Consider the following 57,671-nt stretch of genomic DNA (forward strand, 5'->3'; position numbering starts at 1 on the left):
AAAAACACAGGTCTATGCAAAACCGAAAGGTGAAGTATATGGGCTGACGCCTGCCCGGTGCTGGAAGGTTAAGGGGAGATGTTAGGAGCAATCCGAAGCGTTGAACTTAAGCCCCAGTAAACGGCGGCCGTAACTATAACGGTCCTAAGGTAGCGAAATTCCTTGTCGGGTAAGTTCCGACCCGCACGAAAGGCGTAATGATTTGGGCACTGTCTCGACAATGCACCCGGTGAAATTGAAATACCAGTGAAGATGCTGGTTACCTGCGCCAGGACGGAAAGACCCCATGGAGCTTTACTCTAGCTTGATACTGGGATTCGGTATTGCATGCACAGGATAGGTGGGAGGCAAAGAAGCTACGACTCCGGTCGTGGTGGAGCCGCTGTTGGGATACCACCCTTGCAGTATTGGATTTCTAACATGTGCCCGTGATCCGGGCAGTGGACAATGTCAGGTGGGGAGTTTGACTGGGGCGGTCGCCTCCGAAAGGGTATCGGAGGCGCTCAAAGGTCTTCTCAGAATGGTTGGAAACCATTCGCAGAGTGCAAAGGCATAAGAAGGCTTGACTGCGACACCGACGGGTGGAGCAGGTACGAAAGTAGGACTTAGTGATCCGGTGGTATAAAGTGGGATTGCCATCGCTCAACGGATAAAAGCTACCCTGGGGATAACAGGCTTATCACTCCCAAGAGTTCACATCGACGGAGTGGTTTGGCACCTCGATGTCGGCTCATCGCATCCTGGGGCTGTAGTAGGTCCCAAGGGTTGGGCTGTTCGCCCATTAAAGCGGTACGCGAGCTGGGTTCAGAACGTCGTGAGACAGTTCGGTCCCTATCCGGCGCGGGCGTAGGATATTTGAGAGGAGCTGACCTTAGTACGAGAGGACCGGGTTGGACGAACCGCTGGTGGATCGGTTGTACTACCAAGTGCATGGCCGAGTAGCCAAGTTTGGAAGGGATAAACGCTGAAGGCATCTAAGCGTGAAGCCCCCCTCAAGATAAGATATCCCATAGCGTAAGCTAGTAAGACCCCTTGAAGACGACAAGGTGGATAGGTTAGAGGTGGAAGCACAGTAATGTGTGGAGCTGACTAATACTAATAGGTCGAGGGCTTGACCAAAGAAGGAAACTTCCTAAGTGGTTTAAAATCACTTAAAAGGTTATGGTTAAATATAGATGGATAATGTGTAGTTTTGAAGATATAAAACGAAAACATGAAAAAGAAAAGTTACCTGTTGTCAGGCAACTTTTTTTTGTTTTAAAGTAAAAAAAGTTATTAATAACTTGAATGATTTCGAGTGGTTTATTGAACCGGAAGAACTTGATTAAAATGTATATAACAAGTATTTTGAAATAAATTATAAAATAATAGGGAAAAGTGATGACAACTTTCACATTTTATGCTAATCTATTAATAGTTATATTGGTAAAAATGACGTAAACGATAACTATTTGTCTATAAATTATATTATTTTACTGCAATTGGATATGAAACAAATTTTTGGTAATCTAATGTCAGGATCTGTAACAATCAAAGTAAAAAGGATAGGGTTAGTATGCTGCATAAAACATTGGTTAAAAAATTTTTATCCTTAAATCTGTTTAAGAAATTAATGATCATGTTACTTATAATATCGATCCTCCCAATATTCTTAATTCAATTTATATCATATAAAATAAGTACTTCTACTATTGAGAAGCAGACGAAAGAACTAATTATGGCGAACCTGCAGCAATCCAGCAATAGCGTGGAGGAATTTTTCCATGCGTATGATAAGATTATTATGGATATGTATACAGACAGCAGCTATATTGATAACTTAAAATATATCAATGTTTGGGATTCAAAAAATTATTATTCGGCAAAGCATCAAATAGAAGAAAAACTGGAAAACATCGTGTATGTATACCCGGAAATATTGGGAATAGCCATTGTTGGTTTAAATGGAGATGCTACTTTCTATGACACAGTTACATTATCCGGTGTGGAAAGTTTTTGCTTCGATGTGAAAAATATAAGGACTAATACCATGTTTAAAGATTCCTTAAATGTAAAACATGCTATTTATTCTAATACAATCCGTAAGTCGGATATGAATTATGGAGAAAAAAGTTATTTTTATATAGCACATCAGTTGACTGATTTTAATAATTATGAAAATGGACCAGTCGGAAGTATTATTTTATGTATCGATGAAAGTGCGCTTCGTAATGTTTATTCAACCGGCATGGATTTTAATTCGAATTTGACTTTCCTGGTAAATCAGGAAGGAGATATTATATCTTTTCCAACGGTATCTTATGTGGGAGTGAATCTATATACTGGTTATAACAAAGAGAGTATAGATAAAGCAACAAAGAATTTTTTTACCATAATAATTTTATGGACTCGAAAAGATTGGAAGTACATGTAAGCAGTATTAAAGATGGGGTATTTACGCTTATTAACGTACAGAATTTAACGTATGCATTAAAGGATGTACAGAATATAACCATGATTATTATTTTAATCGGTATTTTAGTGGGAATGATATGTATTTTAGTATCTATGTCATTTGCCGCAAGTACAGATAAAGCAGTTAAGAAAATCATACACGCTATGGGTAAAGCAGATCAGGGAGACTATGATGTACAGATATCCTTAGAAGGCAAGGATGAGTTTGCAAGAATTGCTCATCATTTTAATGACATGATAATTAGAATAAAAGAATCCAATCAGCAGGAAAGAGATGCCTTGGTTCGGGAGAAAAATGCCGAGATAAAATCTTTGGAAGCACAAATCAATCCCCACTTTTTATACAATACTTTAGATGCTATTAATTGGGTTGCTGTTGAAAATGAAGAATTTCAAATCAGCAAGATGCTTATTAATTTAGCTGCCATATTAAGATACAGTATTCAAAAATGTAATGAAATCGTAACTATAGAGGAAGAATTGGAGTATCTAAAAAGGTATATCTATTTGCAGCAGCAGCGGTTTTGTTATTCTTTCCAGTGCATGATTCATATGGATGATGCGCTTAAATGCAGTAGAATACATAAGCTTTTAATACAGCCGCTTATAGAAAATACCATCGTTCATGGATTTCCGGGTAATACGGGTCATGATGAGATAGACTTAATCATTCAAAAGAAAAATGATACCTATATTCAAATCCAGGTAGAAGATAATGGAAAAGGAATGTCACAGGAATTGGCAGAATTGTTTAACAGTTATGATTACAGGAAAGATAAGATTGAAACAAGCATAGGAGTAAGAAATGTAATAACAAGATTAAAACTATATTACGGCGACAATAGTTATTTTCATGTGGATTCAAGTGAGAGAGGGACTACCGTGACTATAATGATACCATATGAAATATAAATAGTAACCAATCATTACCCCGAGAAAGAGTGAAAAGACAAACTTATTCAGAATTTTGAGTTAATCAGCGCAAAACATTATGGAATATGCTCGAATATGCATATTTTTATATATTTATAATGCATTGATGCATATATGTGCTGTTCGACAGAATGGTAGAGACTGAATAGGCACTAGAAAAATATATGTGCATGGCGGAATCAATGTAATGCATAAAGAAAATTATGGTGAATCGGAGGAGATTTATGCGTATTGTCATTGTAGAAGATGAACCTAAAACCAAAGAAGGCTTAATCAATATTATCAACAAATTTACGGATTATGAAATATGCGGTATTGCATCAGATGGATTTGAGGGAATCAATCTGGTTAAGGAGTTAAAACCGGATTTGATCATATCGGATATACAAATGCCCGGTATGGATGGACTAACAATGCTTCGTACACTTGAGAAAGAAGGTATTGCTTTTTATGCGTTAATACTTACGGGGTATTCTTCTTTTGATTATGTCAGGACAGCATTGCATTTGGGAGTGATCGATTATATATTAAAGCCGGTAGATATTGAGAATTTTATATCGGTATTAAGGGATACAGAAGCAAAGATATTAAAAGAAAAGTCTGAAAAAATAAGTTCAGGACAGTTAATCTGGAGTTTAATGACCTGTGAATCGGAAGAAAAAGAACGGTTGATACGCCAGCTTTCAAATCAGTTACAGGCAAATGACAGAATGGAAATCACTTTATTTCTGATAAAACCGGATAGCCTTGATCAGGAGACTGTCGGGGAAATGATTCATTGCATTAAAGATAAGATGAACTCCCTATGTATAATGAATTTCCATGTCGTTCATTTATCTTTTGAATATGGAATACTGTTACTTATTATTGATACCGAAAAAAATAAATTTTTAAAAAAATTATTTTCGGTGCATGTTTTGTCCAATTTAAATAATATAGGCAGCTGTCATTGCAGCTATACTTCCATAATGGGACTGATCGGGCTGGAAAATGCTATGGCTGAATTAAAAAGCCTTTTATCTTATGCTTTTGTTTATGGCAGTGATGTGATTCTGGATAAACATATGGTTGAAAAATTGGAGTTTAACTCAATTAGTTATCCCATGGATTTAGAAAACCGGATACGAAAAGAAATCATTAATGGAAATTATGAAAAAGCATTGAGTATAAGTAATAAATTTAAATCACTTATCATTGAGAGTAATGGAAAGCCGGAGCTTATCCGTGAATATACGGCAAGATTTTCTTCCAGTATTTATAATGTAGCAAAAGAATATAATGATCAATCGGAACAGCAATTAATCTTCCACTATGTAATTAATAATATTATTGAGAGTAAAACAAAAACAGATTTAATCTTAAACTATGAAAAAATTATAAATACCATACTTACCGGTACGGATGAAGAGATGGATATTGATAATTTAACCGTATTGAAAGTGATTAATTTTATCAGGGACAATTATAGAAAAGATATTACATTATCCGAGGCTGCGAATCTGGTAGGTGTAACTCCGGAATACTTAAGTAAATTATTTAACCAGAAAATTAATGTTAACTTTGTTGTCTTTTTAAGGAACTTTAGAATTAGTATTGCAAAGCGTATGATACTTTCCGGAAAATACCGGATACAGGAAGTTGCTGAGCAGGTTGGGTTTAAGGATCCTAAGTATTTCAATAAGGTATTTAAATCCGTCTGCGGCATTTCACCATCAGAGTATAAGAAGGTAATCTAAATGAAAATGTTTCGGATAACTGCGATTTTGTCATTAGGGGTAATGCTGATCTTATTAATTTATGCAGGTAATTATTATAAAAGTTTAAGGGAAACACCTGTAGACAATCAGATAAAGGACAGAAAAGTTTTACGTATATTGGCTCCCTATGAAAATACAGCAAACAGTAAAATGCTCAAGGATATAGCAAACCAGTATTCCAATATTAAAAATAACCCAAGGGTGGAAATAGAGTTTATATCCAAAAACGATTTTAAAAAAGAAATCTGTATGAATTTGGATCAGGATCAATTAGCGGATTTAATATTATGTGACAATTCTATTATGCCTGCTCTGATTAACCTTAATGTGCTTAGAGATATCAGCACTTATATCGATGAGACATCCTTGGAATCCCATTACTATTTGGAACAATGGAATAATACCAGAAGTGATGGTAAATATTATGGAATCCCATTTACCTGTGATCCCTATGTGCTGATTTGGAATAAGAACTTATTTAGAAAGAACAATGTAGCTGTGCCAATAACCTGGGATGATTTAAAAACTGCTGCACGAAAAGCAGAAGAGGTCGGCATTAACGGTATCGGTATTGCTGCAAGGCAACCGGAAGAAATAACCGCTTTTTTTATTCAGATGCTTTACACCACAGGCGGATCGATTCGTGAAATTAACGGCGACGGTGGAATGAAAGTATTTGAATTAATAGACTATCTAAAAAGGAACAAACTGATACCTGAAGAGTGTATTAATTGGAATCAGCTGGATTTAACCAATAATTTTATAGATGGTGAAATAGCAATGATGATCAATAGCCTTAGTGCTTTATCCGTTATAAAAGAAAGTGATATCGATTTTGAAGTAGGAGTAGCCGCAGTTCCGTATGAAAAAAAAGAAAATTATATGTTTCACGGAAAAAACATTGGAATTTCAATAACGGCTGATTATGAAGCTTCCATAAAGTTTCTTAACTATGTAACACAGAAAAGTATTGTAAAACAGATTGCAGAGGAAACAGAAATCATACCCGCGCAAGTAGATGTAGATTATAATTTTGAAAAGGATGGATATGTGGTTAGTAAGGAGTTTATTCAAAAGCAGAAAGAACATGGAATAGCAAAGAGTTCGTTAAATTCCTGGTTTGATATTTCTGCTGCCATATCCGATGGAGTTTATCAATTAATCAGTGAAACGAATCCATCCATTAAAAATATAGCCGATACCATGCAGGATAGAGTAAGGATAGCTATAATAGATAATTGAGGCGGTAATCTACTGCGTTTACATGAAGAATAGTTTTATCGTACTGCCATAGTAGACTGTAAGGAATCTTGCATAGTAAAAGCCCGAGACGTTCATACGCCTAAATGACGCGAAACGGCATTTCTGTGCATATTGTATAACAATTCAGACGTAAGGTTAAAGTAAAAATAAAAAATAGACATATTATAGAGATTAATAATTTACTCCTTTATTAAAAATTTGGAATGTTAGGAAAAGTCCATAAGTGTTAATATGGAAAAGTAACAAATAGATAAATTCTATTAAAGGAGGTATTATATGAAAAAGGTAATGCGCACTAGACTGGCATTCTTTTTAGCTTTTGTTCTTTTGTCCACCATGCTTACAGGCTGTGGAAGTTCTAAGAACACGACGACCGGAACGCAAACAGCTACTGGTACGACGGAAAAAGCTAATACTGAAACGGGGGCTGAGGCAGAACCTGCGCCATCGGGAGAAATGACGGAGGTTGGAACTCCAAGAAATGAAACACTTATCGTTGAATGTCAGTCACCTACTGACACACCAGGACAGTTTAATTCCTACATGCAGGGAACTACCATGGGGTTTGGTATTCACCAGCTTATGTCAGCAATGATGTGGGAAATCGATACTGTTAAAGGTGAACAGTTCGGCGAAGTTGCAGATGGTATGCCGGAATCAAATGCTGATTTTACAGAGCATACAATTAAGATTCGTCAGGGTATTAAATGGTCTGACGGCGAAGATTTAACTGCCGATGACGTTGTATTCACATTTAATATGATTATGACAAACCCTGGTATCACACAGAACGCATATTACAATCAAGTATTTAAATCAGTTGAAAAAGTAGACGATTATACCGTTAAGATCGTTACAAAAGAATCTTTCCCTCGTTTAGCACAGAGATTTGGTGTTACTATCTGGGGTAATGATTTAAGAATCGTTCCGGAACACATCTACTCAAAACAAGCTGATGTTACTCAGTTTAAAGATTCCGATCCTGTCGTTGCAGGTCCTTATACCGTAAAGGCTTATGACGAATTAGGAAAATGGATTCTGTATGAACGCCGTGAAGACTGGAAAAACAGTACAGTTGGTGTTGTAACAGGAAAAGAACCTCAAGCTAAATACGTATGGTTCAGAAATCTTGGCGATGATACTACTCGTCAGATGAGTCTTATCAATAACGAAGTTGATATCCTTTGCGAAGTTTCACCGGAAATGTTAGAAGTTATGACAGCACAGAATCCTAATATTGCTTGCTGGTACAAAGACTTCCCTTATGCTACCAGTGATGACCCTTGTTCAAAAGGTTTAGCTTTCTCTATGGGTAAAGGTGCTCCTTTTGATAATAAAGATTTCCGTTGGGGTGTTGCACTTGCCATGAATTTCGACGAGATATCACAGAACATATTTAACGGTGTAGGCCGTGCGTCACCGTTCCCAATCCTTACAAATACAAGTGCTGGTCAGGAACTGTATGTAAAACCTCTGCTTCCATGGCTGAAAGATTTCTCACTTGATTTAGGTGATGGTACTACAGTGAAACCTTTCGATGAAGGTTACGCAGATAGAATGGCAGAAGTTCTTAGAGGAAAAGGTTATGACATTCCAACAGATCACGATGCTCTTATTGATATGTTTGGTGTAGGATGCTGGAAATACGATCCGGCTGCAGCAGAGAAACTGTTTATTAAAGCAGGTCTTGAGAAAAAAGATGACGGCTGGTATTTTAACGGAAAACCTTTCACATTCAACATGACATATTTAGCAGATACAGAAGCTCAGGCAGGACGTGGTGTTCAGGCTGCTTATGACCAACTTACAAAATTTGGTTTCAAGATCAATCTTGTTAGTGAATCCAGTGCTACATGGGATACCAATGGTCAAACAGGTAATTTTGATATTGCCGGATACTGGCCTACCGGTTTCATAACCAAAGATATCTATTCACAAATCAACGGCTGGGATGCTGACCTTATCGTTCCGATGGGAGAAAAAGGTTCAGGTCAGGGAACACGTTGGAAGAATGACAGAGCTACTGAAATCATTCATGAGTTAGCAAAACTTTCACCAGATGATCCGAAAGCATATGAACTTGGTCAGGAATTTTTCAAAATTTCAATAGAAGAGCTTCCTTTTATTGGTTTCCACTCAGGTGTTAAGTTCGTTCCGACGAATAGCACATATTGGAATAACTATCCAAATTCAGAAAATCCTTATAATGGTCCATGGTGGTGGTGGAGCTGCTTTAAATATATAACAACAGAAATTTCACCAGTTAAATAAAGATTTTTGTACTTATAGTAAAACTTATCAGAAATGACGTATCAATTTTCTGATAAAAGGCGGTGCTTTTACTGCCGTATATCCGATTGCAGAATTTTTGCTTACTGTAATATAGATGTTATTACTGCCTGGTGGCAATCACCGGGCAGTAACAGCATTTAAATAAATTATTTCTTACAAAAAAAGGAGTGAAGCAGTTGAAGTTTCGTAAATATTTCGGTCTAAGATTTTTAACCTACATTTTGACCGTTTGGATTGGTATTACCTTTATATTTTTTATACCTAGAATGTTTCCTTCCGATCCGGTTGAGAACATGATTGGTCAGATTCAGTCCCGTTCCGGTCAGATGGATCCTGCACAAATGGATGCACTTCGGTCACAGCTCAGGGTTCAGTTTGGTCTTGAGGGGTCCTTACTTGAGCAATATGGTACTTTCCTGTGGAACGGGTTATTACATTTTAATTTTGGCCCTTCCCTGATGAGTTATCCTACTCCCGTAGGACAGATCATAGGAATGTATCTGCCTTATACGCTTTTTCTTTCACTGACAACTACCGTCATTGCCTGGATCATAGGTAATATCATCGGACTTCTTGCCGGTTTTAGAAAAAATAAAGTTTCATCCAAGATTCTGGAGGGAATAGCCATATGTATCTACCCTGTTCCCTATTTTATTATAGCCCTGGTACTGCAGATTGTATTTTCATTTGTTTTGGGATGGTTTCCGATTCAGGCTACGATAAACACGCAGGGTAATTTTGCAGTTTTGTTCGCATCTCTCCTTAAAGCATCGATTCTTCCGGCTTTGGCTATGTTGTTAGTAGGGACTGGCTGGTGGATCATATCCATGAAATCCCTAGCAGGTACAACCTCAGAAGAAGATTTTGTTCTCTTCGCCCGTTACAGAGGGCTCTCAGAGGGTAAAATCGGAACCGCTTACGTATTCAGAAATTCCATTCTGACTCAGGTTACCGCTTTGGCAATGAGTCTTGGCGGCGTATTTGGCGGTTCTATTATGACAGAAATTGTATTCGGTTATCCGGGTGTTGGTTCTCTTGTACAAAAGGCTATCCTGATGTCAGACTATAATATGATACTTGGATGTATCACAATTTCTATTGTAGCAATATCGACAGCAACATTGATTGTGGACCTGATATACCCATTTATCGACCCACGTATTCGATACAGCTAAAAGAAAGAGGTGGAAATTGTGAAGAAGTTTTGGAAAAATACGAATTTCAGTTTAAAAGCAGGGTTAATCATGACCGCTTTTTTTGTAATTATTGGTTTCGTAATATATTTTTTACCGCATATCGATCCGTTTACGTTTAATTCTTATCCCAGTAAGTTAGAACCTACGTCCGAACATTGGTTGGGGACCACGAGTATGGGGCAGGATGTTACATGGCTGCTCATTGAGGCAATACATAATTCACTCCTCATCGGTCTGATTGTAGCTACCATTGGTACGGTTGCAGGTGTATTTATAGGACTTCTGGCAGGATTTTCAGGCGGATGGCTGGATCGGGTACTTACCGTTGTAACCGATACGTTTATTGTAATACCTTCCCTTCCGATTCTAATATTGATGACTTCATTTATGAAAGGAACTTCTACGGTTTTTGTAATGGCACTGGTACTGGCTATGTTCGCCTGGGCCTGGCCGAGCCGTCAGATCCGTTCCATGGCTCTTTCCATGCGTGAGAGAGATTTTATTCATACGGCATGGTTTTCAGGAGAGGGCACCGTTCAGGTCGTTGTAACAGAGATTCTCCCCTATGCTCTTACATGGGCACTTTCCAACTTCATGAATGCTACTCTGGCTGCTATAGCTTCCGAATCAAGCCTTGCAGTTCTGGGTCTGTCACCCGGAAATCTGATCTCCCTGGGAAATATGATTCAATGGGCAAGAGACCGTAATGCTATCTTTACGAAGCAGTGGTTCTGGATAGGCTCTCCGATCGTAGCTACGGCTGTAATGTTTATCGGACTGTTTCTCCTCATAACAGGCTATAATGATTATTTATCAAGGAAGAGAGGAAGGTAGTAGATGTTAAAAATAGACCATTTATCCACTTCATATACAACGATAGACGGACCTGTTCATGTTATTAATGATGTGGATTTTGAAATATATGATAATGAAATTTTCGGAATAGCCGGTGAATCAGGCTGTGGTAAGACTACACTTTTAAAAGCTCTGTATGATATTATTGAGTTTCCTCTGGTTGTAGACTCAGGTAAACTTATCCTTAGCGGTCAGAAAAACGGAAAAGATTTTTCATATGAAACTGGCCAAATCAGAAACACCTGGTGGAATAATATTTCATATGTACCACAGGCAGCACAGAGTGTATTAAACCCCATCGTTCCGCTTAAGAATCAGTTTTTGGATTCTATTCCGAAAGCCGATAAAAAGAATGAAACGAAAGAACAGACATTAAAAAGGGTTGCTGCTTATTTAGAAGAGCTCAGTCTTTCTCCGGATTTGCTGAATGCATATCCTTTTCAGCTCTCAGGAGGTATGAGACAACGTGTTATTATTGCATTGGCTACGTTTATGTCGCCTAATGTAGTTCTTGCTGATGAACCTACCACTGCTCTTGACGTTGTTGTACAACGAGGAATACTTATGATGCTAATGCGTCTTCAAAAGCAGTTAAAGAACACCATGGTAATCGTAAGCCATGATATGGGTGTTCATTATCAGATCACAGACCGTATGGGTATTATGTACTCCGGAAGTATGATTGAGCTGGGTAAAACAGAAGATATATTTAATAAACCAATACATCCGTATACAAGGATGCTGGTAGGCGCGCTGCCGCGAGTAGGTGACAAGAGCCAGAAAACAGGTATACCGGGAAGGCCGCCGGCACTCACCAATCCGCCTCCGGGTTGCAGGTTTGCACCTCGTTGTCCAAAGGCAACCGAAGAATGTAAAAAATCGGTACCAAAGTTTCGTGAAGTTGAAAAAGGGCGTTTCGCAGCCTGCCATTTACTGAACAAGGGGTGGTGTAAGATGTCAGAAAAATTACTTGAAATAAAAAATGTGAGTAAATTTTTTCAAATAGGTGGATTGCTCAGCAAAAAGAAACTTACTGCTGTGGATGAAGTCAGCATTGATATCGATGCCGGTAAACCGGTTATCCTTTCCATAGTAGGTGAGTCCGGCTGTGGTAAGTCTACGTTATGTAAGATGATCCTGCGTCTTCATGACCCTGATCAGGGAGACATCATTCTTAACGGAAGATCTTATAAAGATCATAAAGGATATAATCCTTTTCAATTCAGACTGGACGTGCAACCGATATTTCAGAATCCCTATGAATCTTTTTCCATGCGTAAAACAGTGGATACTTATCTGTTTAACACCGCACTTCGGTTAAAGATTGCTAAAAATTATAAAGAAGCTGAAAAGTTAGTTGATGATACACTGAAAAGTGTAGGTATGTCACTTGAGGTAGTAAAGGGAAAATATCCTTCCCAGTTTTCAGGCGGCGAGCTGCAAAGAGTATCCATAGCCAGAGCTCTTATTACCAGACCTAAGCTAATTATAGCTGATGAACCGGTTGCTGCTATTGATGCATCTATGAAGATGAATATTGTAAATCTGTTTAAAGAGTTGAAGGATAAGTACAATGTTTCCTTTATCTATGTTACCCATGATCTTTCGACTGCTTATTATGTATCGGATTATATTGCAACATTATACAGAGGCTGCCTGATAGAATACGGCCAGGCAAAAGAGATCATGGACGATCCGGCACATCCGTATACGGAGCTTTTGATGAATGCAGTACCAAGGGTAGGAGAAAAATGGGATCAGGATTTAGTAATGCCGGATACAGAGGACAAAGAGTATGCAATCACTTATTGCAAATTTGCTCCCCGTTGTCCTTATGCTACGGAGGAATGCAGGAAGACCAGGCCGGAAATGAAAGATTTATCAGCTGGCCGTAAGGTATTATGTTTCCATCCGTTAAATGGAAAAATTGATAAATAATTCAGACTATGTTAGGTTATAATGGTGATATTGATAAAGGTATCACCTGAGAGAATGGAAAGGGGCAGCCTAGCATCATAATTGGATTATAAAAATGGTGCAGAGGAGGAGATTTTGGCAGTAAATCTTTGGGTTATATAATAAGTGGCAAATGATTAATAAACTCCCAAAGTTTCAAAAAAAGGAGAGGTATTACTATGAAGAAGTTATTAAGCTTATTGCTGGTGATTGTAATGGGTTTAACACTAACGGCATGCAGTAAATCAAATTCTGCAGGTAACAAAAATACAGCAGCGACTGACACAAATACAATAGAAAGTACTGTTGGTGCTACACCTACTGAAGCTGCAAAAAGTGTTATAACCGTAACATTCAGGGATGACGGCCAAGGCGAAAACGGTTCAACATGGAAATGGCTGCAAACTGCTTATGACAGTTTTGACAAAAAAGACAGCTGTGAACTAAATATTGCTCCTATCACTGCTTCCGAAGGTGATTACTTTGCTAAAATTGCACTTTCCTTACAATCAGAAGAAACAGCGCCTGACTTAGTGACAGAGGATACTTTCCAGCTTGCAACAGATGTTGAAGCAGGATACCTAACTCCATTAGACGATTATTTGGCAGATTATGCGGACTGGACAGATGGTTCTTATTATGATTCTTTAAAAGAGGGTGTTACTGCTGCAGATGGCAAAGTATATGGTGTTCCGTTTACTACCGATACCCGTGGCTTGTGGTATAACAAAGAAATCTTCAAAAAAGCCGGTTTACCGGAAGATTGGGATCCAAAGACATGGGATGATATTCTTGCCGCTTGTAAGAAAATCAAAGATAGAGTCCCTGATGTAATACCTTTCTGGTGCAACTCAGCTGTAGCTACAGGTGAAGCTACTTCCATGCAAACATATGAAATGCTCCTTTATGGGACAGGAGAAAAATTAATAGATGAATCTACCGGCAAATGGGTGATCTCCAGCCAGGGTATTTTAGATTCCTTATCATTCCTTGATAATATTTATAAAAACAATTTCGGACCTCCATTATCGAAAGTTTTAAATGGCCAGGCTAGTAATACTTCAGCAAGAGAATACTTACCACAAGGTAAGCTTGCAATATCATTAGATGGTAATTGGATTACCGGTAATTATCTGGAAACTGGTGCATCACCATGGCCGGAATATAAAGTTGTATTAGGATTCACTGCGATGCCTACGGAAAATGGTGACGGTTCGGGTACCGTTACATTAGCAGGTGGCTGGGGGTGGTCCATTCCAGCTAAATCCGATAACAAAGACATCACTATGGAATTTATTAAACATTTAATGGAACCCTCCGTTTATATTGATGCTATTATTGAAACGGGCGGCATTGGAACAAGAGCAGATATTGCGGAGGATGAAAGATATTCAAAACAGCCTTTCATAGCTACTGCCACTAAATTCTTACAAGATGCGGCTTTCAGACCTAAGGATAGTAAATATTCTGCAGTTTCCACTAGTATCCAGACAATGGTTGAATCTGTTGTATCCGGTACAAGCCCGGAAGATGCAATGGCAACCTATGCTGTAGATGTAACCAGAACGGTTGGAGAAAATAATGTTGTTTCTAAATAATATATAAGATTCAAGTGGGCGGTATAACGTTGCCAGTTTAGCTGCAACCGGAAACCGCTCATTTTTTTACCAAATTTCTAGAATTTTATGTATAATAATATATAGTAATGCAAGTAATTGCGAAACTCCGATATTGTGCAAATTGACGAACCACAATTTTAAATTGACCTTATGACACCCTAATTCTAAATATATAGTAATAAAAAGAAAGGAGGCTTAAGTGATGAGAGCGGTAAATGCATCTAAGAAAGGCATTTTAGCAGAAGAAGCCAAGAAGTCAGTTTTACTGATTCCAGCTGTAATTATGCTTGCAGTATTCTTTGTTCTGCCAATACTTTTAACGGTTTATTATTCTTTCACAAATCTTGCATTGACCGGGGAAAATGCTAAGACTCTTGATTTTATCGGATTAGAAAACTATGGAAAGTTATTTAAAGATCCATCGGTACAAATCAGTATTTTAAATACACTGATTTTCTTAATAGGAAGTTTAATCGGTCAGCAGGTTTTAGGTTTTACATTGGCTATCCTTATGAAAAATAAAAATAAAATTTTCCGCAGCTTTGCAGGTCCTTGCATATTGGCAGGATGGGTAATGCCGGAGATTGTGGTTGCATTATGCTGCAGTACCTTTTTCATGGATTCCGGTACTTTAAATGCAATTCTGCAATCGATACATCTTAAGCCGGTTGAGTGGTTATATAAATTCCCAATGCTTACGATTGTTTTATCAAATATTTGGCATGGTACGGCATTTTCCATGATGAATTTCCAGTCGGCTTTAGATGGGGTTCCAAGTGATATCGAAGATGCAGCTAAAGTGGATGGAACCGGCAGGTTCCAAAAGTTGATATGTATTATTTTGCCCAATATTAAAAATACAATTGCTACCAATACCATGCTTAATACACTCTCCACCTTAGGTGTATTTGGCTTAATTTATACCATGACCGGCGGTGGTCCGGGAACCAAGACTTTAACATTACCGATTTTTATGTATAAACAGGCTTTTGTAAGTTATCAATTAGGATACGGAACCGCAATCTCTATGATACTTTTAGTTATAGGTATTATTTTTAGTGTTGCTTACACAAGACTTACTAAAGAATAGAGGAGGTGGTATTTTGAATAAAAAGAGATCGGAAAAAACAATTCCCTACCTTATTCTTGCAATTCTCTCTATTACATTTATATTACCTTTATTGTGGGTTATAATTGCTTCATTTGATGCGAATGCTGCACAATCTTTAAAAATACCCCTATTCTGGACAATCGGAAATTATAGGAAAGTGCTGGCGGATCATGCAAATTTAAGGGGTTTTGCAATTGGACTTGTTATTTCACTGGTTCAATCGATTTTGGTAGTAATAATAGCGGGGCTGGCGGCCTACCCCTTATCCAGATACGAACTGCGTTACAGGAAAATGTTTCTTTATACAATACTTTTTATGACATCTTTACCTATGACAACTGTTATGGTACCAGTATTTAAGCTTTTCTTATCCATCGGATTATATGACAGTATTATTGGCGTTATTTTATTTTTAACTGCAACATCCTTACCCTATGGTATTTGGTTAATGAAAAATTATATGGACGGAGTGCCTATTGAGTTGGAAGAAGCTGCTAAGGTAGATGGAGCATCCACCATTACAAGTATAAGAAAAGTTATAGCACCGTTAATGTTTCCGGGTATTTGTGTTACTGCGATATTTACATTCTCCGGCAGCTGGGGTAATTTCTTTGTTCCTTATATCTTACTGCAAACCCTGGAAAAATTCCCTGCATCTGTAAAACTTTATCAATTCTTCGGTAATTACGGAATGGTTGCATATGGTCAGCTTGCCGCGTATTCTGTTCTTTATGCTCTTCCATCCGTTATTCTATATATTTTATCTCAGAATTATATGTCAAAAGGATTTAATTTGGCTGGAGCTGCAAAAGGTTAGATTTCCATAAATCAATGAAACGATTTTATTCAATTGGGCTTTGAATATTTAAGATTAAGACCATGTTAACTTACCATTGTCTGGAATCTTAGTATATCAAGGCCTTTTAACGTTTCATAATATTTTTATTTGGATTTTTGTTTGAATGTGTTATAATAGATAAGATGGTTAACAGAGGGAAAAAGTACAGATAAGAAAGGAAGATAATAAATGGTTTGTAAAGCTTGCGGTAGAAGTTCAGCGAATGAAAATGCGAACTACTGTGAATATTGCGGAACTTCTTTCCGTGAAAATATACCAATCCGCCAGGAGGATTATTCAATAGGAAGAGAACAGAGTACGGAAACAGAAAGTGTTGGAAATGAAAAACCGATTTCATTCGGTAACTGGATGGGAACCATGTTGTTACCTTTCATTCCTATCGTTGGAATTTTTATTTATATTGTTATGATGTTTGTATGGGCTTTTGGAAGCGATACACCAAAAAGTAAAAAAAATTGGGCCAGAGCAAGCCTGATTGTCTCCGTAATTGCTATAATTTTATTTGTATTTATGTTTACATCTACCATGATGGATATTATGAACAGCGGTCTTAGTATTGAAGACTATATGAGCGAATTTTATTGATAAATGAGTAAGAGACAGGTAATTGGGAAACAAGAATAATATAATTATATACGATACAATTAATACAATTTCAGAGCCGAATCTTGCCCAAAAGACAACGAAAGCCAGAAACAAGTATTAATTGTATGGTATATTCAGAAATCTATACGGTTTTGCAATTACCTAACTAAAGTAACAGGATTCTTAACCTAAGATTGTTTCAATTGCATTTAATTCCTCATCCGTAAAAAGAAGATTTTTTAAGGTTTCCACATTTTCTATTATTTGGGAAGATTTGCTTGCACCAATTAATGCAGTAGTAATTCTGCCTCCTCTAAGCACCCAGGCAAGGGCCATCTGTGCCATACTTTGACCACGTTCTTTTGCTATGGCATCCAGTTTTCTTACCTTTTCAACTTTTTCTTCCGTAACAGAATCAGCATTCAAAAATCTGCTTCTGGGATCGGCTGCTCTGGAATCAGCAGGAATACCCTGCAGATATTTACCGGTTAACAGCCCTTGAGCTAACGGGCAAAAAGCAATACTGCCTACTCCGTTTTCATTCAATACATCCAGAAGATCTTCTTCGACCCAGCGGTTAAACATACTGTAGTTTGGTTGATGAATTAAAAGGGGAGTCCCTAATTCTTTCAGAATTTTTGCAGCTTTGGCAGTATCTTTTGCATTGTAATTAGATAAACCAACATATAAAGCTTTGCCGGAACGGACTATATGGTCGAGGGCTCCCATCGTCTCTTCCAAAGGAGTTTCCGGATCCGGTCTGTGATGATAAAAGATATCCACATAATCAAGTCCAAGTCTCTTAAGACTTTGATCCAGACTGGACACCAGATATTTCCTGCTTCCCCAATCTCCGTAAGGTCCCGGCCACATGTCATAACCGGCTTTTGTGGAGATAATTAATTCATCCCGGTAAGGCCTAAATTCATTTTTAAGAATTTTACCGAAATTTTCTTCTGCTGAACCCGGCTTTGGTCCGTAATTATTAGCTATGTCAAAATGTGTAATGCCCAAATCAAAGGCGGTGGTTACCAGGTCCACCATATTTTCATAAATATTAACGGAACCAAAATTATGCCATAAACCCAAAGAAAAAGCAGGAAGCTTCAGACCACTTTTCCCACAGCGGTTATAATGCATACTATCATAACGTTTCTCATTTGCCTGATACATATTCGTACACCTCTTTCTGATTTTTATAATCTAGATTACCGTTCAAACCAATTTCGGGAGATTACAAAAATTCACAGTTCTTTGAACCGGTCCTACAATAAACTTGTTACGTAATTCCCTATTATTACCTTTAATAATGAATTTTATAAGAGTCTTTCATTATAATAAATTAATATTATTCCCCATTGGTATAGAAAACAAGGGGTAAAACCCATTAATGTATGTAGTTTCTTATAGAATTAATAGCGGTCTTTGATAATTTCTGAAAAATTAACCAAATTTAATAATTTTATTACGTCTTTCATATTTTTCATTTCGAATTTCTTAAGGATACTGTTAACCTGGCTTTTAATCGTAGCCTGGGATACAAACCGGGTCTCGGCAATTGTTTTATAACTATTTCCCTCATAAAAACATTTTAATATTTCAAACTCGCTGTTGGTTAACTTAGAAATGATATGAAAGGCATATAATAAGCTTTTTTGCTGGGTTTTTAGGCGGGTAAATTCATCAATGATTTTTTCAGCTATATTCGGCCGCAGCATGAGTTTGTTAATATAGACGTTTCGTATGGAATTAATAATCTGGGTAATGGAATCGGTTTTAACAATATAATCCATTACTCCTGCGCAATAAGCCTGAAATAAAAATTCATCTTCTTCGTGTATGGTTAAAATTACAACTCTGATATTTGGTTTAATCGTTTTAATGGCATTGGTAGCATCAATACCTGCAGTCCTGGTTTCCATCTGAATATCCATAAGAATAACATCCGGATTTAATTCTTTGGCACACTGAATCGCTTCCAAACCGGAAGATGCAATCCCAACTACCTCTAGATCAGCTTCCTTAGATAAAATCATGCTGAAATATTCTCTGATATCTTTCATATCATCAACAATTAAAACTTTAATTTTGTCCATTTGAAATACTTCTCCAATCCGCCTTAAGGCCCATTTCTTAAAAAAACTTTATCATAACATAACAAAAGCGTATTTATGATCTTATTACCTTATGGGAATTGTGAAGCGGGTTTTTAATTCCTCATTTTGCTTTAATTATATTATATTTCTCTGGGCAATAAGATTTCTACGATAGTAAATTCTCCGGGTTTGCTTTTTATTCGAATATGACCGAAGTGTGATTTAATTACTCTATATACATAGGAAAGGCCGATACCCCAATTGTTCTGTTTGGATTTAGTAGAAAAATAAGGACTGAATATTTTTTTTAACATCTTCTTTGGTATACCGCAGCCGGTATCTTTAATGGAAAAATAAATCCACCCGCTGCTGGCATCAACCGTTATATCTATATAAGCCCGTTCACTATGACTGCTGTTAATGGCATCAATGGAATTAGATAAAAGATTGTTTATAACCTGTGTCATATGGTACATATCGAAATTACAGTTAACCGGGGTATAGTTATAATGTCTCGCAAGAATAATATGATCGGGTATTGCGACTTCTTTCAAAGAAGACTCAATAGCATCAATAAAATTATAATTTAAAGTTTTAACCTTTAATTCTTTTATATTATCCAATGCTTTAGAGATAGCATTCATATGATTGTCACTTAATTCCAGGATTTTATGCAGGGTATCTAAACTTGCTTTCGTGCCATAGCCGTTAATTGCCTCTTCCGCTAGTATTTTCATGGTAAACATAATATTTTTATTGGAATGAAGGACATCTTTTAAATTCGAATTTAACATATTCAGGTTTTTCTTAATCGCCCGCTCTTTAAAACCTGCCATAATATTGTTGGATTTATAACGAATCAGTATATATAAAATAATCAGCAGAATAAAAAAGGTCATAACCGGCATCAGAGTAGCATAAAACCTTGGTACAACGCTGATTAGTTTACTTTGCCAGAAAGCTGTTTTAAATACACTGTTTACGGAAGTTTTAAATATACCCGTAAAAAATACAAAAAAGAAAATAGTATTTAACAGACCTAAACATATGGACAGTCCTAAAAGCTGTTCTGAAAAAAAGGTGATCTGGTTTTTTATGTAGTTTTTTAATAAAAATCCAATCGGATAAACCAAATAGATAAAAGCGATACATACCATAATAAAATCAACTGCAGTGATAAAATTTACCCATACTGCCTGCTGTCCGTTATCTTTTAAGGATTGCATAAATAAATATATCCTGTAAGCCGAATCGGGATGATAAAAACAAAAATATAAAATAGGATATGTTATTAACGCTATGTATTTTATGATATGTTTTACATGTTTTACATTGGGATTACTGCTTTTAACACTTCGGTTAAAAGAAAAAGCAAAAAACATAATTGCCAATAAATAAATAAAAATTCCTAAATTCCTAACTATCAGCAGGCTGGATAATGGTAATTTAAAGATTTTACTTATTATTAAAAACATTTTGTATTCGATACTGCTGTAAATAAAATTAGAAGGTACCAGATAATTACTGCTTCTATAGATTTCCATAACTATGGTAAAGATTGATATACTCATGCCAATTATCATTAATATAAATAAAAGTGTATACTTATTTTTGTAATCCCTTATAACGAGAATTACGGAAAAAAGCATCATAATTATGATTGTGAGTGCCATGATTTCTCCTATAATAAAAGTATGGTAGTATTCAGTATTCCTGAGAAATTCTTTGAATTTCGAGTTGATCTGCGCAAAGTATTGGAAAATATGCCCCAATATGCATTTTATGAAACATCTATATTTCTGCATATTTTGTAAGCCTAAATGCAAGCATGCAGTTGCATACCTGCAATGTTTCTTAGAACCGCAGTGACTGCATGGTCACGAAGTAAGTCAATCTATATTCATTTAATAAATTATACCATAATAGTCCTTAAATGATAAGGTGTATAAAATATAATACCATTCAATGAATTAATGATAAAAATCTGCTGCCCGGTTTGATAATTATTCTATCTTACGTTTTAAGGGATAATAGATATAATAGAGGAGTAGGTAATGAAGAAAAACTTTAATAGATACATTAAGGTAATAATTCTCATTAACGATTGTATTACAAATTAAGATAAGGAGAAGGATGAAAAAAATGAAAAAATCAGTAAAAAAAGTATTAGCTATGGTTCTTATTGGTATAATGTCAGTAAGTTTGATGTCGGGCTGCGGCAAAAAAGAAGATACCGGCAGTACTGCTTCTACCGATACGTCGGCGGAAAGCAGTACAAGCACAGCAGATGGTAAAACCTCCGATGTAAAAATGGAAAAAATCCGTGTATGGTCCTCTAATGCCCATGAAAAAGAACTGAGATTACAGCAGATTGAAAAATTCAACAACACAATTGGTAAAGAAAAAGGAATTGAAATCGAGTATACAGTTTATGGTTCAAACTGGATGGATGCTATGAAAGTTGCCGCTGCAGCAGGGGAAGCTCCGGAATTATTCCAGCCATCCGGACAATTTCTTTTAGATTTTGTTAACGCCGGTTATTTAGTCCCTGTCACGGATCTTCCCGGTGGTGACGAATTCGTTTCCCAATACGAAGGCAGTCTGGTAAACAATCAGCACATAATTAACGGAAAGGTATATACATTACCTTATAATTTAACAACTTTTAAATTTATCGTTAATGATGACTTATTCAAAAAAGCGGGAATTACCGAATATCCGAAAACCTGGGATGAAGTAAGAGAAGATGCAAAAATTATTACGGAAAAAGGTAACGGACAAGAATATGGCTGGATCTTAGGTTTACAGTCGAACTGGATGATAAGCAGTTATATTACCAGGCCAAATGCACAGAATGTAGGACATTTAGGCTTTAACTGGGAAACCATGAAATTTGATTATTCCGCATTTGCACCGGTTGTAGGAGCAATTAAAGGAATGGTTGATGACGGAAGTGTATTCCCCGGATTTGAAGGTTTGGATGCGGATGCCGCAAGAGCACAATTTGCAGAAGGAAGAGTTGGTATGATTGTAGGTGCAAGTTTTGATACGGCAGTTTACAACGAACAATTTCCTGCAAAATGCAACTGGAAAGTTATCCCTGTGCCATCCTATACGGAAGACGGTCCAAAATATAAGGAATTTGTTGACGCAACTTCCCTTTTAGGAGTAGGGGCAGCCGGTCTTGATAAGCCGGAGAAGACATTGGAAGTTATGAAATTCTTCTATTCCGATGAAAATATGGCTCAAATGTATGAACAATCCCTATACATTCCTTACAGACAGCAGGCCATTGATATGGCAAAATCACAACCGGCACAAAAAGGTTTTGCAGAATTCTCCGATGTACCGGAAAAGAACTTAATGTTACCATCCCCGGACTCTAACGTTACGGTTGAGGGGGATGCTTACAGAGAAACAATTATGAAATTCTTTGCCGGAGGTTTCGGTGACGAAGATGTAAAAGATGTTTTGGCAGACCTGGATAACCGTTATAATAAAGCATTAGGTGATCTGGACCCTGAACTATTAAAATCCTTTGAACTTACTCCTGAAGTATTGGCAAGTTTAAAGAAATAAAACGGATAAGCTAGCAAAGCAATCAAGTAAATGAATGATGTAAAGTTAAATTATTAAGGTAAGTACCAAAAAGTAGTAATATTCTGATTTTTATAGGATCCGATAATTGGTTTAAGTATGATATTATTTTTAAGCCGATTATCGGATATTAAATAGATATAGTGTCGAAAGCCGCTTGTATACAGGCAGGATTGCGAATGGAGGAGAATAATCATGAAAGTCACAATTCAGGAAAAACATGTGGATATCACAAAAGAAGTAGATGTGCTTATCGTAGGAGGCGGCCCGGCCGGTATTGGCGCTTCGGTTGCTGCTGCAAGAAGCGGCAGCAGTGTAATGCTTTTAGAAAAAAGAGGGTTTCTGGGTGGAAATATTACAGGAAGTTATGTTGAAAATTGTAACCATTTTTTCTTCGGAACTGATTTTAAAGCAGATGGTATTTATGCGGAAATTGAAACAAAATATTTTATGAAATATGGCAGATCCCACGATATAAGGATAAATTCTCCCATCCGGTTCAGCAGTGAATATTTAAAAGTATTCCTGGATGAATTCCTTACCAGTGAGGGAGTTGAAATAAAGTTTCATTCTTTTGTTAATGATGTAATAGTTGAAAATAACACAATTCAATGTGTAATCATACAGAGTAAAAAAGGTCCGTTAGCAATCAAAGCGAAAGTTGTCATAGACTGTACGGGAGACGGGGACGTGGCATTTAGTGCAGGAGTTCCTTTTGAACAGGGCAGGGATTTAGACGGATTATGCCAGCCCGGCACATTAAATTTCAGAATTGCCGGTGTAAACGTTAAAAAACTTACCGATGGCGGAGATAAGTTAAAAGAAATAGGAAAGAAATTTAAAGAAGATTACAGAGCTGGCAAGACCGGATTAAACTGTAAACGTCAGGATTTACCTTTTGGACGTCTTACTGCCGGAGGCCAGGTATCTTACATAAACTATCCCTGCTCCTATGGGATTGATCCTACGGATGTGGATGACCTTACAAAAGGTGAGATGGAATGCAGACAATATATCATGGAATTTTATGAATACGCGAAAACTCATTTTGAGGGGTTTGAAAATATTGAACTTGCTTCCATTGCAACAGAGATTGGTTTCAGGGACAGCAGAAGAATAAAAGGGTTATACCGCCTGACGAAGGAAGATATTGAAGCAGATACAAAATTTGAAGATGTAATCGCCGTATATCCTAAGTTTTACGACATGTTGGCACCGGATGCATTTATGGACGGGGACGGCAAAATGGAGGGGTTAGGTTATAAAGGACATATCTTTGTCCCTGTTGAAGGAGATAAATCCTATCGAATCCCTTTCAGAAGTTTAATACCGGTAAATATAGATAATCTACTGGTAGCCGGAAGATGTATCTCAGCAGACCATGTTGCGGAGAGTACCATTAGAGGAATCTCAGCATGTATGCTCACCGGGCAGGCAGCAGGCGGTGCGGCATCAATTGCCTGCAAGGATAAGGTTGCTCCTAAAGAAATTAATATTAAGGAACTGCAGGGTTTTCTTATCACTCAGGGTGTAAACTTACCAAAAGAAATATGATATGAAAGGATGCAACAGGTGTTGAGATGAAAGCAGATAAAGTTAAGTCTCTTAAGTTGGAACATAAAAAGCAGAAAGGCTTAAGTAAAGATTCGGTTCAGGCATTTTTGATGGTATTACCCATGCTAATTGGATTTTTTATTTTTACATATATACCGATTATTTATATCCTTCGTTACGCTTTTTATAAATATGATGGTTTTACAGCCGGTCAGTTTATAGGATTTGATAATTTTATTCGATTATTTATGAGAGATCCTGCATTTTGGAAATCATTAGCCAATACAATGATTTATGTAGGTAAGTTAATTATTGAAATACCGTTAGCTCTAATATTAGCAGTCCTTTTAAACCAGCGTTTAAAAGGAACGGGTTTTTTCAGAGTAATGTTATTTTTACCGTCTATTATGAGTACTGCTATCATAGGACTTATATTTTCCCTTATGTTTGCAGCATACCAGGGGGTAATCAACGGTATGCTTCAGGACATCGGTCTCATTACCAGACCTATTAACTGGTTCGGGAATAAATGGTCTGCCATGTCGGTTCTGATTATGGCCTCCGTATGGCAGTCAGTGGGAATTAACATGATATTTTTCCTGATGGCTCTACAGAACATACCAAAAGAATTATACGAATGTGCTAATATTGACGGTGCATCCGGCTTCAGAAGATTTTTCAGTATTACACTCCCAATGATAGCTCCTATTTTTCAAGTTGTGTTACTTATGGCCATCGTAGGAAGTATCAAGGTAAGTGATTTAGTTTTGGCTTCTACCAACGGACAACCCGCTGGACAGACGGAAGTAGTTATGACCTATGTATTTAAGTACTTTTTCGGTTATTCCGGACGGGCTGTGGAGATCGGTTATGCATCTGCGATGGCTATCATAACCGGCATTTTCCTTGGATTAATCACCTTGGTATATTTAAAGCTTAGTAAAAAAATGAAAGCAGAATAGGAGGAGAATTATGCCTGGAAGCCAAAAGAAAATAATGAGAAACACGGTTATATATTTCATATTGATTATTACATTAATTGTTGCAATATTTCCGGTATTTTACACATTTATGGCATCCTTTAAAGGTAATCTGGAAATACTCACAAGCGGTAATCGTATTATACCGAAGAAATTTGTACTGGACAATTATATCCAGGCCTGGAAATTGGGTAACTTCAGCAGATATACCTTTAACAGTGTATTTATGTCATTCTTTATCGTGACCGGTACCATTATATCCTGTACTGTATCCGGTTATGTTTTTGAGAGAGGAAAATTCTGGGGTAAAGAGATACTGTTTGCCATGGTTATATCCTCCATGTTTGTATCCCTTGGAAGTTTAACCTTATATCCGACCCTGATGATTGCCAAGGGATTTCATATGAACAGATCTTTATGGGGTGTTATCATCATCCGTGTATTAGGACTTAATGTTACTAACCTGTTTATTGCAAGAGGATTTATTAAAACAATCTCCAATGAAATTGATGAAGCTGCGAAGATTGACGGTTGTTCCTTTTTTGGTATTTACCGCCATATCATCTTCCCTTTATGTAAACCATTAATTGCTACCATTGGTATTCTGGAGTTCAGAGCTGCCTGGAATGATTACCTCATGCCGTTGGTTTTTACCTTGTCAAATCCGGAGAGAATGCCGTTAGTTGTTGGTGTAGTTAATTTAAAAAGTTCGGGGGAAGCAGCATCTTCCTGGAATCTGATGCTGGCTGGAACAGCGATTTCTATTGTACCTATGATATTAGTGTATATGATATTTAACCGTTACTTTATAGAAGGACTTACCAGCGGGTCCGTAAAAGGCTAAAACCTGTACTCTTACAACAGAAAAAGGGACAGTTGCGAAATACCAGGTTTATGGAACTTGTTTAAAATTGTAGCAAGGAATATAGTATCTGAATTTAGCGACTGCCCCTATTTATTATATCTGGGAAAATAAAGTGATAAATAATCAAGTAGATCGAGTAGTTTGCAAGGTAATAAATTTCAGAGAATCTGCTTTGATGATAAAAGAAAAACTTAAATATATAATATACAGAAAGGAAAATGATTATGAAAACCATAACAAACCCAATTTTAAAAGGATTCAATCCGGATCCCTCCATCTTAAGAGTCGGTGATGATTATTATATCGCTACTTCTACTTTCGAATGGTTTCCCGGGGTACAAATCCATCAATCCAAAGATCTCATTCACTGGAAATTAATTGCTAGGCCTCTTAACCGGATATCACAGCTGGATATGCGGGGGGCGGGAAGCTCTGAGGGTGTTTGGGCACCCTGCTTATCCTATGATAAAGGTACCTTTTATCTGATTTATACCGATGTAAAGCTATGGGGTTACGGAGGAGCAAGGGATTTACATAACTATATGGTGACAACTAAGGATATTACAGGAGATTGGTCCGAACCGATCTATCTAAACAGCAGCGGATTTGATCCCTCCCTGTTTCACGATGAAAACGGACGAAAATGGCTGGTGAATATGCTTTGGGATCACAGAAAAGGGAAAAACCGATTTGCCGGTATTATGCTGCAGGAATATTCTGCGGAGGAAAAAAAACTGGTCGGACAGGCGGTTAATATATTTAAAGGCACAGAATTAGGACTGGTGGAAGGACCTCATCTATATCAACGAAATGGATATTATTATTTATTAACGGCAGAGGGGGGACCCGTTATAAACATGCGGTTACCTTTGCAAGATCAAAGGAAATAACAGGACCATACGAAGTCCATCCTAACAACCCTATATTGACCTCCTGGAACGACCCGGCATTAGAATTGCAGAAAGCCGGTCATGGCAGTCTGGTGGAAACACAGAATGGGGAATGGTATATGGCACACCTGTGCGGAAGACCTTTGCCGTCCAGGGGACGGTGTGTTTTAGGAAGAGAAACCGCTATCCAGAAAATGATCTGGAGGGAAGATGACTGGATTTATTTAGAGGGGGGCGGTAATAATCCTAAAGTTACCGTACCGGCACCGGATTTAAATGAGGTTATCTGGACGGATATGAATACAAGAGATGATTTTAACAGTGAAGTTTTAAATATGCATTTCCAAAGTCTTAGGGTACCCCCTTTTGAGGATTCGTTATCTTTAAAGGAACGCCCCGGGTATTTAAGACTTAAGGGGCGGGAATCCTTAGGGTCTAAGTTTCATCAAAGTTTAATTGCCAGACGCCAGCAGGCTTTTAAGTATACTGCAATAACATCTCTGGAATTTAGCCCGGATTCTTTCCAGCAGATGGCGGGGTTAATTGCCATGTATGACATTAATAATTATTTTTATTTAAATATCACCTTTGACGAGGAAAAAGGCAAGGTATTAAGTATTACAACCTGTGACAACGGAAATTTTGATGAACCGGTTGCAGATAAGGTACCTCTGGGAGATTTCAATCCTTGTTATCTTAAAGTGGATGTAGATTATCATCTGCTTCAGTTTTATTATTCGACAGATGAAACAGACTGGATAAAGTTTGGACCCGTATTTGATGCCAGTATCCTGTCCGATGAGTATACGGAACCCAGCCGTTTTACCGGAGCATTTGTAGGATTATGCTGCCAGGATTTATCCGGACAGAGAAAACCTGCGGATTTTGATTTTTTTGATTACAGAGAGAGAGATTAGTTTTTAGTAACAAAAGAAGATTTAACTGACAAAAGTCCTCACAAATTATATCTATATAAGCTCGTATGCATTCAATATATTATATTGGACTTTTGATACTCAAATCATAATATAAAATACGGAGGATAAATAAGATGAGGAATCATAAACAATTAATAGAAGGAGTAACGGCTTTAAGACCTGAGTTTAAGGAAAAGAAAATGGAAACCAGGTCTAAAAAGCAAAACAGCGGACCAGGAAAATTTGGTATTCGTACGAAACTGATAATTGGATTTATTATACCGGTATTATTTATTTTACTGCTTGGTCTTATATCCTATACGAAAGCCTCCCAGGGTTTAATAGCCAACTATGAGCAGGCTACGAAAAAAACAATTGATATGACAGCCAATTATATCGGTTTCGGGCTGAATTCTGCAGATGCGGTTGCACTGCAATATACAGTAGATAAGGATATATCCGGTTATGCCCTGGGTCTTTATAATTCCAAACCTTTGGAAATGTCAAATTTAATGACATCAGTAAATAATGATATGATGGCAAAAGCAATGTCGGAACAATTTATAGAAAGCATTCAGATTATAACCAGAAGTGATGTCAAGATATTTTCCAGTAAAAATAAAAACATGGATGGGTTTTACGATGAGCTGTTAAAGGAAAAGGAAGGGGAGTATCTAAACAATACGGAAAAGAAGTCTTACTGGATTGGGGAACATTCCTTTACGGACAGTAAGTTAGGAACCACCAAAGAAGATTATTCCTTATCTTTATTAAAGAATTTCGAAGCAAAAAATGCCTGTGTCATTATTGATATCAAATCTAAAACAATTGATTCTATATTAAAAGGTTTGGATCTTGGTAAAAACAGTTTAGTGGGATTGATTACAGCGGATGGAAGAGAAATTTTATTAAACAGTACGGATAAAAATAATCAGGACTTTAAATTCAGTTCGGAAAGTTATTTTAAGAAAAGTGTAAAAGCAAAAGAGGCAAGTGGATCCGAATATGTAACCTACAAATCGGAAGAGTATCTGTATCTATACAGTAAAGTCGGTGATACAGGTGTAATCATCAGCGCCCTGATTCCGAAAGCCTATATTATGAAGCAGGCAAATGATATTAAATATAGTACGGTTATATTAGTTGCTTTAGCTTGTATCGCTGCGATCATTACGGGTACCTATCTCTCAACAGGAATCAGTAACTGCATACAAAGTATCACAAAAAAATTAAAACAGATCTCGGAAGGGGATTTAACCGTTACAGTCACAGTAAAACGAAAGGATGAGTTTGCGGTTTTAGCTAATAATATAACGGACATGTTAGGTAATATGCGCGGACTGATACAGAAAGTTGCCCGGGTCAGCCGCTTAGTTTCCGATTCGGCTCGTAATGTAAAGGAAACCTCTAAAGCCATAGCAGGTACAAGTACCAATATTTCTTCAGCTATTAATGAAATCGGTCATGGTATTTCCGGCCAGGCAGAGGATTCTCAGAGCTGCTTGATGCAAATGGATGAGTTATCACAAAAAATTACCGTGGTGAATGAAAATATCGGCGAAATCCAAAGAGTTACGAATGATACAAAACAAAGAATTACGAAAGGTATCACAACAATGGAGGAACTGACAAAGCAGTCGGAAGCTACCAATAACATTACTAAATATGTGGTGGATAATATAACTGCGTTAGAGGCGAAATCAAATTCCATTAAGCAGATAATTAAAGTCATTAATGAAATTGCTGACCAGACCAGCTTGCTTTCCCTGAATGCTTCCATTGAAGCGGCAAGAGCAGGCGAAGCCGGAAGAGGGTTTGCAGTGGTAGCAGATGAAATAAGGAAATTAGCAGATGGGTCGATACAGGCCGCCAATGAAATTAAAAGAGTTGTGGAGGAAATTATAACACAGACTACGGACACGGTTACTACGGCAAAAAGAGCAGAAAATATTGTGGCCAGACAGGATGACATTGTAAATACAACCATCAGCTCTTTTAGAAACATGAGTATTGGTGTGGAACGTTTGATTAATAACCTGGAAGTAATTGAACAAAATATTAAAAATATGGAGGGAGCAAGAGAAGGAACCTTAAGTGCAGTTGAAAGCATTTCCGCTATATCTGAGGAAACTCTGGCAGCTTCTTACTCCGTGGATGAAACCGTTGAACTGCAGAACAACTCCGTAGATGCATTGGAAAATGCATCTGTAGTATTAAATGAAAATGCAGTGGAATTAGATGCAGCTATAAATTTATTTCGAATCTGATATAGAGATTAAGCAGTATGCATAATCTCTGTGCATCCTTTGTTACTGTCCAGTTGTAAGGCTGAACGGTAACATTTTTAATTTCCGCGAAAGCAAAGTGAGAATTAGCAAGCTTGCTTGCAATAATTCGAACGCGCACGCGAACCGAAGAAACTCGCAAAGCGTGTTTCTTCCGGTTTCTGCCTGCCTGATTAGGCTTGACAGAACCTGGTACATAGATTATATTATAACCTATATAAACCTGAAATTTGCTATATAGTTTTTTTAAACAAATCAAAGCAGGTAACATAGTGAAAGATAATAAATAGAAAATAGATTATAATAGGAGCAGGGATAAACATGAACAGAGTAAGAACCAGATATGCACCGAGTCCAACCGGCAGAATGCACGTAGGAAATTTAAGAACAGCATTATATGAATACCTGATTGCAAAACATGAGGGCGGAGATTTTCTTCTTAGAATAGAAGATACCGACCAGGAAAGATTTGTAGAAGGTGCGACTGAAATTATATATAATACTTTAAAATTAACCGGATTGATCCATGACGAAGGCCCGGATAAGGACGGCGGCTGCGGACCATACGTACAAAGTGAACGTCAGGCTACCGGAATCTATATGGAATATGCCAAACAATTAATTGAAAAAGGGGAAGCTTATTACTGCTTCTGTACAAAAGAAAGATTAAGCACCCTTAAGAGTGTAGTTTCGGAAGAAGAGGATAAAGAGATTGTAAAATATGATAAACATTGTTTACATTTATCCCAAGAAGAGATTGAGGCAAACCTCACAGCAGGTATTCCTTATGTTATCCGTCAGAATATCCCGTTGGAGGGTACGACTACTTTTCATGATGCCATATACGGTGATATTACGGTAGACAATGCAGAATTAGATGATATGATTTTAATAAAATCAGATGGTTTCCCCACCTATAATTTTGCCAATGTAGTAGATGACCATTTAATGTCCATTACCCATGTTGTACGAGGTAATGAATATCTTTCCTCATCACCGAAATATACCAGGCTTTATCATGCGTTTGGCTGGGAAGAGCCAATCTATGTACACTGTCCGTTGATTACCAACGAGGAGCATAAAAAATTATCCAAACGAAGCGGACATTCCTCATTTGAAGATTTATTGGAGCAGGGATTTGTTACGGAGGCAATCGTTAATTTCATTGCATTGCTTGGTTGGAGTTCCGGTACAAATGAAGAGATTTTTTCCTTAGAGGAATTAGTAAAAGAATTTGACTACCACCATATTAATAAATCTCCGGCGGTTTTTGATATGGCAAAACTTAGATGGATGAACAGCGAATATATTAAAAAGATGGACAATGAGTCTTATTATGAACTTGCAATTCCTTATATCCGCGAAGTAATCCATAAAGATCTGGAGTTAAAGAAGATTGCTGATTTAGTAAAGTCAAGAATAGAAACATTCCTAGATATAAAAGATATGATTGATTTCTTTGAGGAAATGCCTGAATATGACACTTCCATGTATACTCATAAGAAAATGAAAACCGACGAAGAAATTTCTTTAAATATCCTCAAAGAACAATTACCTTTATTAGAGGCACTTGATGATTATTCTGTTGCCGGAATTGAAGAAGTAATCATGGGATATATCAAAGAAAAAGGTATTAAAAACGGTATGGGCTTATGGCCGGTCAGAACAGCGGTATCCGGTAAACAGTCCACACCCGGAGGTGCTTATGAAATCATGAATATCATTGGCAAAGAGGAAAGTATCCGTCGTATTAAGCTTGCAATTGATAAATTAAGTAACAGGTAATGAACCTATGGATATTAATCAGTCACAATTAAATGCGATTCATCATAACAAAGGGCCTATGCTGGTATTAGCTGGGCCCGGTTCCGGTAAAACCCTGGTAATTACCAAAAGAACGGAATATCTGATAAATGAGTGCGGGGTTAACCCGCAGAATATTCTGGTAATTACTTTTACCAAGGCAGCGGCCGAGGAAATGAAAGAACGGTTTTACCGATTAACTGGAGGCAGGGGACAAGGTGTTAACTTTGGAACTTTTCATGCCGTATTTTTTACCATTTTAAAATATGCTTATCATTATAGTGCTGCTAACATTATTAGAGATGATCAGAAAAATCAATTCTTCCGGGAAATAATCGAACATCTGGATATGGAAATCGAAGATGAGAAAGAATTTATAATAAACATAACCTCCGAAATCAGCCTGATCAAAGGCGAGAGAATGAATTTAGAGCACTATTATTCCATAAACTGTTCTGAAGAAATATTCAAGAAAATCTATCAATCTTATGAAAGCAAGCTCCGTAAAGCAAATTTAATTGATTTTGATGACATGCTGGTTTTATGTTATGAGCTTTTTAAGGAGCGGGCAGATATCCTGGCTATCTGGCAGAAAAAGTTTCAGTATATCTTAATTGACGAATTCCAAGATATTAATAAAGTACAATATGATATTATAAGGCTTTTGGCATTGCCGGAAAATAATTTATTCATCGTGGGTGACGACGACCAGTCGATTTACCGTTTTCGTGGGGCAAAACCGGAAATCATGCTGAACTTTGATAAAGATTATCCGGAGGGTAAACGGGTTCTGCTGGATGTGAATTACCGTTCCACTGAAAAGATTGTGGAATGTGCGGCCAGGCTTGTAAAAAATAATACGAAACGGTTTCCTAAGAATATCCATGCCAATAGACAGGGCGGGCAGGAGGTTATAATTAAAACCTTTAAAGAATTAAAAGAACAAAACAGCCTGGTAGTTGCAAATATACTGCAATATTATAAGATAGGGATTCCGTTTTCCGATATGGCTATCCTCTTTCGCACCAATACCCAGCCCAGAGCATTAATTGATAAATTAATGGAATATAACGTTCCTTTTCAGATGAGAGATATGATACCGAATTTATATGACCATTGGATATCGGTTAACGTCATAACCTATATGAAATTAGCCATGGGTTACCGGGACAGATCTTATTTTTTACAAATAGCGAACCGGCCGAAGCGTTATTTAAACCGGGAATGCTTTGTGGAACCTAAGGTTGATTTCGTAAAGTTACGGGAATACTATGGGGATAAAGAATGGATGTTAGACCGGATTGATAAATTGGAATATGATCTGGAATTTTTAAAGAATATGAGCCCTTTTGCAGCCATTAATTATATCAGAAAAGGTATCGGATATGAGGATTATCTTACGGAATATGCAGCGTTTCGAAGAATCAAAGCAGAAGAGTTAATTGATACTTTAAATGAATTGCAGGATTCTGCAAGGGAATTTAAAACATATGAAGAGTGGTTTCGCCATATAGAAGAGTATCAGGTGGAATTAAAAAAGCAGGTTCAAAACCAGAAGCAGGATAAAAACAGTGTAGCTTTGGTTACCATGCATGGCTCTAAAGGATTGGAATATAAAGTTGTTTTTATTGTTGACGCTAATGAAGGCATTACCCCCATCGGAAAGCCATGCTGGAAGCGGATATGGAGGAAGAGAGAAGACTATTTTATGTGGCAGTTACCAGAGCCAAGGAATATCTTCATATTTACTCCGTAAAGGAAAGATATAATAAAGAATTATCCTGTTCCAGATTTGTTGGAGAGATGTTATTGGACCGGGAAAGCTTAAAAGCCGGAACTAAAATAGAACATAAATCCTATGGTGTCGGAACGATTAAGGCCAATAACCAGGGAAAGCTGACTATTTATTTTGATGAATTAAAAAAAGAAAGAATACTGGATTTAGAATACTGCATCCAAAATAAACTTCTAACTGTAAAAGAGTAAAATTTACTTAAATATTTACCGGTTTTTTGCTTACTTATCTGCCAGTTATAAAAATTTTAATCGTTTAACATTTCACATTTCATTTACATGAATCGTTTTACCACTTATTGTAATAACAGAACATATGTGCTATAATATATAATATGTAAAGCATTAAATATAAAATAGAACAATCTATGATAAGGGGAAAAAATTATGGACTTTTATGAAGCGGTGAAGAACAGAAGGACGGTCAGGGATTTTAAACCGGAACCGGTGGATATGAAAGTAATAAAGAGAATTCTGGAAGCAGGGCTTAAGGCTCCGACTAATGATCATTTACGGAATTGGGAATTTGTTGTGTTAAATGATAAAACTGAAATAGAAAAAGTACTAAAGAAGATTCCTAAAAAGGTTTCCGGGAAACGATTGGATTTTATTATGAACTCTATGAGGCTTAAGGATGAGTGTCAGCAGAAGATGTATTATGATGCAATTCCAAAACAATTTTCCATGTTATTTGAAAGTGGGTGTCTGATATTGCCTTTTTTTAAACAGAAGTCCCCTCTTTTAGCACCCAAAACCTTAAGTTCACTGAATGGATTTGCCTCAATATGGTGCTGTATAGAGAACATTTTTTTAGCAGCCGCGGCAGAAGGACTGGCTTGTTCCATGCGGATTCCCATGGCCGCAGAGACAGAATATCTGGCAGAAGTTATCGGTAATCCGAAAGATTATATTATGCCATGTTTTTTGTCTATTGGATATCCGGCTGAGGATGCTGTTACGATAAAACAGAAAGAGGTTAATATAGAAGAAAAGATACATATAAACCATTGGTAATTGCTCTGATGGGAGTCAGTTATATGAAAATTAAGAGTATAAGCAATATAACACTTAAAAAGCGTATTCGTTGTTCACGGATAGGTGTTATTAAACGGTATAAAAAAGGCAGAAAGAAATTAAACGGAGGCTTATAACAGAAAAACCCACCAGTTAAGTGCTGGTGGGTCTGATTCAATATATTCGCCTGTTTCACGAATATTAATTTTCATCGTCCTCTTCGTCCTCATCAAACATATCATCAAATTCTTCACTGTCCATTAACTCGTCAAAAGCATCGGATACAGCTTCAAATTCATCATCATCTTCAATATTGAGTAATTCAATTTCATCATTTTCATGTTCAATGAACTGATATAAGAAAATTTCTCCGTCTTCTTCATCTTCTCTTTCAGCAGGAACAAGTGCAATATAATCTTTCTCTCCAACTGGGAATATACATAAAACTTCACATTCTAAATCTGTACCATCATCCAGTGTTAAAGTTACATTCATATGATCATGATCATGTTCGTGGTCATGTCCGCAACCGCAACCGTCACCACAGCCGCAATCGTGTTCGTGTTCGCTCATTGTAATATACCTCTCTTTCAGTAAGCCTATGAATAGGATTCCTATACCGGCAAATAATATTATGGCAATAAAATGGTGATTCCATTCCATTGTTTCATACAATTTGACTTTAACAGATAAACCGTTAAATTGCAAGGTAAATCTATCCATAAAAATAAATTATTTTTGATAAAAATATATTGACTTTATATAAAAATAGAATAAAATATACAATAGATTTGACAAGAGAATCATGTATTTATGGCTATTCACATTGTATTTGTGACAATTTAAGTCACAACGGTTCTTACGAACCGATGCACACAAATATGCAAAAAGCGCATATATTGGCGCTGACTAACTCAAAATCCGATGGATTTCTTGAGGTAACTGCATAGTTGCTTGTATTTAACCTAGTAAGAGAGGAGAACATTCAGTGGCTACAACCAATGCTAATGATAGCAGACCAAGAGATAATCGTGGCAATGCCAGATTAAACGATAACCACAGGCCAGGAACTAGTCGTGAAACCGGAATGACCGGGCAAGGAAACAGAGACAACAAACCTTTTAATCGAGAGAATAAACCCTATAATAAAGATAACAAATCGAGTAATTCTTACAGTAGGGAAAATAAACCTTATAATAAAGATTCTAAGCCTTATGGCAGAAAAGACAGCAACGATACCAGAACAACGGGCAGCTATAATAATAGAACCAGGAATCTAAAAGGTGGCGGTTACAATAAGGATAATGATTATGACAACGACAATAAGTACGGCAAAGGCTATAGCAGTGGAAAAGACCAACGAATGGGTGACTCCAGATCAAGAACATCCCCAAATAAGGAGAAAGAACAACAGCCGGACAAATTCGAAACAATCAAACGTCTGGAAAGAGAAAAGAAGGCAATACAAAAGAAAAGCCAGGAGATTAATAAAAAATCGGAACGACCGAACAAACCTCAGCTTAAGCATAGACGAACGAATAATATAGACTGGACGAAAGGTTATGCAAATGGCCGGTACGGGGATGATGATGAAGATTATACGGAATTTATGTAACCCGGTTTTTTATTAAAATATAACATAAAAAACAGGCATCTGAAATGGAAATCATGGAAGGTGCCTTATTTAAGTGATTGCGAAACCATTTACCGGATTTATAAATAATATAGGGGAAATTTACATGGAAAAGGATAACGGAGATAAAATAAAAATATCTGTAAGAAATCTGGTTGAATTCATTCTGCGTTCCGGTGATCTTGATAATCGGACAGGCGGAAGAAGGGATACGGATGCGATGCAGGAAGGAAGCAGAATCCATCGGAAAATACAAAAGCAGATGGGTTCTGAATATAGTGCGGAATTTCCATTAAGCATTACCGTACCCCTCACTCGCGAAGACATAACTTTTGAGCTGTGCGTGGAGGGGAGAGCGGATGGTATTATCAGCAGAACTGACGAGGATCCCTCTATTGTTATTGACGAAATAAAGGGTGTATATATGGAGCTGAGTCATCTGGAAGAACCTGTACCCGTACACCGGGCACAGGCTATGTGTTATGCCTATATTTATGCCAGGTTGTATGAACATAATAAAATAGGCATAAGGCTGACTTACTGCAATCTGGAATCGGAAAATCTTAAGTATTTTCATGAAACCTTTACTTATGAACAGTTGGATAACTGGTTCTCGAATCTGATAGACGAATATGGCAAATGGGCAGCCTGGCAGATACGATGGAACAGTACACGAAATGACAGCATAAAAACCTTAGAGTTTCCTTTTCCATACAGGCATGGGCAAAAAGAACTGGTCACAAACGTGTATAAGACTATAATGCGGGATAAAAGGCTGTTTATTGAAGCCCCTACCGGTGTGGGAAAGACCATATCAACTATATTTCCAACAATAAAAGCTATGGGTGAGGGGCTGGCTAGTAAGATATTTTACCTGACGGCAAAAACGATTACGAGGACGGTAGCGGAAGAAACTTTCCAGAAGTTAAAAGAAAACGGTCTTTTAAGTAAATCAGTTACCATAACGGCAAAAGAAAAAATCTGTATCCTTGATAAATCGGATTGTAACCCTGTATCCTGTGAAAGGGCCAAAGGCCATTATGACAGGGTAAACGATGCGGTTTATGATTTATTAATAAACGAAAATGATATTTCCAGAGATTTAATCTTAAATTATGCAAAAAAACACAAAGTATGCCCGTTTGAGATGTGTCTGGATGTAACTACCTGGGCGGATGCTGTCATATGCGATTACAATTATGTTTTTGATCCCAATGTTTATCTCAGACGTTTTTTTCTTGGGGAGAAGAAAAATGATTATATCTTTTTAATCGATGAGTCACATAATCTGGTTGACCGAGCCAGGGAGATGTATAGTGCGGTATTATATAAAAAACAATTTTTATCGGTAAAGAAAATAGTTAAAACCATAGAAACAAGTAATCATATATCCAAACCTTATAATGGTCCCAAATTAGAAAAACGGCTGGAAGCCTGTAACAGCGATTTACTTAAGTTAAAAAGAAACTGTGATAATTGCACCGTTATCGATGACATAACTGATTTTGTACTTCATCTCATGCGGCTTATGACCGAATATGAAGAGTATTTAACTGAATTCTCGGATTCGGAGGGAAAGGATGAGATTCTTGGTTTGTTTATGGATATCCGCCATTTTCTTAGTATTTATGAAATTTACAGCGATAAATATATAACCTATACCGATTACGACGAGCAGGGTGAATTCCGAATAAAATTATTATGTATGGATCCATCGGATAATCTAAAAACCTGCCTTGAGAAAGGGAAGAGTGCGGTCTTTTTTTCTGCCACCCTGTTACCTATCCTGTATTATAAAGAGCAATTGGGGGAAGAGAGGAAGATTATGCGGTTTATGCCCCATCTCCGTTTCCATCAGAAAATCGGCTTCTAATGATAGGCTGTGATGTAAGTACGAAATATAGCAGACGTAATAAGGATGAATACGAAAAGATAGTAGAATACCTTATAGCTTTTACCGGTGTCAAGAAAGGAAATTATATGGTTTTCTTTCCGTCCTATCAAATGTTAAATCAAGTTGCTGAACTTGCAGAGGGAAAGTTAGAAGGAATGGTAATCCAGACAAATAATATGACAGAAATTGAGAAAGAAGAATTTTTACTGGACTTTACCCTGGAACCGGATAAAAGCAGAATTGGTTTTTGCGTAATGGGAGGTATTTTCAGTGAGGGAATTGATTTGAAAAATGACCGTTTAATCGGTGCGGTTATCGTTGGTACCGGTCTTCCCATGGTAGGAAATGAAAGAGAACTATTCCGTAAATATTATGATAACCGGAATGGCAGGGGGTTTGATTATGCTTATTTATATCAGGGAATGAATAAGGTATTGCAATCCGCCGGAAGAGTCATAAGAACCATGGATGACAGAGGCGCTATACTGTTATTGGACGAAAGGTTCCGGCAAACTCAATACTCTGGTTTGTTCCCCAGAGAATGGTACCCTAATATCTTGGTTAATGCTAATACAATGGAAGCGGAACTTAAGAATTTTTGGAATTCTTAAATTCCGCCTGATAAAAGTTTAGTTTAAAGATTTAGAAATGAATGGAACTTCCATAAAAGTGATAATGGGGCCGTTTATACAGGAAGTCTTCATCAGTAATGGTACGATAAACCTGATTTACGATATGATAAAGGATTGTACCGATAAAACCTCCCAGTAATCCTAAAAGGACATCATCTATATCGCTTTTGCCAAGAAGAAAAGCCCATTGCAAAATTTCTACAACGAAAGGGAGAAGCAAAAGTGCAAAAAATCGCAGCAGCCGGTTTTGATAACGTAACAGTAAAGCTGTATAAAATCCGAAAGGAATAAACAGTACGATACACATAGCAAAATATTTTATTAAGTCTGCCAGTGTAAAATACCCGGATATATGATCTTCAATTAAGGTTGCCAAAGATAAAAGCGGGACATAATTAATGGATTTTATATCGGTATAATAAGAAATAAAAGAATTATTTCTTAAAAAAAGAAAAATTATAAGAACGGCTATATAGAAAATCAGGAAAACAATATTGGTATTTCGATAAAAAACATTAAAATCCGTATACTTAAGCGAGCTGTCCGCTAAATTGCGTATCATACAATATACAAGAGGAAGAAACCAGTCAATTATGATGAATAAAAATAAATCGGGATGAAAAGACAAAATGGAATCTTTACTGTCCACGTAGGAAAGCAGTATGATAATAGTGCATAAGAAAATATTCAGTAAAGTATAACTGAAACAAACCTCATAATTTAAAACCTGTTCTAAAAGAATATGACAGAACAGGAAACAGATTATTGCAGCTATACCAAAACTTAAGTAATTTGAATTCAGAAAATAATAAGCACCAAACTGCACCAATACGGTGGCAATACTAAATAGAATAATAAGTGTGGCAATATTAACAGAACCCTTTTCATATAAACCCCTTCTTTCTTTTGTAAATTATCTAAAAAACCGGCCCAAACCGGTATTTATCCAAAAAGTAGAACGATACCTTACATTCAGTCAAATTTATTTAATTCCTATACATATCGAAAGCCGGCTTGACGATAACACCCATGCCTTTGGGTGTTACTTGGAAAAAATAGCCTCTTTTGCTGTTCTTCCCAAGCCTCGGATGCGGGGCTTTAGGCTGAAGAAACTGCAGAACAGTTTCTTTTTCATACTATAATCCTTAATTGATTCGTAATACATGAAACTGTAAGTTGTGAAAAAGTATCCGGGCATTCCCCGTCAATATGCACCCAGTACGGATTGTCCACTTCTATATCAAGTAACCTGCAATTAAATGTTACAACACCTTTAAAATGAATATGTTTACCAAATAATAAAAAAGGTAATACAGTTAAGATTCTAAGCCTGGATACGCCGTGAACGATACATACGGATAACTTTCCATCGTAAGGATCAGCTGCCGGAGCTATCTGCATCCCTCCGCCTTCGTATTTATGAATCATATTTGTTATTAAAAGGATTTTCTTATAGGTTTGAGGCTTACCACCGTCTACAGTAACCATTCCATCCATAAACCGGCAGGATATTAATTGTTTTAAACAGATTATAATATAAGTCAGTTTACCTAATCCGTAACGGTTTAAAAATATTTTTAATTTGGAATGAAAGGTTTCTTCACAGATAGCCGCATCAAAACCTATACCGGAACTTACTGCGAATTTTCTGCTATAATTGGAAACGTAACTTTTTATTAACCCAATATCTACATATTGAAAACGTGATGGGAACAAAATATTCTCAAGGCTCTTAACCGGATCTTTAGGCAGTTTTAAACTTCGTGCAAGATCATTACTGGATCCGGATGGAATATAACCCAAAAGCACATCATTAAAATCGGTAATACCGTTAATCACTTCATTAACCGTTCCATCCCCGCCAAGGACTATAATATTTTTAATACCGGAATAAGTACTGCAAATTTCCATTGCCAATTCAGTCGCATGATTTGGATATCTGGTAATATGGAATGTATAAGATACTTCTTTTTTATCTAATACCTCTTTTACTATATGCCATATTTTAGCTCCTTTTTCCGACCGGGATTTTGGATTAATGATAAAATGATACATAATATACTCCTGTCTGTTTAATCATTCCATTTTTGTATATCTATGTAAATATTATATGATAATCAAATTAAAGTCAAGGAGATGATAATGAGGTAAATTCCGTATTATTTTCTTGAATCCCTATAAACTTATGACAAAATACAGTATGACCTCATGACAAATGTAACTTGTTAATAACCCCGCCGTAAAGTATCATTAAGACATCAAATTAATTAAAAGTTTTTGGGAGGTTTATTATGAGAATAAAAACATCAAATATGTTATGGGGACTTTTCTTCATATTAATCGGAGTTGGCTTTGCAGGAAATGCATTTAATTTATGGAATTTTGAATTGTTCTTCCGCGGATGGTGGACATTATTTATTATCATACCCTGCGCCATCAGTTTAATACAGAACGGTTTCCGTGTCAGCAATTTAGCAGGTTTAATTATTGGTATTATGTTGTTAATGTCCAGTCAGGGTATCGTTGACGGTAATGTTATGGGTAAATTAATTGTACCTTTTATATTTGTACTAATAGGATTTAGTATGATATTTAAAAATATGTTCCATGGTGATAGAAGCCTTCACATCGATGTTAAATACCAGGGCGGTGCGGCAGAACATTCCGCAATTTTTGCAGGAAACAGATATCAGGTAACAGGAGAAAAATTCATGGGTACCACCATTAATGCCATTTTCGGTGGTGTTGACCTGGATCTTAGAAATGCGATTATTGACGAAGATATTGTAATTAATGCAACAGCAGTTTTTGGCGGTATTGATATTTTGGTACCGGCCAATGTTAAAGTAAAGGTATCCAATGTTCCTATTTTTGGCGGTGTTGATAATAAAGCAGGAACATCACCGGACCCTAATGCACCAATCATATTTTTAAATTCAACATGTATGTTTGGGGGGATTGATATAAAATGAGTGAATTCCAAAAAGTAATAAAATATTGTGCCATGGCTTTTGCGGCATTTCTTGCATTTTCCATCATAACAGGTATAGTAACAGCTGTTTTTTCCATAACAGGAATTTTATCGACTACATCAAACAGGAATTTAATCGATATTAACAAAAGTTTTGAAAATGTAAAGAGTTTATCCGTAGATCATGGTATAGGCAGCCTTAATATAATGAGCGGTTCCGGTAATAATGTAGAAGTGGATGCAAAAAATGTAAGCAGCGATTTTGTTGTAGAAAAAAGTTTCAGTGGGGAATTACAGGTTAAAAGTAAGTTCAATTTCTGGAATTTTATCAGCGGAAATAATGGAATTAATGATAAGTCTAAAATAACGATTTATGTTCCGGAAGGAATTTCTTTAGACAGAGTAAAGCTGGATGCCGGTGCGGGTAATATCGATATTGATTCTCTGCAGACTGAAAAGCTTGATATTAATGCGGGAGCAGGTAATATTGAAGGCAGCAGAATTACCGCCGATCAGGTTAAATTAGATGGTGGAGTCGGCGAGATTAATTTTAATGAAGTGAAATTTACAGATTCCGATATTGACAGTGGAGTGGGAAATATAAAACTCCAGGGAGCTTTATATGGAAGAAATAAAATTGATTGCGGAGTCGGTGAGGTAACTCTGGACCTGAATCAAAGTTCGGATGAGTTTAGACTCAGTGTTGAAAAAGGCCTGGGCTCCATCTATATTAACGGTGAAAAATATTCCGACCTGAAATGGAATAATATGAATTCAGATAATGTATTAGATGTGAATGGCGGAGTCGGAGACATCGATATAAATTTTCAATAAAATTCTCAATAAATATTAAAATAATTATTTTATCAATTTTTAAAATAAATCATATATTCTAACAAGAGTTTTTTCAATTGGCATTATTTAATGTCTTGAAGAGACTCTTTTTCATTTCCGGGAATGCAAAGTGAGAATTACAAGCTTGCTTGCAATAATTCGATGTCGCACGCGAACCGAAGAAACTCGCAAAGCATGTTTCTTCCGGTTGGATCGGAAATTGCGTCCTATATGAAAAACGTACCGCTTTGGATCACGATTTGGATGAGGTCAGTGAAAGCTGGCTAAAAATAATTTTAATTTCGGACTGTAAATCGAATACTGTTTGCTATATATGGAAATAAATAATATGAATACAGGAAAGAAGGAATCAGAAACGCCTTGTAAAACTGTAGTTATCTTTAACATGACAATTTTGCTATAATATGATATAATTACCAGATAGTTATTTGGAGTACGTATATTTTACTTGAGATGACATAAATAAGTCTTAGGGCAGTTAGATAAGACTTTTATCCATAATATTATATGCAAATTAAACTTTATTTAAAGGAGGATATGATATGCCGAGAAATTTAAAAAGCAGTAAAGAATTAGGCGGCCTTACTGCTTACGAATTAATCATTGAAGAAGAATTAAAAGACATTAACAGTTTAGGGTTATTATTAAGGCATAAAAAAACCGGTGCCAGAATTGCTGTAATAACCAATGACGATAATAATAAAGTGTTTTCCGTAGGATTTCGTACACCACCTTTTGACAGTACTGGTGTACCGCATATTATTGAACATTCTGTATTATGCGGTTCCAAAGCATTTCCGGCGAAAGATCCTTTTATAGAGTTAGCCAAGGGCTCATTGAATACTTTTTTAAATGCCATTACCTATCCGGATAAAACCATATATCCGGTAGCCAGCTGTAATGATAAGGATTTTCAGAATCTGATGCATGTTTATATGGATGCGGTTTTTTATCCTAATATATATAAGAAAGAAGAGATATTCAGGCAGGAGGGCTGGCATTTTGAATTAGAGGATGAGGAAGCAGAGCTAAAATACAATGGTGTTGTTTATAACGAAATGAAAGGTGCTTTTTCTTCACCGGAACAGCAATTATTCCGTACCATTCAGAATGCTTTATATCCTGATACCTCTTATGGCGTAGAATCAGGCGGAGATCCGGATTTTATTCCGGATTTAAGTTATGAGCAATTTTTGGATTTTCACAGTAGATATTATCATCCTTCCAATAGCTATATCTATCTGTATGGTGATATGGATGTGTTGGAAAAACTTAACTGGCTGGATGAGGAATATTTAAAAGATTTCGGTAACGAACAGATAGATTCGGAAATAAAATATCAGACACCGTTTAGTGAGAGAAAAGAAGTGGAGGCGGTTTATCCGTTAAGCGAAAATGAAGACTGTGCATACAATACCTATTTAAGTTATAGTTTATCTATCGGAACAAGCCTTGACAGAGATTTATGTATGGCTTTCCAGATTCTTGAATATGTCCTGTTGTCCGCTCCGGGTGCTCCCTTAAAGCAGGCTTTATTGGATGCGGGAATCGGAAAAGATATTATAAGCAGCTTTGACGCGGATACCTATCAGCCCATTTTTACTATTATAGCTAAAAATGCGGAGGCTGAGCAAAAAGAACAGTTTGTGACATTAATCCGTGCAACATTAGAGCAATTGGTACTGAAAGGCTTGGATGAAAAGTCCCTTAAGGCTGCTATTAATTACTATGAATTCAAATATAGGGAAGCAGACTTCGGGCAATTCCCGAAAGGCCTGATGTATGGTCTGCAGATGCTTGCAAGCTGGCTGTATGATGATAATAAACCATTTTTAAAATTAAATTCCAATAAAGTATTTGAAGTTTTAAAATCCAAAATTGGTACGGATTATTATACGAAATTAATTACCGGATATCTTTTAAATAATAACCATGTCGCATTGGTAACTTTAAAACCACAGGCTGGCCTTACCGCAATTAAGGAAGAACAATTAAAAAATAAACTTGCGGAGTTTAAAGCAAAGCTTTCCAAAGAGGAAATCAAAAAAATTGTAGATGATACCCGTCACCTGAAAGAATATCAGGATGAACCCTCTTCCAGAGAAGACGTAGAGAAAATTCCATTACTTAGCCGTGAAGATATCGGCAGATCTCCGCTTCCGATCAACAATGAAGAAAAAGAAATAGATGGTATACCGATTATCCATCATAATGTTTATACCAATGGAATTGCTTATCTGAAACTGTTATTTGATTTAGAGGATATTCCCAAAGCATTAATTCCTTATGTAGGCTTATTATCCACAGTGCTTGGATATATTGATACGGAACATTACAGCTATTTGGAATTATCCAACGAGATTAATATACACACCGGCGGTATCAGCAGTGACGTGGCAAGCTTTGGGAAAAAAGGCAGCTCCAGTGAATACCTGCCTACTTTCCAGATCGATGTAAAAGTATTATATGAAGAAATGGATAATGCTTTTGATCTGTTAAAGGAAATTATCAGTTTTACAAAATTGGATGATGAAAAACGTTTATTAGAAATTATATCGGAAATTAAATCAAGACTCCAGATGCATCTAAACTCCTCCGGGCATTCCGCAGCAGTGGACAGAGCAATGTCTTATTTCTCAGAGGCATCCAGGTTTAATGAGGAAACCAGAGGAATTGCATATTATAAATTTATTGAGAGTTTAGAGGCGGATTATCAAAACCGGAAAAATGATTTAATAGATAAAATGAAACTATTAATGAATTATATTTTCCGTAAAGAAAATCTGATCATTAGTTTTACTTCCAATGAGGAAGGCCTTCTAACCTTATCCGGTAAATTACTGCCTTTTGTGGAACAGCTAAAGACAGAACCTGTAGAGAAGGTATCGGAACATTTTAATTTGCATTGCAGCAACGAAGGATTTAAAACCTCCGGGCAGGTACAGTATGTGGCAAGAACCGGTAATTTTTTTAATGCAGGTTATGAGTACACCGGAGCATTGGATGTATTAAAAGTAATAATGAGCTATGACTATTTATGGAATAATATCCGTGTTAAGGGCGGTGCTTACGGCTGTATGTGCGGATTTTCCAGTATCAGCGGCAATGGTTACTTTACTTCTTACCGCGACCCTAATCTGAAAGAAACCAATGAAGTGTATGAGAAAGCAGTCGATTATATCCGTAATTTTAATGCTGATGAGAGGGATATGACGAAATATATTATAGGTACCATAAGCGGAATGGATACCCCCAGGACTCCAAGAACCCAGGGAAATATATCCATGGGCGCTTATTTATCCGGAACTACCCAGGAAGATATCCAGAAACAAAGAGATGAAGTTTTAGGTGTAACCCAGGAGGATATAAGGAAATTAGCGGATATAGTGAAAGCAATTCTGGATTGTAAGAATCTATGTGTTATAGGAAATGAAAAGAAAATAGAGCAAAATAAAGACCTGTTCTTTGAAGTGAAGACATTAATTAAATAATTGTAACTAAAGTGACAGCATGTCAGCGCAGAGTCTGACAAGTCAATAAAAAAGAGCCTGACAAGTCAATAAGTAAGAGTCTGACTTGTCAGACTCTTACTTATCTTATAGATACTTGTGTCCTATAAGATAAGGGCGTAGATGCGGACTTGTTCATTTATTATAAAAAGGTTCGAATATACTAAAAGAGGATAAAAACATGAAAAAAAATGAATTTAAGTCGGGTTTTGTAACCTTAATCGGACGTCCCAATGTGGGGAAATCCACATTAATGAATCATTTAATCGGGCAGAAGATTGCGATTACTTCTGATAAACCACAAACAACCAGAAACAGAATACAGACGGTATACACCGAAGAACACGGACAGATTATATTTTTAGATACTCCGGGTATTCATAAGGCGAAAAACAAGCTGGGTGAGTACATGGTAAATGTTGCGGAGCGAACCCTAAATGAAGTGGATGTCATATTATGGCTGGTGGAACCCACTACTTTTATCGGAGCCGGCGAGAGATATATAGTAGAACAGCTTCAGAAAGTGAAAACTCCGGTTATATTAGTTATTAATAAGGTAGATACAGTTAAAAAAGAGGAAGTATTAAAATTTATCGCTGCGTATAAGGACATTTACTCATTTGCAGATATCATTCCGGTATCAGCTTTAAAAGGGGATAATACCAGGCAGCTTATTGATATTATATTGGGGCACCTGCCTCAGGGGCCGCAGTATTTTGATGAGGATACCATAACAGATCAACCGGAACGGCAGATTGTTGCGGAACTGATTCGCGAGAAAGCTCTTCGCCTTTTAAATGATGAGATTCCCCATGGAATCGCAGTGGCCATTGACCGGATGAAGGAACGCCGGGGAAGTGATATCATTGATATTGATGCTACCATCGTATGCGAACGGGATTCCCATAAAGGAATTATTATAGGAAAAAACGGAGAAAAGCTGAAACGGATCGGAATGGCCGCCAGGAAAGAAATTGAAAATTTGCTGGATATGCATGTAAATTTAAAAATCTGGGTTAAAGTGAAAAAAGATTGGAGAGATAGTGATTTCCTTCTCAAAAATTACGGTTATAACAAACAGGAATTGTAGCCCGCTTTTCCAGTTAATGGTTATTTCGTTTTGTCAAGCCCTTTTGAAAAAAATCCATATGGGATATTCTTATCAGTTTAGAAAAAAACGATATGGTAATCATATTAGTGTAACATATGATAATTTGTGGCGATTCAGTCATGGAGCTTTTTTTCAGTAAGGGGGCATTTTATGAGAAATAAAGATTATTGGGAAAAATTTATTAAAACCGGAAACATATTAGATTATTTGAATTATACGGCTTGTACTTCAGAGGAATTAAATCAGCTGTTATCCATTAATATTAAGGAGGGTGAATACAGTGATGATAGCAGCCTCAGTGATGGGAATGGTTTTATCGACCATGCCTATTGGGGATTATGACAAACGTTTGGTTATATTAACGAAAGAAAAAGGTAAGATTACAGCATTTGCCAAAGGCGCTAGGAAACAAAATAGTGCCTTTTTGGCGTGTAGTCAGCCATTTTCTTTCGGTGAATTTACACTCTATGAAGGGAAAAGTTCTTATAATCTTGTCTCCGTAGAGATCTCCAATTATTTTGAAGAGTTGCGCAGAGATTTGGAGGCTGCTTATTATGGATTATATTTTTGTGAACTAGCGGATTATTTTACCCATGAAAATGAAGATGGAACCCTTATTCTTAAATTATTATACCAGTCCCTGAGGGCGTTAAGTCAAAAGTCTATAATGAGGCCGCTTGTACGGGCTGTTTTTGAGTTGAAAATACTGGAAATAAATGGAGTGGCACCGCAGGTTTTTGGATGTGTGAAATGTGGTAAGACAGATAATCTATATCATTTTAACAGGGAAGAAGGCGGTCTTATCTGCAGCGAATGCCTGAGTGCATTTCCGAAATCAATTAAAATTAATGAATCCACCGTTTACACCATGCAATATATAATTTCTTCTACCATAGAAAAGTTATTTACTTTCACTGTCTCCGATGAAGTTATGTCTGAGCTGAAAAAGTGTGTTGGAAACTATAAGGAAATCTACATAGATAAGAAAATGAAATCCCTGGATATGTTGGAAAAACTTTTCTTATAGTAAATTTAAGTTGAAAATAATCCAATTTAAGGTTACAATGGTAAAAAACTATGTAGCTATACAGTTTACTTGATAAATATGTAAAATTTCCAATTAAACTAATAGTCATAACACTTTAATTTATAGACGGAGGAAATTATTTATGCAAAAGTTTTTACTTTATACAGTTCTGGTCTTTTGTCTTATTTTTACGGCCGGTTGTAAAAATAAAGAAAGAATAATTAGTGTGGATGAAGTTAAAAATAATACGATTTTGGTTAAAAATGATGGTACGGTACAGTCTGCCACAGTTGAAACCTTTGATAAAGAGTATTATAATCTGGATGAATTGAAAACTTTTATTACAGATCAGATAGGAAAGTATAACCAGACAAATGGCCAGGATGCAATCGTATTTGGTTCATTAGATCTTAAAGATGGAAATGCCGTTTTGATATTAAATTATTCAAACTTAGAACATTATAAAACATTCAATAAAGTGGACGCTACATTAACGACCACCGTGGATGCAAAAAGCAGTAATCTTGAATTACCGGACGTATATGTCAGTGCATCGGATGGAGCTTATGCATCCCCTGATGTTGCCCTTAAAAATGATAAATACAAAATTTTGATTGTAAATGAAAAAACAGATGTAATCGTAGACGGTACGGTTAAATATTTTACCAATGCCGCATTATTAAGCAAGTCAAATTTACAGACTAATTCAGAAGAAAAGTCGGTAATTGTTTATAAACCATAAAAAATGGCCAGGTAAGTGGCAGAAATTTGTGCCTGCAGGATTTAAGCACAGATTCAGAGAATGGAGGAAATGATGGAAAAGACAATGGAAAAAATAGTTGCCTTAGCAAAGGCGAGAGGATTTGTATACCCGGGATCCGAGATCTACGGTGGTCTTGCAAACACCTGGGATTATGGCAATCTGGGCGTTGAATTAAAGAATAATGTAAAAAAAGCCTGGTGGTCAAAATTTATTCAGCAAAACCCTTATAATGTGGGTGTTGACTGTGCAATACTAATGAATCCCCAAACCTGGGTAGCTTCCGGACACCTTGGAAGTTTTTCTGATCCCCTTATGGATTGCAAAGAATGTCATGAAAGATTCCGTGCCGATAAAATAATTGAAGATTATGCCCATGATCATGGTATTACATTAGAAAGTTCCGTAGATGCGTGGTCCCATGAAGAAATGGCAAGATATATCGAAGAACATAGTATAAGTTGTCCGACATGTGGAAAACATAATTTTACTGATATTCGTCAATTTAACTTAATGTTTAAAACCTTTCAGGGAGTTACTGAGGATGCAAAGAATGTTGTTTACTTGAGACCGGAAACCGCGCAGGGTATCTTTGTTAATTTCAAAAATGTGCTTAGAACATCCAGAAAAAAATCCCTTTTGGTATCGGACAAATCGGTAAATCCTTCCGTAACGAAATTACTCCCGGTAATTTTACTTTTAGAACTAGGGAATTTGAGCAGATGGAGTTGGAATTTTTCTGTGAACCGGATACGGATTTAGAATGGTTTGCGTATTGGAAACAATTCTGCATCGATTGGTTAAAAACACTCGGAATGAAAGAAGAAGATATGCGTGTCCGTGACCACGAAGCTGCCGAATTATCTTTCTACAGTAAAGCAACAACCGATATTGAATTCCTTTTCCCCTTTGGTTGGGGTGAATTATGGGGAATTGCAGACAGAACGGATTATGATTTAACCCAGCATCAGAATGTATCCAAAGAAGATTTATCCTATTTTGATGATGATAAGAAAATAAAATATGTTCCTTATGTTATTGAGCCATCCTTAGGCGCCGACAGAGTAACGCTTGCTTTTCTTTGCGGAGCTTATGATGAAGAGGAAATCGGAGAAGGGGACATTCGTACGGTTCTTCATTTCCATCCTGCTTTGGCACCGGTAAAAATCGGTGTGTTACCTCTTTCCAAAAAGTTATCCGAGGGAGCGGAGAAAATATATGCCGAACTGAGTAAATTCTATAACTGTGAATTCGATGACAGAGGCAACATCGGAAAACGTTACAGAAGACAGGACGAAATTGGTACTCCATTCTGTGTTACTTATGACTTTGAATCGGAAACTGATGAAAGTGTTACTGTTCGTGACCGTGATACCATGGAGCAGGAAAGAATTAAAATAGCTGATTTAAAGGCATATTTTGAGAAAAAATTTGAATTTTAAAAAAAGAAAAAAATTATTTCCTTATTTAGAAAAGTTATGATATAATGTTAAATGGCGACTAGAAAGTCAAAATTATGAAATATTTTAGGAGGTTATTACTAAAATGGCAAAATGGGTATATTTGTTTAAAGAAGGTAAAGCAGACATGAAAAATCTGCTTGGCGGTAAAGGAGCTAACTTAGCAGAAATGACTAATTTAGGACTTCCTATTCCTCAAGGCTTTACCGTAACAACTGAAGCTTGTACGGACTACTATAACAGCGGTAAGAAAATTACAGACGAAATAAAGGGACAAATCTTTGATGCTTTAAAGATTCTTGAAGAACAGCAGGGAAAGAAATTCGGTGATACTGAAAATCCTTTATTAGTATCCGTTCGTTCAGGAGCTAGAGCTTCCATGCCTGGTATGATGGATACCATTCTTAACTTAGGCTTAACTGACGTTGCAGTTGAAGGCTTTGCTAAGAAGACTGGAAACCCAAGATTTGCATATGACTCATACAGAAGATTTATTCAGATGTTCTCTGACGTAGTAATGGAAATCAGCAAAGCAAAATTTGAAAGAGTATTAGACGAAATCAAAGAAAAGAAAGGTGTTAAATTTGACACTGAACTTACTGCTGATGATTTAAAAGACGTAATTGCACAATTTAAAGCATTATACAAAGCAGAAAAAGGCACAGAATTCCCTCAGGAACCAACAGAACAGTTAATCGAAGCTGTAACTGCAGTTTTCCGTTCCTGGGACAACCCTCGTGCTATTTACTATAGAAGAATGAATGATATTCCTGGAGATTGGGGTACAGCAGTTAACGTTCAGGCCATGGTATTCGGTAACATGGGCGATACTTCAGGTACAGGTGTTGCATTTACACGTAATCCATCCACAGGTGAAGCTAAGATTTATGGTGAGTACTTAATCAATGCACAAGGTGAAGACGTTGTTGCCGGTATCAGAACTCCTCAGCCGATTACCAAACTGGAACAGGATATGCCGGAAGTTTATACGGAATTCATGAGAATTGCTACTTTACTTGAGAATCATTATAAAGATATGCAGGATATGGAATTCACCATTGAAGACAAGAAGCTTTATTTCTTACAAACACGTAATGGTAAGAGAACAGCTCCTGCAGCTCTTCAAATTGCTTGCGATTTAGTTGATGAAGGAAAGATCACAAAAGAAATGGCTATCGCAAGAATTGAAGCGAAATCTTTAGATCAGTTATTACATCCAGGATTTGATGTTAAAGCTTTAAAAGCAGCTAAACCTGTTGGAAAAGCTCTTCCTGCTTCCCCTGGTGCAGCAGCTGGTAAAGTATACTTTACTGCAGAAGACGCTAAAAATTATCATGAAAAAGGCGAAAGAGTTATTCTTGTTCGTCTTGAAACATCACCTGAAGATATCGAAGGTATGCATGCAGCTGAGGGTATCTTAACTGTACGTGGTGGTATGACATCTCACGCTGCCGTTGTTGCACGTGGTATGGGTACTGCTTGTGTATCCGGTTGCGGTGAAATAGTTATCGATGAAGAAGCTAAAGTATTTACTATCGCTGGACAGACTGTAAAAGAAGGAGATTACATCTCTCTTGACGGTTCAACCGGTAACATCTACATTGGAGACATCCCTACAGTAGAAGCTGCTATCAGCGGTAACTTTGATAGAATTATGACATGGGCTGACGAAATCAGAACATTAAAGGTAAGAACCAATGCAGATACTCCTGCAGATGCAGCTAACGCTGTTAAATTTGGTGCAGAAGGTATTGGTCTTTGCCGTACAGAGCACATGTTCTTTGATGCTGACAGAATTCCTAAGATCAGAAAGATGATCCTTTCTAAAACTGTTGAAGCAAGAGAAGCTGCTCTTAATGAATTAATTCCTTTCCAAAAAGGAGATTTCAAAGGTTTATACGAAGTTATGGAAGGAAGACCGGTTACGATCCGTTTCTTAGATCCTCCGTTACATGAATTCGTACCTACAGAAGAAGATGATATCATTGCATTAGCAAAAGACATGGGTCTCTCTGTAGAAGAAGTAAAAGCAACCTGTGATTCTTTACATGAATTCAACCCTATGATGGGACACAGAGGCTGCCGTCTTGCCGTAACTTATCCTGAAATCGCTAAGATGCAGACAAGAGCCGTTATGGAAGCAGCTATCGAAGTTAAACAGGAAAAAGGTTTTGACATTATTCCTGAAATCATGATTCCATTAGTTGGTGAAAAGAGAGAATTAAAATTCGTTAAAGACGTTGTAGTTGAAACAGCAGAAGCAGTTAAGAAAGAAAAAGGATCTGATATCGAATACCATATCGGTACTATGATCGAAATTCCTCGTGCAGCTTTACTTGCTAACGAAATTGCTGAAGAAGCTGAATTCTTCTCCTTCGGTACGAACGATTTAACACAGATGACATTCGGTTTCTCTCGTGATGACGCTGGTAAATTCTTAGATGCTTACTACACCAACAAGATTTATGAATCCGATCCATTCGCAAGACTTGATCAGGATGGTGTTGGCCAGTTAGTTCAGATGGCAGCAGAAAAAGGCCGTAAGACAAGACCAAACATCAAACTTGGTATCTGCGGTGAACACGGTGGAGATCCTTCAACTGTTGAATTCTGCCACAAAGTAGGTCTTAACTATGTATCCTGCTCACCTTTCCGTGTGCCGATCGCTAGACTTGCTGCAGCACAGGCCGTTCTTAACAATAAATAATTGATATATACTAATAAGAGAGAAAGAGGACATTGAGTCCTCTTTTTCACTTATGGAAGACGGCTTGGGCTTACACAGGCTGTATTAAACAATAAATAAGATGAGATTTATACGAGAGAAGAACGTAGTTTTTCTTGAGAATGAGTTAGAGACCCTTATATTGACTGGAAAGGTTGATATAAGGGTCTTTTTTTGGTATGTTGAAACGAATACTATTTATACGTAGAAATCAATTCAAATTAGTGTGCGGGTATGTATAGAAAATTGATGATTATTCGATAATATGACACACTGACGTCATATTCAATGATATATACTTTAAAAAAATTAAGTGGGAGGGTGATGAAATGCATGAAATAAAATATACATACGGCATAATATATAGTTTTGCAGGAACAGGTAAAGCAGGTTACAGCGGAGATGGAGAAAAAGCGGACTTAGCGCAACTAAATGGACCGGCAGGTTTGGCAATTGATAAAGATGATAATATTTATATTGCAGAAATACATAATAGTACAATTCGAAAAGTAGATGCGATAACGAACCATATTACAACAGTGGCTGGTTGTGGCTTGCAGGGTTTTAATGGAGATGGGGGATTGGCAATACATGCTAAGCTAAACGGACCGGAGGGTGTATTTGTAGACGAGTTCGAAAATATATATATTGCTGATACCTATAACCAGCGCATAAGGAGGGTTGATGGTCGGACGGGTATTATAACTACAATTGCCGGATGTGGTGATGCTGGTTATAATGGTGATGGTATTAAGGCATGTGATGCAATGCTCAACAGCCCTGCAGGTGTCGTTGTTGATAAGATGGGAAATGTATATTTTAATGATTATAGAAATGACAGAGTAAGAAAGGTTGATTTGGATGGGATTATTTCCACCTTTGCTGGAACAGGAACGAAAGGTTATAGTGGTGATGGAGAAATAGCTGATAAAGCACAAATAAATGATGTGTATGGGTTGGGTATCGATAAATATGATAATATTTATGTTATGGATAGCTTAAATTTTGCTGTTAGGAGGATAGATGCCGAAACGAAAGTGATAAAAACTATAGTTGGTAAAGGAATACCCGGTCCGATTACTGAATTTGAAAGCGTTTTAAGTAGTTATATTGGGCGGGTTGTTCATGAAAAGGGAACAATAGGAATGGAAGCACCTCATGCAGTGGAAGTCTCTTCGGATGGAATTATAATCATTGCGGATACAGGTCATTACCGTATTCGAGCGATAGATTTGAAACACGATATCGTATATACGATAGCAGGTAATGGGGAAAAGGGGTGCAGCGGAAATAATATGAAAGCGCTTAACGCGAACTTGTGCGTTCATGGATTAAGGATGGATTCAGCTAATAATCTATATTTTAATGATTTCGAGAATCATGTTGTGAGGGTAGTAAGGTTTTAATTAAGAAGCAGGAGGATGGATTCTTTGCATTGCTCACTAGTGAAACACTGCCATACAAGCCGTTTTAAATAATAAGTGAGATGAAAAATTCTCTGAGAGAAGAACGTAGTTTTTCTTGAGAATGAGATAGAGACCCTTATATTGACTTAAAAGTTGATATATGGGTCTCATTCTTTTTATTTTTAATATCATTTAAGTCGATATTTAACAAGTAAGTCAAAAAATTCTCTGTTAGGAGAGTTTAAACTCGCTGAGATATAAATAAAAGTATCAATTAGGAGATTAATTGATATGGAATTTTTTTTGTATCTTGAAAACTTGACAAACATTTTACTCGTTATTTATTAAGAATTTTTGAATCCTGTCTGCTTGATTAACAATTAGGTGACCCATGCCTGGCAACAGATTTATCCATAACCATTTCTTTAAATCTACCTTTTTGAATTATCTCTTGAGGGATAATGGTTGTAGTTTTTATACCATAGTTTATAAATTTTTTTTTAATTCATATCCAGTTGCGGACTTCCAACTTAGTATGCCTAATATTGCTGATTGAATTGTCATAAGTGTACATCCATATGCAATAACATATGTTATTTGAAACATATGTTATTGCATATATCAACATGATTTATTGTTATGATGCTTCTGGATCTAAACCGGGATATATTAAGAAATTGACTGCATTTAACATGTAATTGATAAAGACGGACTATGGGAAGCTATAGATGGGATATTCTATATAACCTTCGTTATTTATTGCTCACCTGTGAACCACTGCAGCACAGGCTGTTCTGAATAATAAGTAAGATAAGAAATTCTCCGTAAGGAGGTTCGAGTTTTAACTTAGACGTAAATATAAATTCCATATCAATTAAAAGATTAGTTAATATGGAATTTTTTGCGTTATTAGACAGATTTGATAAGATTGACATCTAGTGCAAACTTAGCGTTGTAGAAACAAAAATGGAAATCCCTTCATACTTCATTAGAAGCTCTGTACAATGAGTAAAATTCGTATCGAAATACTTATTTCGATATAAATTGAGAATGATCTGTCTGGTTTCTTTAGAGAGGGCGTGAGCAGGAGTACGGCCTCTGTTTCCATGTATAAAAAAAGACTTTCCATCTCGTTTGTATCCGGCAATCATTCTGTTGATATGTCTTTCACTGCAGCCAAACTTCAGAGCAGCATTTTTTTATTTCCGTTTGTGTCTACTAACTTCTTAATTACTTCAAAACGTTTTTCTTCATTCATAGTTAAAATGACCTTTCTCATAACGCCTCCTCATCTGTAAGTCATGAGGATATAGTATAACATAGATTATTCTTTTGGGACATAATCGTATACGGTTACTTAAGACAATATCAAAAATGGTTCAGAAAGAATTACTGGTTGGTCTTATAAATCGCCGGTAAGTTAATAAGTTTTTACGGAGATTATTTACAACATGTTACATTGGTAATAAATTTGTTACTGTATAAGGACCAATATATGTACCGTGTACATATTATTGAATATTGATAATCTCTTTCCAATAAGTGATAATAACAAATAAATGCACTCATTTTTGGGGAGGATAATATGGCTAAATTAATTATTGATACTAATGTTATTATTGGAAAGATTAACCGTAATATATACGGTCATTTTTCAGAGCACCTCGGGCGTTGCATCTAGGCGGTTTGTTTGTGGGTAAAGACTCGACAATTCCTAACACAAATGGAGTACGTAACGATGTTGCAGAAGCGTTGAAGAATATCAAAAACCCTATTCTTCGCTGGCCTGGTGGTTGATTTTACTGACGAATACCATTGGAAAGACGGCAATGGTAACACTCGCAAGAAGATGATAAATGCATCACTGGGTGTTTAAGATAATAGTTTTGGAACACACGAGTTTCCTGAATTGTGTTAACAGCTGGAATGCGAGCCGTATATTACTGGCAATCTCGGTAGAGGCACGGTTCAAGAGATGTCCGAATGGATTGAATACATAACATTTAAAGGTATTTCGCCAATGTCAGATTTGCGATCTAAAAATAGCAGGGTTGAGCCTTGGATACTCAAATATTTTGGCATCGGAAATGAAAACTGGGGTGGTGGTGGAAATATTCGGGCAGAATATTACTCCGATGAATACCGTCGTTTTCAGACGTATTGCCGTAATTTCGGCGACAACAGACGCTATAGGAAGTGCAACGATTTTTGATAACAATATATAAAAATAACTCACCAAGAGAACATTCGTCTTTTAACTCCCGGTTTTCTATGGATAACATTATATATCTGGTGAAAACAACTGCTACATGGGCAGTTATTGCATCATAAGAAAGAGAATGGCATTCTTTACTGAGTCTGAGATAGCTTTTGCAGACATTAAAGAAAACTTCCATATCCCATCGTTTGCCATAAAACACGGATGATTTCATCCTCTTCTATTATTATATCTATAGAAATTAAACAGAGATATTCCTTGCGGTTGTTTTTGTTTCGGACATAAACCACCTTGGCCGTATGAATTCACCATCTTTGATGACATCCACCATTACAGATAAAAGAAACCGTGATTTACCACGACGCTTTTTATTCTGCTTGTAAATTTCGGAAATGACATATCGTTGTTGTTGTAACGGAAAAACACTTTTGGCGTTTTATTCACCATTCGTAGCCGATTTTTTTTACTGCATGAATGGTATTGGGCGATGTAAACCAGCTGTCAAAGAGAACATTTTGCTGGAATAGCTGCCGCCTTAGCGGATTCCAGAAGTTCTAGCATAGCTTTTGTTCCTTTGGTCATAGAAAGCTTGCGACGTTTATATCCTGCTGTCCTTTTGTCCAGTATATTTGCTTCATTTTATTCTCTTTTTCTGTTTTTCTGAAGTTTACAGAATGCTGTTAATCGGCAAAAATGTACTTCCGTCTGATCATCCAAGTGTCAACATACGAAGTCCAAAGCGATAGGCATGCTTGCGTGTTCACTAGGAGAATACGTGTTGACACCGGAGGCTTT

At 36.7% G+C, this 57,671-nt stretch carries 36 protein-coding genes, 1 rRNA gene and 6 pseudogenes (1 of these 43 cut by a window edge); 36 read left to right on the top strand and 7 right to left on the bottom strand.

Annotated elements, in window-relative coordinates; all coding sequences use genetic code 11:
- From Ana3638_RS08410 to Ana3638_RS24635, 13 genes are all read left to right on the top strand, one after another.
- Nucleotides 1-1,119 (top strand): 23S ribosomal RNA (locus tag Ana3638_RS08410) (it extends 1,840 nt beyond the left edge of the window).
- A gap of 436 nt (nucleotides 1,120-1,555) precedes the next feature.
- On the top strand, nucleotides 1,556-2,413 hold the full coding sequence (locus tag Ana3638_RS25000) for a cache domain-containing protein (RefSeq protein WP_246240896.1): 858 nt from the start codon (nucleotides 1,556-1,558) through the stop codon (nucleotides 2,411-2,413).
- Nucleotides 2,398-3,366, top strand: a complete 969-nt coding sequence (locus Ana3638_RS25005; protein ID WP_246240899.1) for a sensor histidine kinase — start codon at nucleotides 2,398-2,400, stop codon at nucleotides 3,364-3,366. Before Ana3638_RS25000 ends, Ana3638_RS25005 begins: the two co-directional genes overlap by 16 nt.
- Before the next feature lie 245 nt (nucleotides 3,367-3,611).
- Nucleotides 3,612-5,123, top strand: coding sequence for a response regulator transcription factor (locus tag Ana3638_RS08420; protein ID WP_161837623.1), 1,512 nt, complete (start codon nucleotides 3,612-3,614; stop codon nucleotides 5,121-5,123).
- Nucleotides 5,124-6,386: an ABC transporter substrate-binding protein gene (locus Ana3638_RS08425; protein ID WP_161837624.1), complete on the top strand. Its 1,263-nt coding sequence runs from the start codon at nucleotides 5,124-5,126 to the stop codon at nucleotides 6,384-6,386.
- A gap of 297 nt (nucleotides 6,387-6,683) precedes the next feature.
- Nucleotides 6,684-8,678: an ABC transporter substrate-binding protein gene (locus Ana3638_RS08430; protein WP_161837625.1), complete on the top strand. Its 1,995-nt coding sequence runs from the start codon at nucleotides 6,684-6,686 to the stop codon at nucleotides 8,676-8,678.
- Between the two features lie 188 nt (nucleotides 8,679-8,866).
- On the top strand, nucleotides 8,867-9,874 hold the full coding sequence (locus Ana3638_RS08435) for an ABC transporter permease (protein WP_246240902.1): 1,008 nt from the start codon (nucleotides 8,867-8,869) through the stop codon (nucleotides 9,872-9,874).
- An 18-nt stretch (nucleotides 9,875-9,892) separates the two neighbouring features.
- Nucleotides 9,893-10,729 carry an ABC transporter permease gene (locus Ana3638_RS08440; RefSeq protein ID WP_246240904.1) on the top strand — a complete coding sequence of 279 codons (837 nt, stop codon included), beginning with the start codon at nucleotides 9,893-9,895 and terminating at the stop codon, nucleotides 10,727-10,729.
- Between the two features lie 3 nt (nucleotides 10,730-10,732).
- Nucleotides 10,733-12,688 carry an ABC transporter ATP-binding protein gene (locus tag Ana3638_RS25010; protein WP_161837627.1) on the top strand — a complete coding sequence of 652 codons (1,956 nt, stop codon included), beginning with the start codon at nucleotides 10,733-10,735 and terminating at the stop codon, nucleotides 12,686-12,688.
- Between the two features lie 197 nt (nucleotides 12,689-12,885).
- Nucleotides 12,886-14,304, top strand: a complete 1,419-nt coding sequence (locus Ana3638_RS08450; protein ID WP_161837628.1) for an extracellular solute-binding protein — start codon at nucleotides 12,886-12,888, stop codon at nucleotides 14,302-14,304.
- A gap of 223 nt (nucleotides 14,305-14,527) precedes the next feature.
- Entirely contained in the window at nucleotides 14,528-15,415 is an 888-nt protein-coding gene (locus tag Ana3638_RS08455; protein ID WP_161837629.1) for a carbohydrate ABC transporter permease, read from the top strand.
- A 13-nt stretch (nucleotides 15,416-15,428) separates the two neighbouring features.
- A complete protein-coding gene (locus Ana3638_RS08460; RefSeq protein WP_161837630.1) occupies nucleotides 15,429-16,253 on the top strand; it encodes a carbohydrate ABC transporter permease in 825 nt (274 codons plus the stop codon).
- Between the two features lie 210 nt (nucleotides 16,254-16,463).
- Nucleotides 16,464-16,880, top strand: a complete 417-nt coding sequence (locus Ana3638_RS24635) for a hypothetical protein (protein ID WP_202621589.1) — start codon at nucleotides 16,464-16,466, stop codon at nucleotides 16,878-16,880.
- 183 nt (nucleotides 16,881-17,063) lie between these two features.
- Here the strand turns inward: Ana3638_RS24635 and mgrA are convergent, their stop codons facing one another.
- The 3 genes from mgrA to Ana3638_RS08475 all read right to left on the bottom strand — a co-directional run bounded on the left by mgrA (nucleotide 17,064) and on the right by Ana3638_RS08475 (nucleotide 20,649).
- A complete protein-coding gene (gene mgrA, locus Ana3638_RS08465; protein WP_161837631.1) occupies nucleotides 17,064-18,053 on the bottom strand; it encodes an L-glyceraldehyde 3-phosphate reductase in 990 nt (329 codons plus the stop codon).
- Nucleotides 18,054-18,292: 239 nt separating this feature from the next.
- Nucleotides 18,293-18,976: a response regulator transcription factor gene (locus tag Ana3638_RS08470; RefSeq protein WP_161837632.1), complete on the bottom strand. Its 684-nt coding sequence runs from the start codon at nucleotides 18,974-18,976 to the stop codon at nucleotides 18,293-18,295.
- 140 nt (nucleotides 18,977-19,116) lie between these two features.
- On the bottom strand, nucleotides 19,117-20,649 hold the full coding sequence (locus Ana3638_RS08475) for a sensor histidine kinase (protein WP_161837633.1): 1,533 nt from the start codon (nucleotides 20,647-20,649) through the stop codon (nucleotides 19,117-19,119).
- Between the two features lie 469 nt (nucleotides 20,650-21,118).
- Between Ana3638_RS08475 and Ana3638_RS08480 the strand changes: the two genes are divergently transcribed.
- The 10 genes and pseudogenes from Ana3638_RS08480 to Ana3638_RS08520 all read left to right on the top strand — a co-directional run bounded on the left by Ana3638_RS08480 (nucleotide 21,119) and on the right by Ana3638_RS08520 (nucleotide 34,675).
- Nucleotides 21,119-22,555, top strand: a complete 1,437-nt coding sequence (locus Ana3638_RS08480) for an ABC transporter substrate-binding protein (protein WP_161837634.1) — start codon at nucleotides 21,119-21,121, stop codon at nucleotides 22,553-22,555.
- 213 nt (nucleotides 22,556-22,768) lie between these two features.
- On the top strand, nucleotides 22,769-24,127 hold the full coding sequence (locus Ana3638_RS08485; protein WP_161837635.1) for an FAD-dependent oxidoreductase: 1,359 nt from the start codon (nucleotides 22,769-22,771) through the stop codon (nucleotides 24,125-24,127).
- Nucleotides 24,128-24,153: 26 nt separating this feature from the next.
- Nucleotides 24,154-25,089, top strand: coding sequence for a carbohydrate ABC transporter permease (locus tag Ana3638_RS08490; RefSeq protein WP_161837636.1), 936 nt, complete (start codon nucleotides 24,154-24,156; stop codon nucleotides 25,087-25,089).
- A gap of 10 nt (nucleotides 25,090-25,099) precedes the next feature.
- Entirely contained in the window at nucleotides 25,100-25,951 is an 852-nt protein-coding gene (locus tag Ana3638_RS08495; protein WP_246240907.1) for a carbohydrate ABC transporter permease, read from the top strand.
- A 245-nt stretch (nucleotides 25,952-26,196) separates the two neighbouring features.
- A pseudogene (locus Ana3638_RS26130) lies at nucleotides 26,197-27,023 on the top strand (glycoside hydrolase family 43 protein); the annotation flags it as partial.
- A 174-nt stretch (nucleotides 27,024-27,197) separates the two neighbouring features.
- On the top strand, nucleotides 27,198-27,779 hold the full coding sequence (locus Ana3638_RS26135) for a beta-xylosidase family glycoside hydrolase (RefSeq protein ID WP_334297136.1): 582 nt from the start codon (nucleotides 27,198-27,200) through the stop codon (nucleotides 27,777-27,779).
- 134 nt (nucleotides 27,780-27,913) lie between these two features.
- Nucleotides 27,914-30,046 carry a methyl-accepting chemotaxis protein gene (locus Ana3638_RS08505; protein WP_161837637.1) on the top strand — a complete coding sequence of 711 codons (2,133 nt, stop codon included), beginning with the start codon at nucleotides 27,914-27,916 and terminating at the stop codon, nucleotides 30,044-30,046.
- A gap of 339 nt (nucleotides 30,047-30,385) precedes the next feature.
- Nucleotides 30,386-31,849 (top strand): glutamate--tRNA ligase, encoded by a 1,464-nt coding sequence (gene gltX / locus Ana3638_RS08510; RefSeq protein WP_161837638.1) that lies wholly within the window; start codon nucleotides 30,386-30,388, stop codon nucleotides 31,847-31,849.
- A 7-nt stretch (nucleotides 31,850-31,856) separates the two neighbouring features.
- Nucleotides 31,857-33,853 (top strand): annotated as a pseudogene (locus Ana3638_RS08515) (ATP-dependent helicase).
- A gap of 195 nt (nucleotides 33,854-34,048) precedes the next feature.
- Complete coding sequence (locus Ana3638_RS08520) at nucleotides 34,049-34,675, top strand: nitroreductase family protein (RefSeq protein WP_161837639.1); 627 nt, start codon at nucleotides 34,049-34,051, stop codon at nucleotides 34,673-34,675.
- Between the two features lie 201 nt (nucleotides 34,676-34,876).
- Here the strand turns inward: Ana3638_RS08520 and Ana3638_RS08525 are convergent, their stop codons facing one another.
- Nucleotides 34,877-35,248, bottom strand: coding sequence for a DUF1292 domain-containing protein (locus Ana3638_RS08525; protein ID WP_161837640.1), 372 nt, complete (start codon nucleotides 35,246-35,248; stop codon nucleotides 34,877-34,879).
- A 415-nt stretch (nucleotides 35,249-35,663) separates the two neighbouring features.
- On the opposite strand from Ana3638_RS08525, the gene Ana3638_RS08530 reads away from it, so the two are divergent.
- Nucleotides 35,664-36,290 carry a hypothetical protein gene (locus tag Ana3638_RS08530; RefSeq protein WP_161837641.1) on the top strand — a complete coding sequence of 209 codons (627 nt, stop codon included), beginning with the start codon at nucleotides 35,664-35,666 and terminating at the stop codon, nucleotides 36,288-36,290.
- A 124-nt stretch (nucleotides 36,291-36,414) separates the two neighbouring features.
- Nucleotides 36,415-38,813: pseudogene (locus tag Ana3638_RS08535) on the top strand (ATP-dependent DNA helicase).
- Between the two features lie 31 nt (nucleotides 38,814-38,844).
- Here the strand turns inward: Ana3638_RS08535 and Ana3638_RS08540 are convergent.
- Entirely contained in the window at nucleotides 38,845-39,483 is a 639-nt protein-coding gene (locus tag Ana3638_RS08540) for a VanZ family protein (protein ID WP_161837642.1), read from the bottom strand.
- A gap of 482 nt (nucleotides 39,484-39,965) precedes the next feature.
- Nucleotides 39,966-40,889 carry a diacylglycerol/lipid kinase family protein gene (locus Ana3638_RS08545; RefSeq protein ID WP_161837643.1) on the bottom strand — a complete coding sequence of 308 codons (924 nt, stop codon included), beginning with the start codon at nucleotides 40,887-40,889 and terminating at the stop codon, nucleotides 39,966-39,968.
- 236 nt (nucleotides 40,890-41,125) lie between these two features.
- On the opposite strand from Ana3638_RS08545, the gene Ana3638_RS08550 reads away from it, so the two are divergent.
- From Ana3638_RS08550 to Ana3638_RS26745, 11 genes and pseudogenes are all read left to right on the top strand, one after another.
- Nucleotides 41,126-41,806, top strand: coding sequence for a LiaF transmembrane domain-containing protein (locus tag Ana3638_RS08550; protein WP_161837644.1), 681 nt, complete (start codon nucleotides 41,126-41,128; stop codon nucleotides 41,804-41,806).
- Nucleotides 41,803-42,639: a DUF4097 family beta strand repeat-containing protein gene (locus Ana3638_RS08555; RefSeq protein WP_161837645.1), complete on the top strand. Its 837-nt coding sequence runs from the start codon at nucleotides 41,803-41,805 to the stop codon at nucleotides 42,637-42,639. Before Ana3638_RS08550 ends, Ana3638_RS08555 begins: the two co-directional genes overlap by 4 nt.
- 563 nt (nucleotides 42,640-43,202) lie before the next feature.
- Entirely contained in the window at nucleotides 43,203-46,151 is a 2,949-nt protein-coding gene (locus Ana3638_RS08560; RefSeq protein WP_161837646.1) for an insulinase family protein, read from the top strand.
- Between the two features lie 199 nt (nucleotides 46,152-46,350).
- On the top strand, nucleotides 46,351-47,259 hold the full coding sequence (gene era / locus Ana3638_RS08565; RefSeq protein ID WP_161837647.1) for a GTPase Era: 909 nt from the start codon (nucleotides 46,351-46,353) through the stop codon (nucleotides 47,257-47,259).
- Between the two features lie 171 nt (nucleotides 47,260-47,430).
- Complete coding sequence (locus tag Ana3638_RS08570) at nucleotides 47,431-47,622, top strand: hypothetical protein (RefSeq protein ID WP_161837648.1); 192 nt, start codon at nucleotides 47,431-47,433, stop codon at nucleotides 47,620-47,622.
- Complete coding sequence (recO, locus tag Ana3638_RS08575) at nucleotides 47,564-48,307, top strand: DNA repair protein RecO (RefSeq protein WP_161840495.1); 744 nt, start codon at nucleotides 47,564-47,566, stop codon at nucleotides 48,305-48,307. The genes Ana3638_RS08570 and recO overlap by 59 nt, the downstream gene beginning before the upstream one ends.
- Before the next feature lie 142 nt (nucleotides 48,308-48,449).
- Nucleotides 48,450-49,049, top strand: coding sequence for a hypothetical protein (locus Ana3638_RS08580; RefSeq protein WP_161837649.1), 600 nt, complete (start codon nucleotides 48,450-48,452; stop codon nucleotides 49,047-49,049).
- Nucleotides 49,050-49,121: 72 nt separating this feature from the next.
- Nucleotides 49,122-50,509 (top strand): annotated as a pseudogene (locus Ana3638_RS26740) (glycine--tRNA ligase).
- 103 nt (nucleotides 50,510-50,612) lie between these two features.
- Nucleotides 50,613-53,234, top strand: a complete 2,622-nt coding sequence (ppdK, locus tag Ana3638_RS08590) for a pyruvate, phosphate dikinase (RefSeq protein ID WP_161837650.1) — start codon at nucleotides 50,613-50,615, stop codon at nucleotides 53,232-53,234.
- Between the two features lie 347 nt (nucleotides 53,235-53,581).
- Nucleotides 53,582-54,658, top strand: a complete 1,077-nt coding sequence (locus Ana3638_RS08595; protein WP_161837651.1) for an NHL domain-containing protein — start codon at nucleotides 53,582-53,584, stop codon at nucleotides 54,656-54,658.
- A gap of 1,585 nt (nucleotides 54,659-56,243) precedes the next feature.
- A pseudogene (locus Ana3638_RS26745) lies at nucleotides 56,244-56,855 on the top strand (alpha-N-arabinofuranosidase); the annotation flags it as partial.
- A 22-nt stretch (nucleotides 56,856-56,877) separates the two neighbouring features.
- Here the strand turns inward: Ana3638_RS26745 and Ana3638_RS27240 are convergent.
- A pseudogene (locus Ana3638_RS27240) lies at nucleotides 56,878-57,630 on the bottom strand (IS4 family transposase); the annotation flags it as partial.
- Nucleotides 57,631-57,671: the final 41 nt, after the last annotated feature.

Origin of the sequence: Anaerocolumna sedimenticola, assembly GCF_009931695.1 — a bacterium.
In the GTDB taxonomy this organism is placed as follows: domain Bacteria; phylum Bacillota; class Clostridia; order Lachnospirales; family Lachnospiraceae; genus Anaerocolumna; species Anaerocolumna sedimenticola.

Bases quoted from the DNA above. Each gene is read 5' to 3' on its own strand.
- Ana3638_RS25000 (WP_246240896.1), top strand. From the start codon at position 1,556: ATGCTGCATAAAACATTGGTTAAAAAATTTTTATCCTTAAATCTGTTT.
- Ana3638_RS08420 (WP_161837623.1), top strand. From the start codon at position 3,612: ATGCGTATTGTCATTGTAGAAGATGAACCTAAAACCAAAGAAGGCTTA.
- Ana3638_RS08425 (WP_161837624.1), top strand. From the start codon at position 5,124: ATGAAAATGTTTCGGATAACTGCGATTTTGTCATTAGGGGTAATGCTG.
- Ana3638_RS08430 (WP_161837625.1), top strand. From the start codon at position 6,684: ATGAAAAAGGTAATGCGCACTAGACTGGCATTCTTTTTAGCTTTTGTT.
- Ana3638_RS25010 (WP_161837627.1), top strand. From the start codon at position 10,733: ATGTTAAAAATAGACCATTTATCCACTTCATATACAACGATAGACGGA.
- Ana3638_RS08450 (WP_161837628.1), top strand. From the start codon at position 12,886: ATGAAGAAGTTATTAAGCTTATTGCTGGTGATTGTAATGGGTTTAACA.
- Ana3638_RS08455 (WP_161837629.1), top strand. From the start codon at position 14,528: ATGAGAGCGGTAAATGCATCTAAGAAAGGCATTTTAGCAGAAGAAGCC.
- Ana3638_RS24635 (WP_202621589.1), top strand. From the start codon at position 16,464: ATGGTTTGTAAAGCTTGCGGTAGAAGTTCAGCGAATGAAAATGCGAAC.
- mgrA (WP_161837631.1), bottom strand. From the start codon at position 18,053: ATGTATCAGGCAAATGAGAAACGTTATGATAGTATGCATTATAACCGC.
- Ana3638_RS08470 (WP_161837632.1), bottom strand. From the start codon at position 18,976: ATGGACAAAATTAAAGTTTTAATTGTTGATGATATGAAAGATATCAGA.
- Ana3638_RS08475 (WP_161837633.1), bottom strand. From the start codon at position 20,649: ATGGCACTCACAATCATAATTATGATGCTTTTTTCCGTAATTCTCGTT.
- Ana3638_RS08480 (WP_161837634.1), top strand. From the start codon at position 21,119: ATGAAAAAATCAGTAAAAAAAGTATTAGCTATGGTTCTTATTGGTATA.
- Ana3638_RS08485 (WP_161837635.1), top strand. From the start codon at position 22,769: ATGAAAGTCACAATTCAGGAAAAACATGTGGATATCACAAAAGAAGTA.
- Ana3638_RS08490 (WP_161837636.1), top strand. From the start codon at position 24,154: ATGAAAGCAGATAAAGTTAAGTCTCTTAAGTTGGAACATAAAAAGCAG.
- Ana3638_RS08495 (WP_246240907.1), top strand. From the start codon at position 25,100: ATGCCTGGAAGCCAAAAGAAAATAATGAGAAACACGGTTATATATTTC.
- Ana3638_RS26135 (WP_334297136.1), top strand. From the start codon at position 27,198: ATGCATTTCCAAAGTCTTAGGGTACCCCCTTTTGAGGATTCGTTATCT.
- Ana3638_RS08505 (WP_161837637.1), top strand. From the start codon at position 27,914: ATGAGGAATCATAAACAATTAATAGAAGGAGTAACGGCTTTAAGACCT.
- gltX (WP_161837638.1), top strand. From the start codon at position 30,386: ATGAACAGAGTAAGAACCAGATATGCACCGAGTCCAACCGGCAGAATG.
- Ana3638_RS08520 (WP_161837639.1), top strand. From the start codon at position 34,049: ATGGACTTTTATGAAGCGGTGAAGAACAGAAGGACGGTCAGGGATTTT.
- Ana3638_RS08525 (WP_161837640.1), bottom strand. From the start codon at position 35,248: ATGAGCGAACACGAACACGATTGCGGCTGTGGTGACGGTTGCGGTTGC.
- Ana3638_RS08545 (WP_161837643.1), bottom strand. From the start codon at position 40,889: ATGTATCATTTTATCATTAATCCAAAATCCCGGTCGGAAAAAGGAGCT.
- Ana3638_RS08550 (WP_161837644.1), top strand. From the start codon at position 41,126: ATGAGAATAAAAACATCAAATATGTTATGGGGACTTTTCTTCATATTA.
- Ana3638_RS08555 (WP_161837645.1), top strand. From the start codon at position 41,803: ATGAGTGAATTCCAAAAAGTAATAAAATATTGTGCCATGGCTTTTGCG.
- Ana3638_RS08560 (WP_161837646.1), top strand. From the start codon at position 43,203: ATGCCGAGAAATTTAAAAAGCAGTAAAGAATTAGGCGGCCTTACTGCT.
- era (WP_161837647.1), top strand. From the start codon at position 46,351: ATGAAAAAAAATGAATTTAAGTCGGGTTTTGTAACCTTAATCGGACGT.
- Ana3638_RS08570 (WP_161837648.1), top strand. From the start codon at position 47,431: ATGAGAAATAAAGATTATTGGGAAAAATTTATTAAAACCGGAAACATA.
- recO (WP_161840495.1), top strand. From the start codon at position 47,564: ATGATAGCAGCCTCAGTGATGGGAATGGTTTTATCGACCATGCCTATT.
- Ana3638_RS08580 (WP_161837649.1), top strand. From the start codon at position 48,450: ATGCAAAAGTTTTTACTTTATACAGTTCTGGTCTTTTGTCTTATTTTT.
- ppdK (WP_161837650.1), top strand. From the start codon at position 50,613: ATGGCAAAATGGGTATATTTGTTTAAAGAAGGTAAAGCAGACATGAAA.
- Ana3638_RS08595 (WP_161837651.1), top strand. From the start codon at position 53,582: ATGCATGAAATAAAATATACATACGGCATAATATATAGTTTTGCAGGA.